The organism is Mesorhizobium kamtschaticum (assembly GCF_056174585.1).
Genome location: NZ_CM149691.1, coordinates 6,778,872 through 6,834,718, shown reverse-complemented (window position 1 = coordinate 6,834,718; position 55,847 = coordinate 6,778,872). Strand labels below are relative to the sequence as shown.

General features: G+C 63.0%; 54 protein-coding genes and 2 pseudogenes (2 of these 56 cut by a window edge). 31 read left to right on the top strand and 25 right to left on the bottom strand.

Annotated features, from left to right (window positions below; translation table 11 throughout):
- Both AC0V7N_RS33745 and AC0V7N_RS33740 read right to left on the bottom strand, forming a co-directional pair.
- Positions 1–750: the 5' portion of a serine/threonine-protein kinase gene (locus tag AC0V7N_RS33745; protein WP_475453013.1), read on the bottom strand. Its footprint begins 300 nt before the window's first position; 750 of the gene's 1,050 nt are visible here — the first part of the coding sequence; the start codon lies at positions 748–750; the stop codon falls past the left edge of the window.
- 201 nt (positions 751–951) lie between these two features.
- Positions 952–1,323: a hypothetical protein gene (locus tag AC0V7N_RS33740; protein WP_475453011.1), complete on the bottom strand. Its 372-nt coding sequence runs from the start codon at positions 1,321–1,323 to the stop codon at positions 952–954.
- A gap of 31 nt (positions 1,324–1,354) precedes the next feature.
- On the opposite strand from AC0V7N_RS33740, the gene AC0V7N_RS33735 reads away from it, so the two are divergent.
- From AC0V7N_RS33735 to AC0V7N_RS33725, 3 genes are all read left to right on the top strand, one after another.
- On the top strand, positions 1,355–2,374 hold the full coding sequence (locus AC0V7N_RS33735) for an isopenicillin N synthase family dioxygenase (RefSeq protein WP_475453009.1): 1,020 nt from the start codon (positions 1,355–1,357) through the stop codon (positions 2,372–2,374).
- Positions 2,375–2,666: 292 nt separating this feature from the next.
- Entirely contained in the window at positions 2,667–3,356 is a 690-nt protein-coding gene (locus tag AC0V7N_RS33730; RefSeq protein WP_475453007.1) for an SDR family NAD(P)-dependent oxidoreductase, read from the top strand.
- 242 nt (positions 3,357–3,598) lie between these two features.
- A complete protein-coding gene (locus AC0V7N_RS33725) occupies positions 3,599–4,006 on the top strand; it encodes a hypothetical protein (RefSeq protein WP_475453005.1) in 408 nt (135 codons plus the stop codon).
- 54 nt (positions 4,007–4,060) lie between these two features.
- On the opposite strand, the gene AC0V7N_RS33720 is transcribed toward AC0V7N_RS33725, so the two are convergent.
- Together AC0V7N_RS33720 and xseA are read right to left on the bottom strand one after the other, a co-directional pair.
- Positions 4,061–5,197, bottom strand: a complete 1,137-nt coding sequence (locus AC0V7N_RS33720) for a DmpA family aminopeptidase (protein ID WP_475453003.1) — start codon at positions 5,195–5,197, stop codon at positions 4,061–4,063.
- Positions 5,198–5,204: 7 nt separating this feature from the next.
- On the bottom strand, positions 5,205–6,770 hold the full coding sequence (gene xseA / locus AC0V7N_RS33715; protein WP_475453001.1) for an exodeoxyribonuclease VII large subunit: 1,566 nt from the start codon (positions 6,768–6,770) through the stop codon (positions 5,205–5,207).
- Between the two features lie 119 nt (positions 6,771–6,889).
- Here xseA and AC0V7N_RS33710 point away from each other — a divergent pair, with 119 nt between their 5' ends.
- Positions 6,890–9,100 (top strand): bifunctional diguanylate cyclase/phosphodiesterase, encoded by a 2,211-nt coding sequence (locus tag AC0V7N_RS33710; RefSeq protein ID WP_475452999.1) that lies wholly within the window; start codon positions 6,890–6,892, stop codon positions 9,098–9,100.
- A gap of 6 nt (positions 9,101–9,106) precedes the next feature.
- Here the strand turns inward: AC0V7N_RS33710 and AC0V7N_RS33705 are convergent, their stop codons facing one another.
- Entirely contained in the window at positions 9,107–10,063 is a 957-nt protein-coding gene (locus tag AC0V7N_RS33705; protein ID WP_027042588.1) for a LysR substrate-binding domain-containing protein, read from the bottom strand.
- A gap of 178 nt (positions 10,064–10,241) precedes the next feature.
- Here AC0V7N_RS33705 and AC0V7N_RS33700 point away from each other — a divergent pair, with 178 nt between their 5' ends.
- On the top strand, positions 10,242–10,532 hold the full coding sequence (locus AC0V7N_RS33700; RefSeq protein WP_475452997.1) for a DUF1127 domain-containing protein: 291 nt from the start codon (positions 10,242–10,244) through the stop codon (positions 10,530–10,532).
- Between the two features lie 175 nt (positions 10,533–10,707).
- Here AC0V7N_RS33700 and AC0V7N_RS33695 read toward each other — a convergent pair whose 3' ends face one another.
- The 3 genes from AC0V7N_RS33695 to AC0V7N_RS33685 form a co-directional block, all read right to left on the bottom strand.
- A complete protein-coding gene (locus AC0V7N_RS33695; RefSeq protein ID WP_475452995.1) occupies positions 10,708–11,727 on the bottom strand; it encodes a DUF937 domain-containing protein in 1,020 nt (339 codons plus the stop codon).
- A 77-nt stretch (positions 11,728–11,804) separates the two neighbouring features.
- On the bottom strand, positions 11,805–13,178 hold the full coding sequence (locus AC0V7N_RS33690; protein WP_496627584.1) for a glutamate--cysteine ligase: 1,374 nt from the start codon (positions 13,176–13,178) through the stop codon (positions 11,805–11,807).
- A 143-nt stretch (positions 13,179–13,321) separates the two neighbouring features.
- Complete coding sequence (locus AC0V7N_RS33685; RefSeq protein ID WP_475460650.1) at positions 13,322–14,056, bottom strand: 16S rRNA (uracil(1498)-N(3))-methyltransferase; 735 nt, start codon at positions 14,054–14,056, stop codon at positions 13,322–13,324.
- Between the two features lie 150 nt (positions 14,057–14,206).
- Here AC0V7N_RS33685 and AC0V7N_RS33680 point away from each other — a divergent pair, with 150 nt between their 5' ends.
- Positions 14,207–14,602: a GFA family protein gene (locus AC0V7N_RS33680; protein ID WP_475452993.1), complete on the top strand. Its 396-nt coding sequence runs from the start codon at positions 14,207–14,209 to the stop codon at positions 14,600–14,602.
- A gap of 8 nt (positions 14,603–14,610) precedes the next feature.
- Here the strand turns inward: AC0V7N_RS33680 and AC0V7N_RS33675 are convergent, their stop codons facing one another.
- Positions 14,611–15,246: a hypothetical protein gene (locus AC0V7N_RS33675; protein WP_475452991.1), complete on the bottom strand. Its 636-nt coding sequence runs from the start codon at positions 15,244–15,246 to the stop codon at positions 14,611–14,613.
- Between the two features lie 88 nt (positions 15,247–15,334).
- Between AC0V7N_RS33675 and AC0V7N_RS33670 the strand changes: the two genes are divergently transcribed.
- Positions 15,335–16,033: a type 1 glutamine amidotransferase gene (locus tag AC0V7N_RS33670; RefSeq protein WP_475460648.1), complete on the top strand. Its 699-nt coding sequence runs from the start codon at positions 15,335–15,337 to the stop codon at positions 16,031–16,033.
- Between the two features lie 290 nt (positions 16,034–16,323).
- Positions 16,324–16,455 (top strand): hypothetical protein, encoded by a 132-nt coding sequence (locus AC0V7N_RS33665; protein ID WP_257784452.1) that lies wholly within the window; start codon positions 16,324–16,326, stop codon positions 16,453–16,455.
- 42 nt (positions 16,456–16,497) lie between these two features.
- Here AC0V7N_RS33665 and AC0V7N_RS33660 read toward each other — a convergent pair whose 3' ends face one another.
- From AC0V7N_RS33660 to AC0V7N_RS33650, 3 genes are all read right to left on the bottom strand, one after another.
- Positions 16,498–17,265, bottom strand: a complete 768-nt coding sequence (locus tag AC0V7N_RS33660; protein WP_475452989.1) for a metallophosphoesterase family protein — start codon at positions 17,263–17,265, stop codon at positions 16,498–16,500.
- 37 nt (positions 17,266–17,302) lie between these two features.
- A complete protein-coding gene (locus AC0V7N_RS33655) occupies positions 17,303–18,439 on the bottom strand; it encodes an alpha-hydroxy acid oxidase (RefSeq protein WP_475452987.1) in 1,137 nt (378 codons plus the stop codon).
- A 77-nt stretch (positions 18,440–18,516) separates the two neighbouring features.
- Positions 18,517–19,320, bottom strand: coding sequence for a FadR/GntR family transcriptional regulator (locus tag AC0V7N_RS33650; RefSeq protein ID WP_475452985.1), 804 nt, complete (start codon positions 19,318–19,320; stop codon positions 18,517–18,519).
- Positions 19,321–19,545: 225 nt separating this feature from the next.
- Here AC0V7N_RS33650 and AC0V7N_RS33645 point away from each other — a divergent pair, with 225 nt between their 5' ends.
- From AC0V7N_RS33645 to AC0V7N_RS33620, 6 genes are all read left to right on the top strand, one after another.
- Positions 19,546–20,868, top strand: coding sequence for a DUF3422 family protein (locus AC0V7N_RS33645; protein ID WP_475452983.1), 1,323 nt, complete (start codon positions 19,546–19,548; stop codon positions 20,866–20,868).
- A 125-nt stretch (positions 20,869–20,993) separates the two neighbouring features.
- On the top strand, positions 20,994–22,490 hold the full coding sequence (locus AC0V7N_RS33640) for an FAD-linked oxidase C-terminal domain-containing protein (protein ID WP_475452981.1): 1,497 nt from the start codon (positions 20,994–20,996) through the stop codon (positions 22,488–22,490).
- A 247-nt stretch (positions 22,491–22,737) separates the two neighbouring features.
- Entirely contained in the window at positions 22,738–23,322 is a 585-nt protein-coding gene (locus AC0V7N_RS33635) for an ASCH domain-containing protein (protein ID WP_475452979.1), read from the top strand.
- Entirely contained in the window at positions 23,319–24,524 is a 1,206-nt protein-coding gene (glcE, locus tag AC0V7N_RS33630; RefSeq protein WP_475452978.1) for a glycolate oxidase subunit GlcE, read from the top strand. The genes AC0V7N_RS33635 and glcE overlap by 4 nt, the downstream gene beginning before the upstream one ends.
- 10 nt (positions 24,525–24,534) lie before the next feature.
- Positions 24,535–25,833, top strand: coding sequence for a glycolate oxidase subunit GlcF (gene glcF, locus AC0V7N_RS33625; protein WP_475452976.1), 1,299 nt, complete (start codon positions 24,535–24,537; stop codon positions 25,831–25,833).
- Positions 25,834–26,121: 288 nt separating this feature from the next.
- Positions 26,122–26,868 (top strand): hypothetical protein, encoded by a 747-nt coding sequence (locus AC0V7N_RS33620; protein WP_475452974.1) that lies wholly within the window; start codon positions 26,122–26,124, stop codon positions 26,866–26,868.
- Positions 26,869–26,877: 9 nt separating this feature from the next.
- On the opposite strand, the gene AC0V7N_RS33615 is transcribed toward AC0V7N_RS33620, so the two are convergent.
- Complete coding sequence (locus tag AC0V7N_RS33615) at positions 26,878–27,798, bottom strand: bifunctional 5,10-methylenetetrahydrofolate dehydrogenase/5,10-methenyltetrahydrofolate cyclohydrolase (protein WP_475452972.1); 921 nt, start codon at positions 27,796–27,798, stop codon at positions 26,878–26,880.
- A 267-nt stretch (positions 27,799–28,065) separates the two neighbouring features.
- The gene (locus AC0V7N_RS33610) at positions 28,066–28,809 is read right to left on the bottom strand and encodes a L,D-transpeptidase (RefSeq protein ID WP_475452970.1); all 744 of its coding nucleotides are present in this window, start codon (positions 28,807–28,809) and stop codon (positions 28,066–28,068) included.
- Positions 28,810–29,024: 215 nt separating this feature from the next.
- Here AC0V7N_RS33610 and AC0V7N_RS33605 point away from each other — a divergent pair, with 215 nt between their 5' ends.
- Positions 29,025–29,663, top strand: coding sequence for a DNA-3-methyladenine glycosylase I (locus tag AC0V7N_RS33605; RefSeq protein WP_475452968.1), 639 nt, complete (start codon positions 29,025–29,027; stop codon positions 29,661–29,663).
- A gap of 3 nt (positions 29,664–29,666) precedes the next feature.
- Here AC0V7N_RS33605 and AC0V7N_RS33600 read toward each other — a convergent pair whose 3' ends face one another.
- Both AC0V7N_RS33600 and AC0V7N_RS33595 read right to left on the bottom strand, forming a co-directional pair.
- Positions 29,667–30,056, bottom strand: a complete 390-nt coding sequence (locus AC0V7N_RS33600) for a hypothetical protein (protein WP_475452966.1) — start codon at positions 30,054–30,056, stop codon at positions 29,667–29,669.
- Between the two features lie 48 nt (positions 30,057–30,104).
- Positions 30,105–30,356, bottom strand: coding sequence for a hypothetical protein (locus AC0V7N_RS33595; protein WP_475452964.1), 252 nt, complete (start codon positions 30,354–30,356; stop codon positions 30,105–30,107).
- A 250-nt stretch (positions 30,357–30,606) separates the two neighbouring features.
- On the opposite strand from AC0V7N_RS33595, the gene hisS reads away from it, so the two are divergent.
- The 5 genes from hisS (at position 30,607) to AC0V7N_RS33570 (ending at position 37,434) form a co-directional block, all read left to right on the top strand.
- Positions 30,607–32,175 (top strand): histidine--tRNA ligase, encoded by a 1,569-nt coding sequence (gene hisS, locus AC0V7N_RS33590; RefSeq protein WP_475452962.1) that lies wholly within the window; start codon positions 30,607–30,609, stop codon positions 32,173–32,175.
- 174 nt (positions 32,176–32,349) lie between these two features.
- Positions 32,350–33,471 carry an ATP phosphoribosyltransferase regulatory subunit gene (locus AC0V7N_RS33585; protein ID WP_475452960.1) on the top strand — a complete coding sequence of 374 codons (1,122 nt, stop codon included), beginning with the start codon at positions 32,350–32,352 and terminating at the stop codon, positions 33,469–33,471.
- Positions 33,468–34,169 carry an ATP phosphoribosyltransferase gene (gene hisG, locus AC0V7N_RS33580; RefSeq protein WP_475452958.1) on the top strand — a complete coding sequence of 234 codons (702 nt, stop codon included), beginning with the start codon at positions 33,468–33,470 and terminating at the stop codon, positions 34,167–34,169. Before AC0V7N_RS33585 ends, hisG begins: the two co-directional genes overlap by 4 nt.
- A 188-nt stretch (positions 34,170–34,357) precedes the next feature.
- Entirely contained in the window at positions 34,358–36,130 is a 1,773-nt protein-coding gene (locus AC0V7N_RS33575) for an AMP-binding protein (RefSeq protein WP_475452956.1), read from the top strand.
- Between the two features lie 200 nt (positions 36,131–36,330).
- Positions 36,331–37,434: a calcium:cation antiporter family protein gene (locus tag AC0V7N_RS33570; RefSeq protein ID WP_496627583.1), complete on the top strand. Its 1,104-nt coding sequence runs from the start codon at positions 36,331–36,333 to the stop codon at positions 37,432–37,434.
- Positions 37,435–37,481: 47 nt separating this feature from the next.
- Here AC0V7N_RS33570 and AC0V7N_RS33565 read toward each other — a convergent pair whose 3' ends face one another.
- Positions 37,482–38,390 carry a LysR family transcriptional regulator gene (locus AC0V7N_RS33565; RefSeq protein WP_475452952.1) on the bottom strand — a complete coding sequence of 303 codons (909 nt, stop codon included), beginning with the start codon at positions 38,388–38,390 and terminating at the stop codon, positions 37,482–37,484.
- A 75-nt stretch (positions 38,391–38,465) separates the two neighbouring features.
- Between AC0V7N_RS33565 and AC0V7N_RS33560 the strand changes: the two genes are divergently transcribed.
- Both AC0V7N_RS33560 and AC0V7N_RS33555 read left to right on the top strand, forming a co-directional pair.
- Entirely contained in the window at positions 38,466–39,296 is an 831-nt protein-coding gene (locus tag AC0V7N_RS33560) for a class I SAM-dependent methyltransferase (protein ID WP_475452950.1), read from the top strand.
- Positions 39,297–39,308: 12 nt separating this feature from the next.
- Positions 39,309–39,832 (top strand): annotated as a pseudogene (locus AC0V7N_RS33555) (DUF8737 domain-containing protein).
- A gap of 95 nt (positions 39,833–39,927) precedes the next feature.
- Here the strand turns inward: AC0V7N_RS33555 and AC0V7N_RS33550 are convergent.
- Positions 39,928–40,836 (bottom strand): hydrogen peroxide-inducible genes activator, encoded by a 909-nt coding sequence (locus AC0V7N_RS33550; protein ID WP_475452946.1) that lies wholly within the window; start codon positions 40,834–40,836, stop codon positions 39,928–39,930.
- A 148-nt stretch (positions 40,837–40,984) separates the two neighbouring features.
- Between AC0V7N_RS33550 and katG the strand changes: the two genes are divergently transcribed.
- Positions 40,985–43,174 carry a catalase/peroxidase HPI gene (gene katG / locus AC0V7N_RS33545; protein WP_496627582.1) on the top strand — a complete coding sequence of 730 codons (2,190 nt, stop codon included), beginning with the start codon at positions 40,985–40,987 and terminating at the stop codon, positions 43,172–43,174.
- Between the two features lie 68 nt (positions 43,175–43,242).
- Here katG and AC0V7N_RS33540 read toward each other — a convergent pair whose 3' ends face one another.
- Positions 43,243–43,920 carry an MIP family channel protein gene (locus AC0V7N_RS33540; protein WP_475452944.1) on the bottom strand — a complete coding sequence of 226 codons (678 nt, stop codon included), beginning with the start codon at positions 43,918–43,920 and terminating at the stop codon, positions 43,243–43,245.
- A 301-nt stretch (positions 43,921–44,221) separates the two neighbouring features.
- Between AC0V7N_RS33540 and AC0V7N_RS33535 the strand changes: the two genes are divergently transcribed.
- The 3 genes and pseudogenes from AC0V7N_RS33535 to AC0V7N_RS33525 all read left to right on the top strand — a co-directional run bounded on the left by AC0V7N_RS33535 (position 44,222) and on the right by AC0V7N_RS33525 (position 46,733).
- A complete protein-coding gene (locus AC0V7N_RS33535; RefSeq protein ID WP_475452942.1) occupies positions 44,222–45,511 on the top strand; it encodes an RsmB/NOP family class I SAM-dependent RNA methyltransferase in 1,290 nt (429 codons plus the stop codon).
- Positions 45,512–45,640: 129 nt separating this feature from the next.
- Entirely contained in the window at positions 45,641–46,099 is a 459-nt protein-coding gene (locus tag AC0V7N_RS33530) for a PaaI family thioesterase (RefSeq protein WP_023686843.1), read from the top strand.
- Positions 46,099–46,733 (top strand): annotated as a pseudogene (locus tag AC0V7N_RS33525) (5'-methylthioadenosine/S-adenosylhomocysteine nucleosidase). The gene AC0V7N_RS33530 and the pseudogene AC0V7N_RS33525 overlap by 1 nt, the downstream one beginning before the upstream one ends.
- An 11-nt stretch (positions 46,734–46,744) precedes the next feature.
- Here AC0V7N_RS33525 and AC0V7N_RS33520 read toward each other — a convergent pair.
- Positions 46,745–47,062 (bottom strand): hypothetical protein, encoded by a 318-nt coding sequence (locus AC0V7N_RS33520; protein ID WP_475452941.1) that lies wholly within the window; start codon positions 47,060–47,062, stop codon positions 46,745–46,747.
- Between the two features lie 84 nt (positions 47,063–47,146).
- On the opposite strand from AC0V7N_RS33520, the gene AC0V7N_RS33515 reads away from it, so the two are divergent.
- Both AC0V7N_RS33515 and guaA read left to right on the top strand, forming a co-directional pair.
- Entirely contained in the window at positions 47,147–47,629 is a 483-nt protein-coding gene (locus tag AC0V7N_RS33515; RefSeq protein ID WP_475452939.1) for a MarR family winged helix-turn-helix transcriptional regulator, read from the top strand.
- 56 nt (positions 47,630–47,685) lie between these two features.
- Complete coding sequence (guaA, locus tag AC0V7N_RS33510) at positions 47,686–49,248, top strand: glutamine-hydrolyzing GMP synthase (protein ID WP_475452937.1); 1,563 nt, start codon at positions 47,686–47,688, stop codon at positions 49,246–49,248.
- A gap of 347 nt (positions 49,249–49,595) precedes the next feature.
- On the opposite strand, the gene AC0V7N_RS33505 is transcribed toward guaA, so the two are convergent.
- From AC0V7N_RS33505 to AC0V7N_RS33490, 4 genes are read right to left on the bottom strand one after another with little or no spacing between them, the layout of a single operon-like run.
- A complete protein-coding gene (locus AC0V7N_RS33505; protein WP_475452487.1) occupies positions 49,596–50,483 on the bottom strand; it encodes an SMP-30/gluconolactonase/LRE family protein in 888 nt (295 codons plus the stop codon).
- 1 nt (position 50,484) lies between these two features.
- The gene (locus AC0V7N_RS33500) at positions 50,485–51,285 is read right to left on the bottom strand and encodes a 3-oxoacyl-ACP reductase FabG (protein ID WP_496627581.1); all 801 of its coding nucleotides are present in this window, start codon (positions 51,283–51,285) and stop codon (positions 50,485–50,487) included.
- Positions 51,282–51,524 carry an SDR family oxidoreductase gene (locus AC0V7N_RS33495; protein WP_496627580.1) on the bottom strand — a complete coding sequence of 81 codons (243 nt, stop codon included), beginning with the start codon at positions 51,522–51,524 and terminating at the stop codon, positions 51,282–51,284. The genes AC0V7N_RS33500 and AC0V7N_RS33495 overlap by 4 nt, the downstream gene beginning before the upstream one ends.
- On the bottom strand, positions 51,415–52,059 hold the full coding sequence (locus AC0V7N_RS33490; protein ID WP_496627579.1) for an SDR family NAD(P)-dependent oxidoreductase: 645 nt from the start codon (positions 52,057–52,059) through the stop codon (positions 51,415–51,417). The genes AC0V7N_RS33495 and AC0V7N_RS33490 overlap by 110 nt, the downstream gene beginning before the upstream one ends.
- A gap of 89 nt (positions 52,060–52,148) precedes the next feature.
- Between AC0V7N_RS33490 and AC0V7N_RS33485 the strand changes: the two genes are divergently transcribed.
- A complete protein-coding gene (locus AC0V7N_RS33485; RefSeq protein ID WP_475452483.1) occupies positions 52,149–53,711 on the top strand; it encodes a flavin-containing monooxygenase in 1,563 nt (520 codons plus the stop codon).
- 6 nt (positions 53,712–53,717) lie between these two features.
- Here the strand turns inward: AC0V7N_RS33485 and AC0V7N_RS33480 are convergent, their stop codons facing one another.
- Complete coding sequence (locus AC0V7N_RS33480) at positions 53,718–54,356, bottom strand: helix-turn-helix transcriptional regulator (RefSeq protein ID WP_475452481.1); 639 nt, start codon at positions 54,354–54,356, stop codon at positions 53,718–53,720.
- 524 nt (positions 54,357–54,880) lie between these two features.
- Here AC0V7N_RS33480 and betI point away from each other — a divergent pair.
- A complete protein-coding gene (betI, locus tag AC0V7N_RS33475; RefSeq protein WP_496627578.1) occupies positions 54,881–55,513 on the top strand; it encodes a choline-binding transcriptional repressor BetI in 633 nt (210 codons plus the stop codon).
- A gap of 227 nt (positions 55,514–55,740) precedes the next feature.
- Positions 55,741–55,847, top strand: partial view of an SDR family oxidoreductase gene (locus tag AC0V7N_RS33470; RefSeq protein ID WP_496627577.1) — the beginning only. 700 nt of this gene lie beyond the right edge of the window; 107 of the gene's 807 nt are visible here — the first part of the coding sequence; its start codon is at positions 55,741–55,743; the stop codon falls past the right edge of the window.

Here is a 55,847-nt window from a genome sequence, read left to right as displayed (position 1 = left end):
CGCCGGGGTGCGGCGCGTCACGGCCGTGCGGCGGACGCTGCTGGCGATGCGAGGCAGCGCGCGGATCGCGGTCGGCCCGCCACGGTTGACAAGCTGGGTGGCGGCGCGCCGAACGGTGCGGACCGCTTGAATGCGCGCCGCCGCCGGCATGCGTACGGCCGCCGGGCCAAGCACGCGTCTCGTCGCGAGTGCGGCGACCACGGGAATGGCTCGGCGATTGCGCACCGCGAGCTCGGCAAAGGCGTCGAGGGCCTCGTCTTCAGAGGCCTCGTCCGCCATCAGCTGGCCGACGACATTGGCGACGCCGCCAATCGCGGTGCCGACGCCGGGAATAAGGCTGGCGACCGGTGCCACCGCACGGGCGATGCGGCCGATTGTGGGAGCCGCACGCCGGACGGTGCGCACGACGCCGCGAATGCCACGGGCAATGCGGCGGAAGAACTCGTCGCTGTCTTCAGCCGCAAGCGCGTAGCTCATGGCCTCGTCCCAGGCATCGTCGTCGGACTCATCGCCTTCATCGAAGCCGTCGCCTTCGTCGAACTCGTCACCGGCATCGAATTCGTCGCCGGCGTCCATCTCGTCGAAGCCGGAGGCCTCGAATTCGTCGCCTTCGTCGAACTCGTCGCCTTCGTCGGCCTCATCGAAGCCATCGCCCTCGTCCATTTCGTCGAATTCGTCGTAGCTGTCGGCAGGGCCTTCCGCTTCATCAAAGGCAAGGTCGTCGAACATCGATTCGTCATACCCGTCCATCTCGAGATCTCCTCTTGAGCGATCGGCCCCTCAGGGGCGCGGGACCAAAGCGATTAACGCCGGCCGGAATAGTCGCCCTCAAGGCAATGGCTCTCAAGTCGGCAGGAACGGGTAGCTGAAAGGTGGTCGCCAATATCGGCGACTGTTCAGTCAGCTGATTTTGTGCGCAATCATAATTATACTACGAATATTATTTTATATTTATTTTTGCAGTGTTTGATGAAAGCGACGGATAGTTGCCGCGATGTGGCCAATAAATCGCGGGCGACTCGCGAGATTTCGCTCCTCGGCATTGGATTTGCCGGTTGAAATGACGGCGATACCGAAGCGGCACGCCCGGTGCGAGACAAAGCGGCCGCGCTCCGCCTGAATTCCCCTGAATGGATCGCGATCATCATCCGCTTGCCCGCACGAATGGAAAAATTGTTCGTCACGGCCGCAACGAAGGGCTGATCGTTTCTTTCCCGGCAATCTGAAGTCGATGAGACTTGCGCGCGTTGATGGCGGCTTCGGTCGCGAAAAAGTACCTGCATGTTCAATCGGCTGGGTTTTCCGGGCGTAGATTTCAAGCAACGCCCTGAACGCGCCAGGAAAGGAGCCTGATATGCCCAGAATAGTGCCTGTGCTCGATCTGAGCCGTCTTGAGCAAGGCGCGTCGGAACGCCGGACATTTCTGGCGGACTTGCGTTCCGCTTCGCGCGACATCGGCTTTTTCTATCTGGCCGGACATGGCATCTCCTGGGCGGAGATCAGCGAGGTGCTCACCGCGTCGCGCCAGTTCTTTGCCTTGCCGGAGGCCGACAAGCTTGCAATCGAGATGGTCAAGTCCTCGCAGTTCCGCGGCTACACCCGCGCCGGCGGCGAATTGACCAAGGGCAAGGAGGACTGGCGCGAACAGCTCGACATCGGCGTCGAGCGTCAGCCCATCGCGCAAGGGCCGGGAATTCCCGCCTGGACGCGGCTACAGGGACCGAACCAGTGGCCCGCGGCGCTGCCGGATCTCAAGCCGGCGCTGCTTGCCTGGCAGAGCAAGGTGACGGCCGTGGCGATCCGGCTGCTGAAGGCCTTCGCGCTGTCGCTCGATCAGCCCGAGGATGCTTTCGACCCGATCTACAGCGCAGAGCCCAACCATCGCATGAAGATCGTGCGCTACCCCGGCCGCGATGCGACCGGCGGCGACCAGGGTGTCGGCGCGCACAAGGATGGCGGTTTCCTCACCCTGCTGCTCCAGGATGACAATAAGGGTCTGCAAGTCGACTATGATGGCACCTGGGTGGATGTGGACCCCATTCCCGGCACGCTCGTCGTCAACATCGGCGAATTGCTCGAACTCGCCTCGAATGGCTTTTTGCGCGCGACCGTGCATCGCGTCGTGACGCCGCCCGCCAGCGTCGAGCGCATTTCGGTGCCGTTCTTCTTCAGCGCCAGGCTCGATGCGACGATACCGCTGCTTGGCCTTTCCGAGGAATTGGCGGCGCAGGCGCGCGGACCAGCCAGCGATCCGGACAATCCGCTGTTTCGCGATGTCGGAACCAATGTGCTGAAAAGCCGGCTGCGCTCGCATCCCGACGTCGCGCGGCGCCATTATGCCGATCTGCTCGAAAGGGAAAGCCGGGTTGGCTGAGCCTTGGGTTGGAAAGGACAGGATTTTTGCCATCCTGGCCGATTTTTAGAAAATCATTCGTCGCGCCTGGCCGAGAATCGGTCCAAAAGAGAAAAATCCGTTCGGTGTTTTCCTCCCATTTCGCCGAGCGGTGTTCCCCTCTGAAGGTTATGACCTTCTTTTTGGCCGGGCCGTTTTCGCGCCCGGCCTTTTTCTTGGTTTGCGCGTTGCCGTCACCGTGCTGATCCGGCAAGTTTCAAGACGCTCATTCGCCAGCCATCGACCGCAGTCCCGTGGAAAAAGGAGAAGTCTCATGACATCCAATGTCGCCGTCATCGCCGGTGCGGGCTCCGGCCTGAGCGCCTCGCTGGCGCGCCTTCTCGCGAAGGAAGGGTTCAGCGTCGTTCTGGCCGCCCGCAACATCGAGAAACTCGGTGCCTTGCAGGCTGAGACCGGTGCACAGGCCGTGGCAACGGACGTCTCCGATGCCGCATCGGTCGAGCATTTGTTCGACGTCGCCGACAAGGCCGGTCCGCTCTCGCTGGTGGTTTTCAACGCCAGCGGACGCGCCCGCGGACCGATAGTGGAACTCGATCCCGAGGCGGTCCGCCAGGCTTTGCTGGTTGGGACCTATGGCGGGTTCCTGGTCGGCCAGCAGGCGGCCCGCCGGCTGGTGGCTCTGGGCTCCGGCTCAATCCTCTTCACCGGGGCGACGGCCAGCGTCAAGGGGTTCGCCGGCTCGGCCGGTTTTGCGATGCCCAAATTCGGCTTGCGCGGGCTGGCCCAGTCCATGGCTCGTGAACTGGCGCCGAAGAACGTCCACGTCGCGCATTTCATCATCGATGGCGGCATCGCCTCGGCCGTATCAGGACAGGAGTCCGGGCCGCCGGATCGCCGGCTGTCACCGGATGCGATCGCCGAAGCCTATCTCTCCATCCATCGCCAGCACCGCAGCGCCTGGACCTGGGAAATGGAACTCAGACCATGGGTTGAGAGCTTCTGATGGGGTGCGCGGGGGTGCGACTTTGGTGCAACCTGTGGGCACCGTTGGGAGGAGTCGACATTGGATGAGGATATCACTATATACCGGCGGCTTCGCTGGCTCGCGCCTAGAAGCGAAACGTCAAAGGCGGCTGTAGCGACAGCCATTGAGATTACTAAACGGACTGAAAGCCGTAAAAGGTAGAAGCAATTGCTCGGAGCGGGCCAGATCCCGCCAACGGTACAGTCCTTCAGAATCAGAAAATGTTTTTCACCCCTCGATTTCCTTCAGCTCTGTGGACCCTGGACGGCATTGACTTGCCGGGTGGCCGCGACTCGGCTCGAATGGGAACATGCATCCTTTGCGGGATGCCGACGTTTATGATTACCAACCGGCTTTGCCGCCAGGGGAACAGCAGTATGAGTGAACACGCGATCGAGTTCTTGCGGGGATGGATCGGCGAAAAGGTCCATTGCCAGTCCCAGGCCAGAATCGACAAGCAGGCCGAGACATTGGCCAAGGAATGTGCCGCCAAAGCTGCGGAAGTCGGTATTCCCCTGGAGGACATCCAGGAAGAAGTCGGTGATATCCAGGAACTCATCGCTTCCAGGCTCGAGGAAGCCGCCGAGGCCGACGAGCACCAGCAGGCCGCCAGCAAGGCCGCGGAATAGATTTTAACGTCCACTCGGTTTGAATGCGCGGGCCTTTCGGTCCGCGTTTTCGTCTCAGCCGAACTTTTCTTTCAGCCCAAACTTTTCTTTCAGCCAGGTCTTCGGCAGCGCCGGCACGAAATTACCGTCGCGACCGGTCATGTCGTCATTGGCGACCAAGGCGTTGAGGATCGATTCTTCGACGGTCTGGATCACGGCATCGAAGAATGGGTCGATGTCGGTGTCGGGGATGAAATCGGCATTGGCGATCAGGCCTGACGGCGCCAGTGCGGCGGCAGGATTGGCTCTCGAGAAGGCGATAAAGATGTCGCCTGAGCTGTGATAGCCGAAGCCGCCGGTCATGGCGACGCCGAGCGGTACGCGGCGTGCCAGCCGCTTCATCTGGTGCGGCAGGAATGGCGCATCGGTGGCGACAACAGCGATGATCGAACCCTTTTCGGCGCGCGGCGTGCCTTCGCGGATCGCCGGCTCCGCGAGTTCGAGCCCGGCGCGCAGGCCACGAAGGGCAAAATTGCGCCGCTTGCCGAAATTCGACTGCACGAACGCGCCGACCGTGTAGGCTTGGCCCTGCCATTCGACGACACGCGAAGCCGTCCCCGAGCCGGCCTTGAAGCCGAAGGTGATCATGCCGGTGCCGCCGCCGACGCTGCCTTCCTCGATTGGGCCGCTGACCGCACCGTCAAGCGCCTGGGCCACGTGCTCAAAGGTCAAATGGTGGCCGTTGATGTCGTTGAGAAACCCGTCATAGGTCTCAGCCGCCACCGGCAGGCCCCAGCCACTGTCGAGCGCGGCCGGCAACACGCGTTGCATCCAGCGCAGCGTGCCGTCGCGCGAAACACCGCATGAATGCGTGTTGGTGATGGTGATCGGAAAGTTGAAAGCGCCGGTTTCCTCGACGATGTGCGAGCCGGTCAGTTCGCCATTGCCGTTCTGGCTGAAAATGCCGGCGAAGACCGGCGTGGCCAGCTCAGCAAGTGGCCTGGGCAGGATCGCGGTGACGCCGGTACGCACCGGTCCCTTGCCGACGACCAGCGCGCCGTCGCCTGAAATCAGCGTCGTATAGCCGACCGTGACGCCGGGCACATCGGTGATAGCGTTAAACGAGCCCGGCGTGCCGTCAAAACCGATGCCGAAGCTTCGGGCGCGCGGTTTGCCTGACGGCGTTTTCAGGTGATGCGAACTATCGGTCATGGGCGTCTCAGAATAGGGAACCTTGGTTGCCAGGTTCCTTGGTCTTGGTCACAGGCCTCGCAACCGGCTTCGGCCGCGCCGCACCGCTGGTTGCCACAGCATCCGCCGTGCCGTCGGCGAATTCCAGCGAGAGCGCCATCCCCGATGCCACGTCAGCCGCCTGCTTGATGACGGCGCCGTCGGCATCCTTGACGAGCGCGAAGCCGCGCGCCAGGACGGCCTTGTGCGACAGCGTGGTCAGCAGGCGTTCGGCCTGGCTCAACTGGCCGCGCAGGCGTTCGAGCCGCAACGAAATGACCCGATCCTGCCGCCTGGCGAGTGCCGCCAATGTGTCGGCCTGCAGTTTCTGGCGGCGCGCGATCGGTGCCGGCGACAGCCGCGTCGCGGTGCGCGCAAAGCGGGTGCGGCGCTCACGCACGATGGCAAAGAACGCCGCCTGCGCGCGGGCGAGGTCACGCCCGGTCAGCGTGCGCGCCTCCTTCATGCGCCGAGACAAGGTGGCCGGCGTCAGCCTTTGGCCTTGAAGCCGTGCCCGTTTGCGATCGACGCTGACGGACAGGCCGCGGCCGAGCCTCGATGTCGCCTCGTCGAGGCGCCGGCGCGGCAGCGCCAGCAATTGATCGGGCGAGGGCAGAGCGCGCGCCGCCGCACGGGCGGCCTGCCGCTTGCGTTCGAAATTGCGCAGCACCGCAGCCTTGAGCCGCGCGCCAAGGCTGGCCAGCGTCGCTTCGAGATCGGCCTTCACCGGCACGGCGATTTCGGCCGCGCCCGTCGGTGTCGGCGCCCGCACATCCGCGACGAGGTCGATCAGCGTCCAGTCGGTTTCATGGCCGACGGCGGAAATCACCGGAATGCCCGAGGCCGCAACGGCGCGGGCCAGTGCCTCGTCGTTGAAGCCCCACAAATCCTCGAGGCTGCCGCCGCCGCGCGCCACGATCAAGAGATCGGGGCGCTGGATGGCGCCGTCCCAGGCCAACGCGTTGAAGCCGGTGACGGCATTGGTCACTTCGACGCCTGATGTCTCGCCCTGCACGCGCACCGGCCAGACCAGCACATGCAGCGGAAAGCGGTCCTTGATGCGATGGATGATGTCGCGGATAACGGAGCCGGTCGGCGAGGTGACGACGCCGATGACGCGCGGCATGAACGGCAGCCGGCGTTTGCGGCCGGCATCGAAAAGTCCTTCCGCCTGCAGCCGGCGCTTGCGCTCTTCCAGCAGCGCCATCAGCGCGCCGGCGCCGGCAGGCTCCAGATTGTCGATGACGATCTGGTAGTTGGATTTGCCGGGATAGGTGGTGAGCTTGCCGGTGGCGATCACCTCCATCCCTTCCTCGGGACGGAATTTCAACCGGCTCATCGTGCCTTTCCAAACCACGGCGTCGAGCCGGGCGCGGTCGTCCTTCAGCGCGAAATAGGCATGGCCGGAGGAATGCGGGCCGCGATAGCCGGAGATTTCGCCGCGCACCCGCACATTGCCGAAAACGTCCTCGACCGTGCGCTTCAGCGCGCCGGAAATCTCGCTCACCGTGTATTCGGTGGCGTTGGTGCGTGATTCGGATGCTGCGTCGCTCATCGGCCGATTGGGGGACGGTTGGGCTCCCACGTCAAGGCGCCAGGGCCTGCCCAAATGTTATAACCCGATCTTAAGGCTGGTTTGGTTGACTGGCGCCCAACGAAGCTGGCCGAGGACGCATGAGCGCACGCGCACATCGCAGCCCATTGACGTATCAGGTCACGCTGACCGTGCTGGCGCTTGCCGCTTTCGCGCTGGTCATGGTCGTGGGCTTCGGCTTCTACGCCGCCGTGCAGGCGGACCGCGTTTCGTTGGAGCGCCAAAAGATCTTCTTCGCCAACGGCTTGCAGGACCAGATCGCCGCCGTCGAGCGCGAGCAGGAAAGTGTCTCGGTCTGGGACGATTCCGTCACCAACGCCAAATCAGGCAACCAGGCGTGGATGGCCGAAAACCTCAGCGTCTGGATGTATTCCTATTACGGTCACAACCGGGTCTATGTGCTGGATGATGTCAACCGTCCGATCCACGCCATGCAGGAAGGCAAGGTGGTGCCGGCTTCCGTCTATGGTGCGGATGAGCCCGAACTGCAGCCGACCATCGAGAAGCTGCGCCAGCTGATCGCCCAGCCGCCGAAGGAGAGCACATCCGGCGGCCCGGCCAAAATGGTCGCCGAGGATCTGGTGTCGCTTGACGGGAAGCCCGCCATTCTCAGTGTCATGCCGCTTGTGCCGAGCTCGGACCGTGTCACCCAGGCGCCGCGAAGCGAATATCTGCATGTCTCGGTGGAGTTCATCAACGCCACCGTTATCGGCAAGATCGCTGAAAAATATCTGCTCGATGGCGCCCACCTGCTGCCTCTGTCGCAATCGGTCGGCTCGGCTGCCATTCCGCTGATGGATTCGCGCGGTGTCATTCTCGGCTATATCGGCTGGGATCAGGAGCGCCCCGGTCTGACACTGATACGCAAGGCCGGCCCGGCATTGATCGCCGGCATGCTGCTTGCCGCCGGTGCGCTGGCTTTTCTCTTGCGGCGCCTGCGACGGACATCGCTGGCGCTGCAGACAAGTCAGGCGGACGCACAGTATCTCGCTTTTCACGATACGCTGACGGGGCTCCCCAACCGGGCGCTTTTCGAGGATAGGCTGCGACGGGCTTTGCTGACGACCGGGCGCGATACCGCAAGGACGGCGCTGCTCTATCTCGACATCGATCGCTTCAAACATGTCAACGATACGCTCGGTCATCCCGCCGGCGACGAACTTGTACGCCAGACAGCGGCCAGGCTGCAGAGGACGATCCGCGAAGTCGATACGGTGGCGCGGCTCGGCGGCGACGAGTTCGCGATCATCCTGGTCGATATTCGCGACACCAGGGTAGCCGAGGATATTTCGGAACGGCTGCTGCGGAAATTGCAGGAGCCTTTCCGGCTGACGGATGATCAGGTCTTCGTCAGCGCCAGCATCGGCATAGCCTTGGCGTCGGGTCCAAAAGTCGATGCCGACGATCTGCTGCGCAAGGCCGATATTGCGCTCTACGAGGCCAAGAAGAATGGCCGCGGCCGCTATCAGGTCTTTGCCGGTGACATGGACGACCTGTTGCTGCGCAAGCGCAAGGTCGAGAACGCGCTCCGCCGCGCCCTCCGTGGCGGGACCGAGATCAAGCTGGCCTATCAGCCGATTTTCGCCGCCGACGGCAGGACGATCGTCGGGGGCGAGGCGCTGATCCGCTGGGCGCATGAGATTCATGGCGCCCTGCCGCCGCAACAGTTCATCGCCATTGCCGAGGAACGCGGCATGATCGGCGAGCTTGGCCAATGGGTGCTGCGCGAGGCCTGCCGCTTCGCAGCCGGCACGCAATTGCCGTGGGTGGCCGTCAACGTCTCACCGCTGCAGCTGCGCGACGCAGGTTTTGCCGAGCAGGTCGCCTCGATCCTCGCCGAGACCGGCCTGCCGCCGGCGCGATTGCAGCTCGAGATCACCGAAAGCGTGCTTCTGGAAAATAACGACACCACCAGGATGGCTCTGGAGGCCTTGCGCCGATCGGGCGTTGGCGTGGTGCTCGATGATTTCGGCACCGGCTATTCATCGTTGAATTACCTGCGCCGTCATCTCATCGACAAGCTCAAGATCGACCGTTCCTTCGTGCGCCTTCTCGACGAAGACTCCAGCTCCGCCGCGATCGTCAAGGCGTTGATCGACCTGGCGATAGCGCTCGATGTCGAAGTCACCGCGGAGGGCGTCGAGACCGAGGAGCAAAAGGCGCTGCTCGTCGGCATGGGCTGCCATCAGATGCAGGGTTACCTGCTCGCGCCGCCGCTCGAACCTGCCCAGTTGCTGCTCTTGCCGGGCCTGTCGCTCATTCAGAGCGGACCAGCGTCGATGCGCGCGTAATTCTTCCTACCAGCCCGGCAGGATCTGGTTCGGCCTGGTCCGCTTCATCTTGGCGAAGGCGAGGGCCGCGAAGTCGAATGTTCCCGTCTCTTCGCCAAGCGGCACCGAGATGTTGTCCAGGCTTTCCGAGATGTGGCGGGCAAGCGCATCGACGATCTCCGGCCGTGAGGTCTGCCCGCGCATGATGCCGATGCGGCAGTCGGGCAGGGCGCCGAAGCCGTCGGCCTCGCCCAGCACCCGCATGCCGGGCCTGAGCGCGCATTCCGGCAGCACCGAGATCGCCAGGCCTGAAAGCACGGCGGCGGTGATGACGGTCGCCGAGAAACTGGTGAACAGGATACGATAGTCGCGGTTCTGCTGATCCAGCACATCGACGGCAGCGCGCCGCCAGATGCAGTTCGGCCGGCCAAAGGCCATCGGCAGCGTCACCTGTTCATGCGTCGCATGGTTGGCCGAACTGACCCACAGCAGCGGTTCGCGCCGCACCACTTCCGACTGGCCGCGCACATCGTTGTGCGTCACCAGCGCCAGGTCGAGATTGCCGCGCTTGATATGCTCGACCAGTCCCGGCGTCGGCTCGCAGATGACGGTCAGTTCGACGCGCGGATTGGAGCGGGTGAAGCGTGCCATGATCTCCGGCAGGAAACGGTCGGCATAGTCGTCAGGCGTGCCGATGCGGATTGTGCCTTCGAGCCGCTGGTCGTCGAAGGCGGCGAGCGTCTCGCGGTTGAGGTAGAGCAGCCGCCTGGCATAGGAGAGCAGCTTGTCGCCTTCCTCGGTCAGCCTGTTGTTGCGCCCTTCCTTCTCGAACAGCGGCTTGCCGATACGCTCCTCCAGCCGGCGCATCTGCATCGACACCGCCGACTGGGTGCGGTGCACCTCTTCGGCTGCCCGCGTGAAGCTGCCGGTGTCGGCGATCGAGATGAAGGTTTGCAACTGATCGAGATCGAGCGGCGCTTTCATCGGTCCAATCCATCATTGATGTTGATGCTAAAGATTAGAAACATTCGTTGGATTAATCAATCGGGTGATGGCAAATTGGCATTGTCCACATGAAGGCATGTGAATTGGGACCGGAACGGCCGCTGTTGCCAGCGTCTGTTGCCTGGTTTCGTCCGTTCGAGTCTGAAGGAGACCGACAATGACCACGTATGATTTCGCCACTGAGACCTCGCGCATCACCTCGCGTCCGGCCGTTGCGACGCGCGTGGCCAACACCGTCTCCAACGTCTACCGCGCCTGGAAAAATCGCCGCGCCTTCTATCGCCTTGGCGAGATGTCGGATGCCGAGCTCGCCGATATCGGCCTGACGCGCGCCGACCTGCATGTCGCCATCGACGTGCCGTTCGGCCGCGACCCGACGGTGATCTTGCGTCAGATTGCCAGCGATCGCGTGGAAGCGATCGAGGATCTCGCCCGCCAGGTGGCCTGATTGATCAGTTGCGGTCCTGTTGAACCTTTCCACGGTTCAGCGCGACCAAGGATTATGCAGGCTCCCCACTCCCTGCCGGTTCCCCGCCGGCCTGCCTGCACGCTGCCCGGTCCTCCCAAGGACCGGGCTTTTCTTTTCTGGCTTGCTCAGAAATGGCCCTAGCTAGGTCTGGCGCCTACCGCCGATCCATGTCCCGCTTGAACTGGTCGAAGATCGTTTCCACGCCCTTCTGGTAGTCGTCCCGCTGCTGGGCGCCGGTCTCGAACATCTTGCCGAAAATATCGTCGAACGGGTTTCTCGGCCTGCCGCTCGGATTGGCCTGCGGCTGGGGAGCCTGGCGCTGCTGCGGTGCCTGAGTTTGTTGCGGAGCTGGCTGCCCACCCGGGATGCCGAAGCCTCCGCCCCCGCGCAGCATCTCTTCAAAAATCTTCCCCAGCGGATTGTCGCCATAGGGGCTCTGTGTCTGCTGCGGCTGCGGCTGCGTCCGGCCTTGCGGCTGCGGTGTACCGCCGCCGAACATGTCCTGCAGCACCTTCCCCAACGGATTGTCGCCATACGGATTGGGTGCCGGCTGCGGCTGGCTTTGCGGTTGCGGCGTGCTGCCGCCGAACATGTCCTGCAAGACCTTGCCAAGCGGGTTGTCCATCGGGGTCTGCGGCGGTGCCTGGCGCTGTTGCGGCGCCGGCGCCCGCATGCCGCCTTGCCGCATCATCTGCTCGATGATCTCGCCCAGCGGATTGTTACCACCGCCGAAGCCGCCAGCGGCCTGCATCTGACCTGTCGTCTGCTTGAACAGTCCGCCCATCACCATCGAGGCGATCGCCGGCAGCATCTGCTGCAGGACCTGCTGGCTGACGCCGCTCGCTTGCGCCGCCTGGCTGGCGACGGCGCGCGACAGGTCCTTAGAGCCGAACAGATGCCCGAGAATGCCATTGCCTTCATCAACGCCTTGCGGCGAGAAGGCGCGAGTCGCGTCCTCGAAATACTTGGCGTGCTGGCCGCTTGCCATCGCGGTCATGAAGGCGCCGAGCCCGTAAGGGTCGGCGGTGTTGCGTTGCAAGCCCTGCGAAAAGGCTGGCAGCAGAGCGGCGACCGCAGCCTGTGTCTGCTGCATCGAAAGCCCATATTGTTGGGCAAGCGCCTGCATGCCGTTGCCATTCTGGGCCTGCGTCAGCATGTCGAACAAGGTAGGCATCGGCTTCTCCTCCTGAATTCCTCGGAAGAGAGCCTAATTCGTTTCAACGCTCGATTGAAGCAGCTTTTGCCACTGGGTTAATAGGCGTATTCCATGAACACCGGCTCGATCGAGCCGCCCCAGCGCGTGTGGTAAGCCGAAAGCATCTCCTCGGCGCTGGTCGTGCCGCGCGCAACCACTTCGTCCAAAGTGTTGAGGAACGAGGTTTCGTCGTAGCCGTCACGGTTCTTCTTGCCGCGATTCTTCAGCCCCGTGCGCGAAATGGCCATGACATCGCGCGCGATCTCGCGCAGCGTGGTGTTGCGGAACGGCGCGGCAATGCCGAGCTCCGGCACGGCGTTGCGCATGGCCAGCACTTCCTTGTAGGTCCAGCTCGAGGTCAACGCCTCGGCGGCGTCGAGCGCTGCCTCGTCATAGAGCAGCCCGACCCAGAAAGCCGGCAACGCGCAGATGCGCCGCCACGGGCCGCCGTCGGCGCCGCGCATTTCGAGGAAACGCTTCAGCCGCACGTCGGGGAACAATGTCGACAGATGGTTCGCCCAGTCGCCCATGGTCGGCAGGCCGTCCGGCACTTCATTGCGCGCCGCTCCGGCCATGAATTGGCGGAAGGTGATGTGCGTCATATCGTGATAGTGGCCGTCGCGGATGACGAAATACATCGGCACGTCGAGCGCCCATTCGACATAGTCGGCGAAACCGAAATCGGGTGAGAAGCAGAATTCGAGCAGGCCGGAGCGCTGGTTGTCGGTGTCGCGCCAGATGTCGCCACGCCAGCTTTGCAGTCCGTTCGGATGGCTCTCGGTGAACGGCGAATTGGCGAACAATGCCGTCGACAGCGGCTGCAGCTTCAACGACACCTGCATCTTGCGGCGCATGTCGGCCTCGCTCTCGAAGTCGAGGTTCACCTGGATGGTGCAGGTACGATACATCATGTCGAGGCCCTTGGTGCCGACCTTGGGCATGTAGCGGGTCATGATCTCATAGCGCGACTTCGGCATTTTCGGCGTCTCGGCCAGCGACCATTTCGGGCTGCCGCCGAGGCCGAGGAAGCGGATGCCCATCGGCTCGGCGATCTCGCGCACCTGCGCCAGATGCGCATTGCCTTCGCGACAGGTCTGATGGATGGTCTCCAGCGGTGCGCCGGAAAGCTCGAACTGGCCGCCCGGTTCGAGCGAGATCGCGCCCTGGCCCGTCGGCTCGACCAGGCCGATGATGCGGCCGTCATCCATGATCGGATCCCAGCCGAGTTTGTGCTGCATGCCTTCGAGGATGGCGCGGATGCCGCGCTCGCCGCCATAGGGCACGGGCGCGTTGCCATCGACATAGAAGGGGAATTTCTCGTGCTCGGTGCCGATGCGCCATTTGTCGCGCGGTTTGTTGCCTTCGGCCAGGTGCTCGACGAGTTCGTCGATGTTTTCGATCGGCCGGAAATCGGTTGTGTCGCGCGCCATGGTTCAGCCCTCAGAGGCGGTCGGGCGACCGCCGGCGGTAAATGGACGAAATGTCAGCAGCCGATCAAGCAAAAAATCCTGAGCCACAGGTCAAGAGGAATTGAATGCTACGATCGGGACCGCCTCTTGCAAGAAATGACCTCCTACCAGTCTCCGACAGTTGCCTGGATCACCGCAAGTGCCGCCACGGCCGCCGTGTCGGCGCGCAGGATGCGCGGCCCGAGCGGAATGGCGGTCACGAAGGGCAGGGCGCGCAGCATCTTGCGCTCATCATCGGAAAAGCCGCCTTCCGGCCCAACCAGCAGCCCCAGCTTCCTTTCCTTTACCGCCTGCAAGGCAGGCAGCGGATTGTTGGTCGAGGCGTCCTCGTCGCAGAAGATCAGCCGACGGTCCTTGTCCCAGCCGGTCAGCAGGCGTTCGAACTTTTCCGCCTCGCGCACCTCCGGCACCGCAAGGATGCCGCATTGTTCGGCGGCCTCGACGACATTGGCACGCAGCCGGTCGATGGACGGCTTGGCCACCTGCGTGTGCTGGGTGATGATGGGCTGCAGGACGCCGGCGCCCATCTCCACCGCTTTCTGCACGAGATAGTCGAGCCGGCCCTGCTTCAGCGGCGCGAAACAGTAGACGAGGTCGGGCAATGGCGGCTGCGGCCGTTGCAGCACCAGCACTTTCAGCCGCACCGCTCTCTTCGTCTTTGCCGCGATGGCCGCCGACCATTCGCCGTCGCGGCCATTGAACACCAGGATTTCGGCGCCTCCGCCCAGCCGCAGCACATGCAGGAGATAGTGGCTCTGCTGCTGGCCGGCGTCGAACTCGATCTCCGGACCGAGATCGTCAGGCACGAACAGGCGTTGCATCTTGTAATTGGCGCGCATCGCCGAGGAATGAGCGAGCCGGCCGCCGGCGTCAAGCCACGCATGCCGGCTGTGCGGCAAAGACGACATGGCGCGGTCGGAATACCGATGTAGGTCCGTTGCTGCATCGCGCAGTCTGGAGTGCAGGACAACGCAGTCTGGAGGCGTGGGTTGGACAGGATTACACGAGGCGGCTGTTTGTGCGGTGCCGTCAGTTATGAGTTGACTGGCGAGCTGCGTCCGATCGTTGCTTGTCATTGCAATCAGTGCAGAAAGGCAAGCGGCCATTTCGCGGCGGCGACGCAGGTTGAGCAGAAGCAGGCGACCATCACCGGCGACACACTGCGCTGGTTCAGATCATCCGAACATGCCGAGCGCGGCTTCTGCTCCGTATGCGGCGGAAATCTGTTCTGGCGTCGGTTTGGCAGTCCGTTCATTTCCGTCTGGGCCGGGACCATAGACGGCAAGACCGGTCTGAAAATGGAAAGCCAGTTGTATCCGGAATCCGCGGGCGACTACTACGACTTGCCGGCGGTGCCCATCGTTCCACAATCGGAATTGAAGTAGCGCGCCGGTCAGTCCGCCCAAGCCGGACGATATCCGGCGCGAAGCACGGCCACGGTCGTCCTAGGCGTGATCATTAGCGGATCGGCAAGCTCGTGCGCATCGAGACCGATCGCTGGCCCATAACCGCCGAAACTCCAGGGCAGGGCCGCACCGTCACGCAGCGCGTAGGGTCTGCTGCTGGCCGCGATCATCGTTCCGTCCGGCAAGGCCGCCAGCGACGCGCTATCGAGCTTGACCGTCTGCCCACCGGAAGCCAGCCGCTCCTTGTGCAGCTTTTTGTCGACCATCGGCGCGCGCGGCTCGACGATGCCGAAAGCTTTGCCGAAGTGCCCGACGAAATCCCTGGCCCGTTCGCGCTGGCAAAAGAAGCAGGGGCGGTGGCCTGCTGCCAGCGCCGTCACCTCGTCAAGGAAGAACAGCTCGGTCCAGCCGGCCTTGCCGCCGGCACGGTTTCGGCCCATCGGCTCGCGCCGCACATTGCGGAATTGGCACACGCAGATGATCCAGGCCTGCAGCGCCCAGCGCTTTTTCAGCAGCGTCTTCGTTTCGGGATCATGGATGATGCCGCGATTGCCGGTGAACAGCCCGCGCTCGGGCACGGCATGGAAGGCGCCGAACGGATCAACCCGGTTCTGCAGTGGCATAGTTCTCTCTCCGAATGCGCATCTTGGCTGCGATACGAACGGCATGATATCGCTCGTCCCGTCATTTTCATGTCAGCAGGGTTTTGCGATGCGGGTGCTGGTGGTCCAGAACTACGACAATACCGGCCTCGGCCAGGTTGGTGCCGCACTTGCGGAAGCGGGGGCCGATCTCGATCTGCGCCTGCCCTACAAGGGCGATCCGCTGCCGGACGACGCGGCCGGGCACGATGCGATGGTGGTGCTCGGCGGCGGCCAGAATGCGCTGGCCGACGATGAATATCCCTATTTTCCGGCGCTGCTCGAACTGACCCGCGATTTCGCCGACAAGGATCGCGCCGTTCTCGGCATCTGCCTCGGCAGCCAGCTCGTCGCCCGCGCCTTCGGCGGTGAGAACCGCATCGGCGGCGCCAACGAATTCGGCTGGCGCGGCGTGTCATTGACGCCGGATGCCAAGGCCGATCCGGTGCTGGGCGCGCTGCCGGAAAAGTTCCCGATCTTCCAGTGGCACGACGACACGTTCGTGCTGCCGGAAAACGCCGTGCGGCTCGCCGGCAACGATGTCGCCGAAAACCAGGCGTTTCGTGTCGGCCGCGCCGTCTATGGCTTTCAGTTCCATTTCGAGGCCGACCGGCCGATGGTGAAGGACTGGAGCACCTCCTTCGCACCGACCATCGCCGCGCGCCATCCCGACTGGGTCGGCAAGCTCGATGGTGAAATGGCCCGCCACGGCCCCGACGCCGACGCTGCTGGTTTGGCTATCGCCCGCGCCTGGGTCGCGACAATCTAAGCGCCTGCCCTTAGGTCATCGCGTGGCATAATTGGCACGCAGCCGTGAAACCGGCTGGGGAAAACCCCTTTCATCCTTGGCTTGTGTCCGCCCGCCATCCTAGAAGGCGCGCGCTCTGCATTGGCTGTGCAACCGGGATGAACCTTTTGTGTGACCCGTGCGACACACCGCCGATACAGAACGCGCTTAGAAGCGCGAAATCGTCGAAACTTTGAAGCGAATTCTCCGTTTCAACGCATTGGTAACCGCCTGGTGCACAGATGCAGCAAGCTCAACAAGAGATGACGTCCGTGAAAGCAGCGCTTCTGTCCTTTGCCATGTTGTCCGCCATCGTGCTGTGCGGTCTCGGCATCTATTCCGCCGATGCCGCCAACAACCACAACGCCGTCGACGGCTACGGCGTCACCGCCTCGCTTCGCTAAAAGCCGGTCCGCTCGCGACGCATCTCTGCGCCGCGGCTGGGCTCAAGCTTCCTTTATCGCCATTTCCAGGATGCGTTTGTCCGCCCCGTCGACGACGAGCCCGGTCAGCATGCCTGACTGCCAGGCAAGCGTGTCGACATTGACGCGGTTGGCCATCACTTCGGCCTCGGGGACGGGTGTGTGGCCATGCACCACGATCTTCGGGAACAGGCCGGTGTAATCGTGGAAAACGTCGCGGATCCAGATCAGGTCCTGCGGGTTCTGCTTGTCCAGCGGAATGCCTGGCCTGATGCCGGCATGGCAGAAGAAGAAATCGCCGAACGCTAACGAGAACGGCAGCGACCGCAGGAAATCGACATGGCCCGGTGGCATGGCCTCGAGCAAGGCCTGATGTCCCCGCCTCATCGTCTCCATCTTGCCGAACCAGCTGGCGTCGGCGGTCAGCGACACGCCATAGGACAACGCTGTCTGCACGCCGCCAAAGCGCATGAAAAGCCCTTCCGGGTCGGGGGTTCCCAGAAAGTCGAGAAAGCCGATGTCATGGTTGCCGGCGAGCATCAGATGGCGCGGATCGCGTTCCCGCGCCTTGATCAGGAAATCGATGACACCCTTGGAGTCCGGTCCGCGGTCGACATAGTCGCCGAGGTGGATCACCCGCCAGTCGCGAGCCGGTTTCCACTCCAGCTCGCTCTCGATCCGCTGGTGCATGGCGGCCAGCAGGTCGAGCCGGCCATGCACATCGCCGATCGCGTAAAGACGTACCCCCTCCGGCCCTTGTGCGTCGAGAAAATGGATGCCGGGTTCCGCCAACGCCTCGTGGTCTCCGTGGTCAGGCCGTCACGGGACACTAGCGGCGGAGCTGATCCTTGCTCATGTCGGTGACCAGACGCTTTCCGCACAGCGCCAGCGTGATGTCCATCTCCTTGCGGATGATTTCCAACGCTTTGGTAACCCCTTCCTTGCCGAGTGCGCCGAGGCCGTAAAGAAATGGCCGGCCGATATAGGTGCCCTTGGCGCCGAGGCAGAGCGCCTTCAGCACGTCCTGGCCGGAGCGGATGCCACCGTCCATATGCACTTCGATCTTGTCGCCGACCGCGTCCGCAATCTCTTCCAGCGCCATGATCGAGGACGACGCGCCATCGAGCTGGCGCCCGCCATGGTTGGAAACCACGATCGCGTCGGCGCCGGTCTTGGCCGCCATCAGCGCATCTTCCTTGTCGAGGATGCCTTTCAGGATCAGCTTGCCGCCCCAGCGTTCCTTGATCCAGGCGACATCCTTCCACGACAGCTGCGGGTCGAACTGCTCCGTCGTCCAGGACGACAGCGAAGAGACGTCACCGACACCCTTGGCGTGGCCGACGATGTTGCGGAAGGTGCGGCGCTTGGTGCCGGCTATGCCCAGGCACCAGCGCGGCTTGCTGGCCAGGTCGATGATGTTGGCCAGCGTCATCTTGGGCGGCGCCGAAAGCCCGTTGCGCACATCCTTGTGGCGCTGGCCGAGGATCTGCAGGTCGAGCGTCAGCACCAGTGCCGAGCACTTCGCCGCCTTCGCCCGGTCGATCAGATCGAGCACGAAATCCTTGTCGCGCAGCACGTAGAGCTGGAACCAGAACGGCTTGCTTGTCACCGAGGCGACATCCTCGATCGAGCAGATGCTCATCGTCGACAGGGTGAAAGGCACGCCGAATTCTTCCGCCGCCTGCGCCGCCAGCATCTCGCCATCGGCATGCTGCATGCCGGTCAGGCCGGTCGGCGCTAAGGCCACCGGCATCGACACTTTCTGGCCGATCATGGTCGATTCCAGCGAGCGGTTGCTCATGTCGACCAGCACGCGCTGCCGGAACTTGATCTTCTGGAAGTCTTCCTCGTTGGCCCGATAGGTGCTCTCGGTCCAGGCGCCGGAATCGGCATAATCGAAGAACATCTTGGGCACGCGCCGACGGGCGAGATCCTTGAGATCTGCGATGGTGAGAATGTCGCTCATGATGGTCCCCGCTTGGATCGAATTGACTAAAGCATGATGCCGAAAAGTGTGAAGCGGTTTTCGGATGACATCATGCTCTATGAACGTCTGCGCGCCGGTTCGGTATCGCCGGCTTCCGAACGCTGCCGCAGCCTGAGCCGCGATACGCGTTGCCAGTCGCCGCTGCGCTCGGCTTCGGCCATCGACCGCTCGACATAGGTCATGTGGTCCATCGCCGCCTGGCGGGCGCCGGCCGGATCGCCGGCCTTGACAGCGGCGTGGATTGCCTTGTGCTGCGCCAGCAGCGCCTCGCGCGCGCCGGGCACGGTGAAGACCAGCAGCCGATTCTGGAACACGCCTTCCGACAAAAGCCGATAGCAGGAGCGCAGCGTGTGCAAGAGCAGGATGTTGTGCGCGCATTCGCAGATCGCGTGATGGAACTCGACGTCGATTTCAGCCTCGTCGTCGAAATCGCCGGTGCGGTGCGCCTCGTCCATGCGGGCCATAATGCGGTCGAGCAGCGCAAGGTCCTCCGGAGTGGCGCGCCGTGCTGCATATTCGGCGGCTATGCCTTCGATCTCGCGGCGGTACTCCAGATAGTCGGCCACCGCCTTGCGATGCATCGAGATCAGGTCCGCCACCGGCTTGGTGAACAGCTGGCCGATAATGTCGGCGACATGCGTGCCGCCACCGGCCTTGGTCGTCAGCAGCCCGCGCCCTTCGAGCGCCTTCAGCGCATCGCGCAGGATCGGCCGCGACACGTCGAACTGGCGTGCCAGCTCGCGCTCGCCCGGCAGCCGGTCACCAGTGCGCAGCACGCCTTCGAGGATGAGGCTCTCGATCTGCTGCACCACCTCGTCGGCGGTGCGCGAATGCTCGATCCTGGAAAAAATGTCGCTCAACAGCTGTGCCTGGGAATTGAACCGGTGTCGCGCAGGATAAAGCCTGCGTCGCCAACTGGTCAAATTATTTATCCAATTGGTCGAAGCGTGTCGGTTTCGCCGCCCGGCGCCATATCATCTTCGGCTAAACTTTGCTGTTTGCGTCACCTGGCTATTGGCTCTAGAGGGACGCGACTGCCAAAAGGTCAAGAGAAAGAGGGTTCAAAGAAACCCGGGGGACAAGCCGTGTCAGACGACCCGTCCAATCTCGAGTTCCAGCCGCGCGCCAAGGGCAGCGTCATGGGCTTCCCCGCGCATGAGGGCCGGCCCGGCGCGCTGGGCGAGGTCCATGCAAGGCCGCATCCGCTGATCGAAAAGCCGCGCGTGCTGGTGCAGCTTGCCTTCATGACCGAGGGCGGCTCCGGCGTCGACCATGCCGTGCTGTCCGAACTGTCGCGGCGTCTTGGCATTGCAGCCCCCGACCGTCAGGCGCGTCACCATGCCATGAAGTGGGGCAAGGGCTCGCTGCGCTGGGAGCGGCACACGGAATTCTCGACCTATCTGTGGGAAGGGCCGCTTTCCGAAAGCGGCAGGACGCAGGAGGATACGCCCTTCGGCAACGGCTTTTCGCCGCCGGGCACCGTCATTTCGGGCATCCGGCTCGAAATCCGCAAATGGACGCAAACGAGCGAGCGGCTGATCGCCGCTTTCGACCCGACCAGCCTGTGCTATTCGCTGGTCGAGCGCGGCAATGCGGCCATCGTCACCGATTTTCGCCAGGATGGCGACGGCATGACCCGCATCCTGGTGCTCGATCGCGGCCTGACGCCGGCGCGCACCGGGGCGCTGTCGCAGCGGCTGATCGACATCGAAACCTACCGCACGCTGGCCATGCTCGGCCTGCCGCTGGCCCTGACCTTGTCCGGCCGCGCCCGCCGCATCGAGGACAGGCTGGCGCAGACCACGCTGGAAATGAAGGTCGCCGAAACCCGTGACAGCCAGACGCTGCTCGCCGACCTGACCGAACTGGCGGCCGAGCTGGAAGCAGACGCCGCCTCCAGCCTTTACCGCTTCGGCGCCAGCCGCGCCTATGACGGCATCGTCGTCGAGCGGCTGGAAGCGCTGGAGGAAGAGGCCGTGCCCGGCTACGACACCTGGGGCGGGTTTTTGCAGCGCCGCGTTGCGCCTGCCATGCGCACCTGCCGCTCGGTCGAGGAGCGGCAGGCCAATCTGTCGCGCAAACTGACCCGCGCCACGACGCTGCTGCGCACCTGGGTCGATGTCGAGGTCGAGAAGCAAAACCGCGACCTGCTCGCCTCGATGAACAACCGCGCCCGCCTGCAACTGCGCCTGCAGCAGACCGTCGAAGGCCTCTCGGTCGCCGCCGTATCCTACTATGTCGTCGGCCTCATCGGCTATGTCGCCAAGGGCGCCTCTATCTTCGGTCATGCCTTCGCGCCGGAAGTCGTCACCGCCGCCTCGGTGCCGGTCGCCATCCTGCTGGTCTGGTGGGGCGTGCGCCGCGTACGCCAGATGCATTCCGAACCGGCGAAGCATCCCGGCGAATAGCGGCAGATTGCCGCTGCGGAAGCTTGTCCCGACCTTGATGCCGGAGGCCGCATCACCGTAGCGTTTGCAAAGAATGCGCCTCACTGGTAAAAGATTTTGACCAGTCAAGCGAAATGAGGCTGCTGATGTCCGGCTTGGCCATGCCGAAACCAGACGACGCCACGCTGCGCCGGCGCGACGAGATTGTCGCCGACATGCGCATCATCGTGCCGGGCGAGGGCGTCGTCGATGCGACCAACCAGATGCGCGCCTTCGAGAGCGATGGCCTGACCGCCTATCGCCAACTGCCGCTGGTCGTCGTGCTGCCCGAAACGGTGGCTCAGGTCTCCCGCGTGCTGAAATACTGCAACGACCGCAACATCCGCGTTGTGCCGCGCGGCTCCGGCACCTCGCTGTCGGGCGGCGCGCTGCCGCTGGAGGACGCGGTGCTGCTGGTGATGAGCCGCTTCAACCGCATCCTGGCGATCGACTTCCCCAATCGCATCGTCGTTGCCCAGCCGGGCGTCACCAATCTCGGCATCACCACCGCCGTCGAGCAGGAGGGCTTTTATTACGCCCCCGATCCATCCTCCCAGATCGCCTGCTCGATCGGCGGCAATGTCGCGGAAAATTCCGGCGGCGTGCACTGCCTGAAATACGGCCTCACCGCCAACAATGTGCTCGGCATCGAGATGGTGCTGATGAACGGTGAGGTGGTGCGGCTCGGCGGCAGCCATCTCGACGCCGAAGGTTACGACCTGCTCGGCGTGATGACCGGCTCGGAAGGCCTGCTCGGCGTCGTCACCGAGGTCACGGTCCGCATCCTGAAGAAGCCGGAGACGGCGCGCGCGCTGCTGATCGGCTTTCCGACCAGCGAACAGGGCGGCCAGTGCGTCGCCGACATCATCGGCGCCGGCATCATCCCTGGCGGCATGGAAATGATGGACCGGCCGGCGATCCATGCGGCCGAGGATTTCGTCCATGCCGGCTATCCCCTCGATGTCGAAGCCTTGCTGATCGTCGAACTCGACGGGCCGGGTGTCGAGGTCGATCATCTCATCACCGCGGTCGAGGCGATCGCCATCCGCAACGGCTCGACCACCTGCCGCATCTCGCAATCCGAGCAGGAGCGGCTGAGCTTCTGGGCCGGCCGCAAGGCGGCCTTCCCCGCGGTCGGCCGCATCTCGCCCGACTATTACTGCATGGACGGCACCATCCCGCGCAAGGAACTGCCGCGCGTGCTCGCAGGCATGCGCGAGCTCTCTGAGAAATATGGTCTGGGTGTCGCCAATGTCTTCCACGCCGGCGACGGCAATCTGCACCCGCTGATCCTCTACGATGCCAATGTGCCGGGCGAACTCGACAAGGCCGAAAGTTTTGGCGCCGACATATTGCGGCTCTGTGTCAAGGTCGGCGGCGTCTTGACCGGAGAACACGGGGTTGGGGTCGAGAAGCGCGACCTGATGAGGGAAATGTTCAACCAGGTCGATCTCGACCAGCAGATGCGCGTCAAATGCGCCTTCGACCCCAACCATCTGCTCAATCCGGGAAAGGTGTTCCCGCAGCTGCGCCGCTGCGCCGAGCTTGGTCGCATGCACGTGCACCGGGGGCAGGTGGCGTTTCCGGACATTCCGAGGTTTTGAGGGATATGTCGGCGCGTGAACACCCCCCTCTGTCCTGCCGGACATCTCCCCCTCAAGGGGGGAGATTGGCAGCTTCCGCGCCTCGCCCTTTCGTCACCAATGAAGATTGGCGAAGCCATATGCGACATCCGATCTCCCCCCTTGAGGGGGAGATGTCCGGCAGGACAGAGGGGGGCGCCAAGGAACTCGGGATATCCGAACTTGCGTCGGGCATAGGCATCACCGCATTCCCAAGTGGGGCCTGAGCGTGCTGTTCAAACAATCCTCGCTGGACAAGATTGCGCGCAAGGAAGTGACGCTCGCCTTTCGCCGTTGGAAGCGGCCGACGGTAAAGGCTGGCGGGCGCATCCGGACGGCTTCGGGCGTCGTGCTGATCGGCGATATCGCGATCGTGGACATGTCCGCACTGACGGAAAAAGACGCGATCGCGGCCGGCTTTCCGACGCTTGCAGCCCTTCAGGAGATGCTTGGGCCCGATGACGGCATCCGGGTCTATCGCATCGAACTCAAGGGCATCGAGCCCGACGAGCGCGCCACCTTGCGCGGCGAGGCTTTGCTGTCCGAGGCGGACTGGCATGCGCTGACTGCACGTTTTGCGCGCTGGGACAAAACGGCACCCGGCTACTTCCCGTCGATCCTGCGGACGATCGGCGCTCATCCGGAAGTGCGTGCGGCTGATTTGGCTGCGATGGCCGGCGTTGAAACACTGAAGTTCAAACAGGATGTCCGCAAGCTCAAGGAATTCGCCCTGACCGAGAGCCTCGATGTCGGTTACCGGCTGTCGCCGAGGGGCGAAGCCGTGCTCGAAAAGCTCAGGGAGCACAGGCTTTGACGACTTTCACCCCGACCACGTCAGACGAAGTCCTGTCCTCCGTTGCCTGGGCGGTGGCGGAAGGCTCGCCGCTCGAAATTATCGGTCACGGCTCCAAGCGCGGCATTGGCCGTCCGCTGCAGACGGAGCATACGCTCGACCTGTCGAAGCTCACCGGCGTCACGCTCTACGAGCCCGCCGAACTGGTGCTGTCGGCAAAGGCCGGCACGCCGCTGGCCGAGATCGAAAAACTGCTGGCGGAAAACGGCCAGCAGCTGGCGTTCGAGCCGATGGATTACGGCCCGCTGCTCGCCGGCGAGCCCGGCAAAGGCACGATCGGCGGCGTGCTTGGCGCCAACCTCTCCGGTCCGCGTCGGCTGAAGGCCGGTGCGGCGCGCGATCATATCCTCGGCATCAATGTCGTGTCCGGCCGTGGCGAAGCCTTCAAGTCGGGCGGCCGCGTGGTCAAGAACGTCACCGGCTATGACATGTCGAAGCTGATGGCCAACAGCTGGGGCACGCTGGCCGTTTTCACCGACGTCACCTTCAAGGTGCTGCCTGCTGCGGAGACGGAAGTCACGCTCGCGATCCGTGAGCTGCTCGACGACGCGGCCGCCACTGCCATGGCCTTGGCGCTCGGCTCGAGTGCCGAAGTGTCGAGCGCTGCCCATCTGCCGGAGCGCATTGCCGCGCGTGTCGCCGGCGGTGCGCTCGGCAGCGAAGCGGCCACGCTGCTGCGCGTCGAAGGTTTTGGCCCGTCGGTCGCCTATCGCATCGCCGCGCTGAAGACGCTGCTCGGCAAGGCCGGGCCGCTGGAGGAGATTTCGGGCGAGGCTTCACGGCTGATCTGGCGCGATGTGCGCGATATCAGGCCTTTTGCCGACGGCAGCGAAAAACCGGTCTGGCGCGTGTCGATGACACCTGCCCAAGGCCACCAGATGGTGCTGACCCTGCGTATGCAGGCCGCCGTCAGCGCTTTCTATGACTGGCAGGGTGGGCTGGTGTGGCTGCGCATGGAAGAGGGCGATCCGGAAGCCGCTTTGCTGCGCGGCCTGTTGCGCAAACATGGCGGCGGTCATGCGACGCTGGTGCGCGCCGCACCCGCCCATCGTGCCGCCCTGCCGGTGTTCGAGCCGCAGCCGCCGGCGCTGGCCGCGCTCAGCCAGCGGCTGAAGCAGGAATTCGACCCAAAGAACATCCTCAATCCCGGCCGCATGGCCTAGGACATCAGCGATGCAGACGAATTTCTCATCCGCCCAGCTTGCCGATCCCCACGTCGCGGAATCGGAAAAGATTCTGCGCAAATGCGTGCATTGCGGTTTCTGCACCGCCACTTGTCCGACCTATGTGACGCTCGGCAACGAGTTGGATTCGCCGCGCGGGCGCATCTATTTGATCAAGGACATGCTGGAAAACGGCCGTCCGGCCGACAAGGAGATCGTCACCCATATCGACCGCTGCCTGTCGTGCTTGGCCTGCATGACGACATGCCCGTCGGGCGTCAATTACATGCATCTGGTCGATCATGCTCGTGCCCATATCCAGGAAACCTACAAACGGCCGCTGCTCGACCGCCTGACCCGCACCATGCTGGCCTTCGTGCTGCCCTATCCCACGCGTTTTCGTGCCGCTCTCAAACTGGCGAGCCTGGGCAAGCCATTCATCGGCCTGTTCGACAAGGTCCCGGCGCTGAAGCCGCTCGGCGCGATGCTCAAGCTCGCGCCGGCCTCGATCCCAGCGGCATCGCCGATGGCTTCGCCCGGCGTCCATGCGGGGCAGGGGGCCAAGAAAGGCCGCATCGCCATCCTTACCGGCTGCGCACAGTCGGTGCTTGATCCCGCCATCAACGACACGACGATTTCACTGCTCACACGCCTCGGCGTCGAGGTCGTGGTGCCGCCGGGCGAGGGCTGCTGCGGCGCATTGGTCCATCATATGGGGCGGGAGCAGGCAGCCCTTGCCTCGGCGAGACAAAATGTCGACGCCTGGACGCGCGCCATCGACCAAGGCGGGCTCGACGCCATCATCATCACCGCATCCGGCTGCGGCACGACGATCAAGGACTACGGCTTCATGCTGCGGCTCGATCCGGCCTATGCCGACAAGGCTGCACGCGTGTCGGCTCTGGCCAAGGACATCACCGAATATCTGGCGGCTTTCGACATGCCCGAGCCAGTGCGCAAGCCAGGCACGGTCGTTGCCTATCACTCGGCCTGTTCCATGCAGCACGGCCAGAAGATCATCCGCCAGCCGAAGGAGTTGCTGACCAAAGCCGGCTTCATCGTGCGCGAGCCGCGCGAGGGCCATCTGTGCTGCGGCTCGGCCGGCACCTACAACATCCTGCAATCCGAGATTTCGGCCAAGCTGCGCGATCGCAAGGTGAAAAACATCGAGGCGACAGGTGCAGAAATCGTCGCCACCGGCAACATCGGCTGCATCACGCAGATCGCGTCGGCCGCGAAGCTGCCGGTCGTGCACACTATCAAGCTGCTCGACTGGGCTTATGGCGGCGAACCACCAAGAATGAGTTGATTGATATGCATTCGCCCATGAGAATGAGGCGATGTCTGATACAGAATTGCTAGAGATTGAAACCGTCGTTCGGCTGCTGTCGAAGACGCCGCGTGACACAGCCCGGGCACGTTATGAAGACTGTTCGGCAATCGTCACCCGGCACCTCAAAGACGGGTCCGAATTCCTGTTGCACTGATAAAGGCGACCATCGAAGCTGACGTTCACCAGACCAATCTGATCGAAGATGCAGTTTCGTTTCTCGACGACGCGCATCTGGCTCGTCTGGCATTTTTCCTGCAAGGAGAAGTGAAACGCGGAAAGGATGTCGAGGATCTGCTGGCTCACGTCGCCTTGCAGGTGCCGGAATTGTTTCCAGACAGCACCTTGGGCAGCATTCCCGATTTCGTGGATTGGCAGACGCATGATGATCCTCGTTCGCCGCCTGCATGCCATCACTTCATCTTTGAGGGGGGCACCCCGAGCGACATGTCTTTTCCGACACATCGCAACCATCCCACTTGGCACTTGCCGGCAGCCGAAGCGCCATTTGCGATTGGTGGCGAGGGGACGACCACCTGTCCCGCTTGCGGTAACACGCTGGTGCATCTCGTTACCCTGGACGATCTGAGAGGCAAGGGAGGGGCACTTCCTCGGCTCCGCCTTGAGACTTGCGCCGATTCTCTTGAACCGACCTACTATTCCCACGATGTCACTGGAGTACCGACACCGGTGGCTCCGTTCCATTCCCACAATGACTTCACATCCGAACCAGCGACCTGGAAGAGCATCGCCCGGCTAGCGCGGACGCCTCAGCGCTGGCTCAGGCAGTCGTATGGAACCAGCAATTCAAGGCAAAATCTCTTCCGGCTTGGCGGGCTGCCGTCATGGGTTCAAGGGCCGCAATTTCCGTTGGTTCCCGGAACGGATCGGGAAATGAAATTTCTTCTGCAGTTCGATTCACTGGCGGGCTTCTTCTGGGGCAGCGGCGGCATACTTTATGTGTTCTGGGACGAAGAATCCCGGATCACATGCCATGTGCCTCAATACACCTGACGAAAACGCTTACTCCGCCGCGAGCCTGTCCGCGGTGCCGTAGGTCGCCTCGTAGAGCGCGCGCTGGCGGCTGAGCGCCACCATCGTGTTGCGCAGCAGGATCGCCACCGTGATCGGGCCAACGCCGCCCGGCACCGGCGTGATCCAGGACGCAACCTCGCGCACGCTTTCAGTGTCGACGTCGCCGACGATGCGGCTCGTACCGTCCGGGCCGATCTCGGAATTGATGCCGATGTCGATGACGGCGGCACCTGGCTTCACCATGTCGGCCTTGATCAGCCGCGGCTTGCCGACGGCAACGAACAGCGCGTCGGCACGGCGCGCATGGGCAGCGACCGACCGCGTCATGTGGTGGCAGACGGTCACCGTCGCGCCTTCGCTCATCAGCAGGAAGGCGATCGGCTTGCCGACGATTTCCGAATGGCCGACGATCACGACCTCCAGTCCCTTGAGATCGAGGCAGGTTTCCTTGAGCAGTTCGACGGAGGCGGCCGCCGTGCAGGGCGCCAGATCGAGCTGGTTGTAGACGATGTTGCCGATCGAGGCCGGATGCATGCCCTCGACATCCTTGAGCGGATGCACGGCCGCCTGCAGCGTCCTGATCGGAATGTGCGCGGGCACCGGCCGCTGGATGATGATGCCGGTGACACGCGGATCGGCGTTCAGGCCGTGGATGGCGGCTTCCAGTTCACCCGACGTGATGGTGGCGGGGAAACGCCGTTCCTCGAAATCGATGCCGGCAAGCTGAGCCTTGGCGCGCTGGTTGCGCACATAGACATCCACGGCATCGGTATCGCCGACGGTGATCGAGATCAGCTTGGGCGGAAAACCTTCGGCTTTGGCAATTGCCGCATCCTCGCGCACGGCGGCGATGATGCGCTGGGCTACCGGGCCGCCCTTGAGATAGCGGCTGTCGTCGGTCAGGGACATGGGGTGGACTCTTTTCTTGCGTTGGCGCCGACATAGCAAAAGACCGTCGAAAATGGCAGCACGAAAGCGAACCGCCATGCCTTCTGCGCGACGCAACGACGCGGGGCCATGTCGCAGGCACTGGCCGCCGATCAAAAAGAAGGGCAGCGCGGTTTCCCGTGCCGCCCTTCTTGACCGACCGCATCCCCATACGGCCCGTCCCCCGTTATCTCCAGACTGGCCTTGAAAAGCTCAATGCTTTGCCGGCCAAGTGATTCGCAATTCGAACTATATCACCTCGACCGTGGTTCCGACATTGACCCGTTCATAGAGGTCGACCACGTCCTCATTGCGCATGCGGATGCAGCCCGACGACACCGCGCCGCCGATCGTCCATGGCTGGTTGGTGCCGTGGATGCGGTATTCGGTGGTGCCGAGATAGAGCGCACGCGCGCCGAGCGGATTTTCCATGCCGCCGGCCAGATAGGTCGGCAGATAGCGGCCCTTGGCGGCCTCGCGCTTGATCATCTGCGCCGGCGGGCGCCAGTCCGGCCACTCGCGCTTGTTGGTGATCTTGTGCGTGCCCGACCATTCGAAGCCGGGCTTGCCGGTGCCGACGCCGTAGCGCCGTGCCTTGCCGTTCTTCTCGATCAGGAAGAGGAAATTCTGCGTCGTGTCGATGACGATCGTGCCCGGCTTCTGCGGGCCGTCATAGGCGACTTCCTGAGGCAGGTAGACCGGGTTGATCTGTGGGCGCATGACCATGCGCTTGGCCGGTGCCTGCACGGCCGCCGTCTGCACGCGGTCTGGCTGCGCCGGTTGCGCATAGCGCAGGCGCGGCTGCTGCTGCACGATTTGGCGGTTTTGCCGCACGATGCCGGGCGCTTTGCCAAGCTGCAGCACCCATGGGGCGGAAAGGTCGGGGCTCACCATCACCGGCGGCCTGTCGGCATAACGGTCGCCAGCGGCTGCGGGCGTGACGCCGGCAAACACAGCCACGGCGCCGAGCACGGAAAACAAAACTCTCTTCATCGGGAACGCACCTTGATCGTCTTGATACAACCGGGTGGAAACGCTCCCCGGTTCAGCGATCATTGGCGTGCAAGCAGCAACCGAAACATGAATCGGAATGCGTAAAATGCGGAAGTGTCAGTAAACCTTTTGGTGTGGTTACCGCCGGGTTCAGGAATCTGGTAAAGCCACAGTAAATGCCGCGCAAAAGCGCGTTAACGGATGGATTTTTGCGAATGAGCAATGAAAACACCGGCCTGCTTGCCGGTCCCGACGGTGTCGCGCGCTGCTTCTGGCACGGCAATCTGCCCGACTATCTGCACTATCACGACCACGAATGGGGCCGGCCGATGGCCGACGACCGCAGGCTGTTCGAAAAGATCTGCCTCGAAGGGTTTCAGTCGGGCCTGTCGTGGCTGACCATCCTGCGCAAGCGCGAGAATTTTCGCGAGGCCTTCGCCGGCTTCGATTTCGACAAGGTCGCCGCTTTCACCGACAAGGATGTCGAGCGCCTGCTTGGCAATGCCGGCATCATCCGCCATCGCGGCAAGATAGTGTCGACCATCAACAACGCCAAGCGCGCCCGCGAGATGGTCGACGAGTTCGGCTCGCTCGCCGCCTGGTTCTGGAAGTTCGAACCCGGCAAGGCGGAGCGGCCTGCGATCGTCGACCTCGCGCATCTGCGAGCCAACCCGACGACGGCGGTTTCGACCCGGATTTCGAAGGAATTGAAGAAGCGCGGCTGGAGTTTCGTCGGCCCGACCACGGTCTACGCCTTCATGCAGGCCATGGGCCTGGTCAACGACCATCTCGAGGGCTGTGTCTGCCGCAAGGAGGTCGAGAAGGAACGGAAGGCTTTCAAACGGCCGAAGTAGGGTTCACTTCTCGAACCGTCCCTTGTGCCCGCTGCCATTGATGTCCCACACCAGGCTGCGGCCGGAAATGGTCAGCACCAGGCCGCCAAAACCGCTGTCGTCGGGCGTGTGATGCGTCGATGCCGAACTGCGCCCGGCCGGGATGACTTCGACGGTAGATCCCTTCTTCAGCCAGCAGCCCTTGCCGTACTGATCGTTGGCGCCGTAGGCCAGCATGAATTCGAAGCTGCCGTCTTTCCTGAGCAGCAGCTCGGAGCCGACCTCCATGACGCCGCGCAGATAGTAATGGCCGGCAAGGCCGGCCTCGCCCGGCTTGCAGCCAGCAGCGCTGGCCGCATTGGATGCTCCCAGTAGAAGCGAGCAGCCAAGCGCGTATGCGTAGCCCAGTCGCATGCTCAATCCCCCAATCAAGACAATATGGAACCCGACGAAGCGGCAGTTTCAGGTGCCGTTGGCGCTGGCCAGGAAAAGCCCGGCGACGATCGCCGCCACCGTGGCCACCGTTGGATAGATCACCAGCAGGCCGGTCACCAACGCGTCGCGCAGGGAAGACCCCTTGCCGGTGTCTGCCGGTACGTCGAACGGGCCGGCAGCCTGGCCGACCATTTTCGGCGCATGGGTGTCCGCCGGGCGCAGCCGTGCTGGCAATTCGCCGGCATCGCTGTTGGCATGGAATTTTGCTGCGCTGGTCATGTCCCGAACCCCTTCATATCCTGCGCTATATCGGCCGCGATTGTGTCGGCACGATGCCGCGCTGATGGCGGGATTGTTTCATTTTCGGTGCGTTTTTGTTTCAAGGAGGTTCGGCTCCCCCTGCTGCCGTCGTGCGAGGTGCGAGGGGCTAACCCTTGCCGCTCCGGGCTGCATCGGTTAGGAAACGCGCGCTGTGGAACGCGGTAAATTTACCGCGCCACGAAGCAACGAAACACCAGGTGCTCATCTCATGGCCGACAAATCCGAAAAGACGAAAGCGCGGCTGCCGCGCGGTTTTGCTGACCGCAGCGCCGAAGACATCCGCGCCGTCGAAAAGATGATGGCGACGATCCGCTCGGTCTATGAGCTCTATGGGTTCGAACCGGCCGACCAGCCGCTGATCGAATACACCGATGCGCTCGGCAAATTCTTGCCCGACCAGGACCGGCCGAACGAAGGCGTGTTCTCGTTCCAGGACGATGACGACCAGTGGCTGTCGCTGCGCTACGACCTGACCGCGCCGACCGCGCGCTTTGTCGCCGAGAATTATGAGCGCCTGCCAAAGCCCTATCGTAGCTATCGTTCCGGCTGGGTGTTCCGCAACGAGAAGCCCGGCCCCGGCCGCTTCCGCCAGTTCATGCAGTTCGACGCCGACACGATCGGCACGCCGGGTGGGATTGGCGGCGCCGCCGCTGATGCAGAAATGTGCATGATGATGGCGGACGTCATGGAGGCGCTGGGCATCAAGAGGGGTGACTACGTTATCCGGGTCAATAACCGCAAGGTGCTGGACGGTGTTCTTGAAGCTATCAGTCTTGGCGGGGATCAAAATGTCGGACGCCGGCTCACAGTGCTTCGGGCCATCGATAAACTTGATAAGCTGGGCATTGAGGGCGTTCGTCTATTGCTTGGTGGAGGGCGACGGGACGACAGTGGCGACTTTACCAAGGGTGCGGATTTAAACGATGATCAGATCGCCGAAGTAGCGCGATGCATTGCGCCTCCCGCACTTCCATTAGACCTCGATAAGGCAGCTTTGGACCGTCTCATTAACAAGTTTGGCAATAACAGTTTCATGGCGTTGCCGTTCATCGATGCTGAAATGGGAGTTGGGCCTTGCGTAGCCGGGTATAGTGAGCTGTCGATGATCGCCTCACTCGTCCATGCAGCGGGTTATTCAGATCGTGTAAAAATTGACCCCTCGGTCGTGCGCGGCCTCGAATACTATACCGGTCCTGTCTTCGAAGCCGAACTGCTGGCCGAGATTCCCAATGAGGACGGCCAGATCGTGCGCTTCGGTTCGGTCGGCGGTGGCGGGCGCTATGACGGCCTGGTCTCGCGCTTCCGGGGCGAGCCCGTACCGGCGACGGGTTTCTCCATCGGCGTCTCCAGGCTGATGACGGCGCTGAAGAACCTCGGCAAACTGGACAGCGCCGATGTGATCGCACCGGTCGTCGTGCTGGTGATGGACAAGGACACGGAAAGCCTCGGCCGCTACCAGAAGATGGTGTCCGAACTCCGCGCCGCTGGCATCCGCTCCGAAATGTATCTGGGCGGATCGGGTGTTAATGCTCAATTTAAGTACGCTGATCGACGCAAGTCACGCTTCGTTGTCGTAGAAGGCTCGGACGAACGAAGAAGAAAAGTTGTTCAGATAAAAGATATGGCTGAAGGCAAGAGCTTGTCGTCATCTATCTCGGACAATGCAATGTGGAAGGAAATTCGACCGGGCCAATTTGAAGTTCCAAGATCGAAAATGGTTTCGACAATTAAACGGCGGTTGGCAGCCCTCGCTAAGGAGCGGGCGCGTGGCAAGTAAGGCGCCACCCTTCCCTTCTCCCCTTGTGGAAGAAGGTGGCCTCGCGAAGCGAGGTCGGATGAGGGGTGTTCCAGGGAACGCCAACGTTCCATTCCGGCACCCACCCCTCATCCGTCTCGGCGCTGCGCGCCGATCCACCTTCTCCCACAAGGGGAGAAGGGAAGGGCGTAGCATATGACCTCCCGCTATCCCACAATATCAGCCGACATCACCAGTCTCTTCGCCACGCGCAACACCCACGCTGTCGAAGTTGCCATCCTGCAGCCGGCGGACCCGTTCCTCGACATGGCCGGCGAAGATCTGCGCCGCCGCATTTTCCTCACCGAAAGCGAGACCGGGCAGACATTGTGCCTGCGGCCGGAATTCACCATTCCGGTCTGCCTTGACCACATAAGCTCGCAGGCCGGCACGCCGCGCCGTTATTCCTATCTGGGCGAGGTGTTTCGCCAGCGTCGCGAAGGCGGCAATGAATTCTTCCAGGCCGGCATCGAGGATCTCGGCGACCGCGATACGGCGCAAGCCGACGCCCGTTCCGTGGCCGACGCGCATGCGCTGCTGGCGCTGGTGCTCCCAGGTCAGGCCCTGGCGATCACCCTTGGCGACCAGACCATTTTCGAGGCGGTGCTCGCAGCCCTTGGCCTGCCGCGCGGCTGGCGCATGCGGCTGGCGCGCGCCTTCGGCTCGGCACCGATGCTGCAGGCGGCACTTGCCGATCTCGCCAACCCGCCGCGCAACAGCCAGCTCTCCGGCGAAGTCGCGACCCTTGTGCTTGACGGTGATCTGGAAGGTCTCTCGGCCCACATCACCAGTGGCATGGAGGAAGCGGGCCTGTCTGCCTCCGGCGGACGCGCGCCAGCCGACATTGCGCGGCGATTGATCGAGAAAGCCGAATTGCGAAGCGTGCGGCTGTCGAACGAGGCCTTCGCGGCGCTGAAGACTTTTCTGGCCATCGACGTGCCGCTCGATGGCGCGGCGCAGGCGCTGGAGACGTTCGCCGCCGGCGCCGGGCTTTCGCTGGGTGCGGCGCTGGAAAAGTTCGCCGCCCGCGCGCAGGCCATCGAGGCGCATGGCTTGCCGGCTGCAAAAATCCGCTACGATGCAGCCTTCGGCCGTCCGCTCGATTACTACACCGGCGTGGTCTTCGAAATCGCGGCGCAAGGCGGCGAGCGGCCTTTGGCTGGTGGCGGCCGCTACGACCGGCTGCTGACGTTGCTTGGTGCGAAGACCGCAATTCCCGGCGTCGGTTTTTCCGTCTGGCTCGACCGCATCGAGGCGTTGCGGGAGACGGCACCATGATCACGCTGGCGATCCCGTCGAAAGGCCGGCTCAAGGAGCAGGCTCTGGAGGTGCTGGCCAAAGCCGGCCTCGCCATCAGCCTGCCCGGCGACGAGCGCAAATATCACGCCCGCGTCGAGGGCCTGGACAATGTCGATGTCGCCTTCCTGTCGGCTTCGGAAATATCGGGCGAAATCGGCCAGGGCGCGGTCGATCTCGGCATCACCGGCGAGGACCTGGTCCGCGAAAACCTCGCCGACTGGGAAGCCCGCGCGGAAATCGTCGCCCGTCTCGGCTTCGGCCATGCCGATGTCGTGGTCGCGGTGCCCGAAATCTGGCTCGATGTCGACACCATGGCCGATCTCGACGATGTCGCCGCCGATTTCCGCCAGCGCCATGGAAGACGGTTGCGCATCGCCACCAAATACTGGCGGCTGACGCAGCAATTCTTCTCGCAGAAACATGGCATCCAGGTCTATCGCATTGTCGAAAGCCTAGGCGCCACCGAAGGCGCGCCGGCGGCCGGCCTTGCCGACGTCATCGTCGACATCACCAGCACCGGCTCGACGCTGCGCGCCAATCATCTCAAGGTGCTGGGCGACGGCGTGGTGCTGAGGTCGCAGGCCTGTCTGGTGGCGTCGAAGAAAGCTCGGGCCGCAGGCGATGAAGCCATCTTGCGCGACATCATCACGAAGATGAGTGCCCTCCCTCCTCCTTGAGGGGAGGGTGCCTCGCGAAGCGAGGCGGTGGGGTCGTCCCACGTCGAGCACTGCCGCAAGGACCCCACCCGTCCATCCGCCTTCGGCGGCTGTCCACCCTCCCCTCGAGGGGGAGGGATCGACCATCGACAGGATTTCCACTGCCCCGCCGGGCTGATAGACTTGGGCGCGCCTGGGAGGAAACAGCGATGCCGGTCAATCTCGACGAGCTGAAGAACGCCACCAATCTGCGCGGCCGCGGCGCGCGCGCCGGCAACGTCTTTATCGCACCCGTCGATGGCAGGGCGCATGTCTCCGGCGAGCGCAAGGTGCCGCTGTTCGACAAGACAATCCCTGCGCTTTTCTCAGACACCGCCAGCAGATACGCCACGCAAGATGCCGCCGTCTTTGTCGGCCAGGACAAGCGCTTCACCTGGAGCGAACTGTCGGACACGGTGGACGCGCTCGCCGCCGGCTTCCTGGCGCTGGGCCTCGAAAAAGGCGACCGCGTCGGTATCTGGTCGCCCAACCGCTGGGAATGGCTGGTGACGCAGTTCGCCACCGCCCGCATCGGCCTGATCCTGGTCAACATCAACCCGGCCTATCGGCTGACCGAGTTGGACTATGCGCTGAACAAGGTCGGCTGCAAGGCGCTCGTCACCGCGGCCAGCTTCAAGACCTCGGACTATCTCGGCATGATCGAGACGCTGGCGCCGGAGATCACGAAGGCCACGCCGGGCAAGCTCAAGGCGCAAAAATTGCCTGATCTGAAGATCGTCATCCGCATGGGCGAGGACAACTCGCCAGGCATGTTCAATTTCGCCGACGTGCTGGCCATGGCCGGCCGCGACGAGCATGACAGCCTCGACCGCATTTCCGAGGGGCTGAAGCCGAACGACGCGATCAACATCCAGTTCACCTCGGGCACGACGGGCGCGCCGAAAGGCGCGACGCTGACGCACCACAACATCGTCAACAACGGCAATTTCGTCACCTCGGCGATCAAGCTCACCGTCGACGACCGGCTCTGCATCCCGGTGCCGCTTTATCATTGCTTCGGCATGTCGATGGGCACGATGGGCTGCGTGTCGAAGGGCGCGACGATGGTTTTCCCGGGCGAGGGCTTCGACCCCGGCGCCACACTGAAAGCCGTGGCGCAGGAACGCTGCACCGGCCTCTACGGCGTGCCGACCATGTTCGTCGGCATGCTCGATCATGCGGATTTCGCGACCTTCGACCTCTCCAGCCTGCGCACCGGCATCATGGCTGGCTCGCCATGCCCGATCGAGGTCATGAAGAAGGTGGTGTCGCTGATGCATATGTCGGAGGTGACCATCGCCTACGGCATGACCGAGACCAGCCCGGTGTCGTTCCAGAGCGGCGTCGACGATCCCCTGGAAAAACGCGTCTCGACCGTCGGCCGCATCCACCCGCATGTCGAAGTCAAGGCCATCGATGCCGATGGCGTCACGGTTGCCGTCGGCGCGCCGGGCGAACTGTGCACGCGCGGCTATTCCGTGATGAAGGGCTATTGGGGCGACGAGGACAAGACTCGCGAAGCGATCGACAGCGACGGTTGGATGCACACCGGAGACCTCGCAACAATAGACGCAGAGGGCTATTGCAACATCGTCGGCCGCGTCAAGGACATGGTCATCCGCGGCGGCGAGAACGTCTACCCCAGAGAGGTCGAGGAATTCCTCTACCGCCATCCCAAGGTCCGGGAAGTGCAGGTGTTCGGCATTCCCGACGCCAAATATGGCGAGGAGCTGTGCGCCTGGATCGTGCTCAAACCCAACCAGATAGCCACTGAGCAGGAGATCAAGAACTTCTGCGCTGGCCAGATCGCCCACTACAAGATCCCCCGCCACATCCGCTTCCGCAGCGAATTGCCGATGACGGTGACCGGCAAGCCGCAGAAATTTTTGATGCGCGAGGCGATGGTGGAGGAGCTCGGGCTGGTGACGCAGAAGACGGCGTGAGGGGTGGGCGCCTCGATTTTGTCGTTGCGCTCAATAATGCCAAGGTCGCGCGACCTTGCGGCATCTTCAGGAGTCGCGGGTCGGTGTCGTTTGCCGGGGTCGAACGCTGGGGCGATGGGCTTGCCGGCTTTGCGATGACATTGGCTGAGGCGCTCCCCACAGGCTTTCCGCAAGGTTCGCAGAAACACATGGGGGCTTGAATGACTGGTTTCGGACGATCGGCGATTTCCTACGCGATGCCCCTCGCTGCGCTGGCAATGGCCGTCGCAGTGAGAGCCAGCGGACTGTCGGTAGACGTAGGTTCGCCGAGCACCCGGATCCTTGTCGGTGCGCTGTCGTGTGCAATCATGTTCGTCACCATTTTCGTGGTGCTTGACCACGCCGAGGCGGTAGCTCGGCGGGTAGGGGAGCCGTACGGCACGCTGGTGCTGACGTTTGCGGTCACGGCAATCGAAGTGTCGATCATTGTTTCCATGATGCTGCATGGAGAGAACAACCCGACGCTGGCACGGGAGTCCGTCTTCTCGACGGTGATGATCACATCCACCGGTGTTGTCGGCATGTGTCTCGCGTTTGGCGGCTGGCGTCATCGCAAGCAGGCCATCGTGCGGCAAGGGACCAGTGCCTATCTGGCGGTTCTGGCCGCGCTGACCGTCATGACGCTTATTCTGCCGACCTACACCCAGACCACGGATCCAGGCACCTTTTCGGCAGCCCAACTTGGTCTCGTCAGCGTCCTTTCAGTGCTGCTCTATGCAAGCTTCGTGTTCGCGCAGACCGTCCGGCACCGGGAAGACTTTACCCAGGGACAACCACACGACGTTTCGGTGTGCGCTGCCCCTCACGAGAACATCTCTGCCAGCGCTCTGCTGCTGATGGCCGGGCTGATCGGAATTGTCATGCTCGCCGAGCAGGTCGCGGCAAGCGTCGAAGATACGCTCGTTGCCTACCAGGTGACCCAGGCTGACAGCATCGTCGGGGCAATGATCGCGGGGCTGGTGTTGATGCCGGAAGCCATTTCGGCGGTGCGCGCTTCACTCAACAACGAGCTGCAGCGCGGCTTGAATGTCGCGATGGGTTCGGCTTGCGCCACGATCGGCCTGACCATACCGGGAGTCGCAGCCGCCAGCCTGCTGACGGGGAGAGGACTGACCCTGGGGCTGCCGGCTGCTGATGCGGCCCTTTTGGTCTTGGCGCTTTTCATATGCAATGTAAGCTTCAGCACTGAAAGAACGACGTTCTTGACCGGAATAGTCCATCTTGTAGTATTTTTTACTTATGTATTTCTGATATTTATACCATGAGAGCTTTGGTGCAATCGAAGCGCCAGGGGGCGGCATCCTTCGTTGCCTCAGACAGCGGATTTGAGGTGGTCGATGAAGGCGCGCAGCTTGGGCAGGATCTGGCGCTTGCCGGGATGGTAGAGGAAGACGCCCGGCGTCGTCGCCGCGATGTCGTCTAGGACAGGCTCGAGTTTTCCCTGGCCTATCGGACCTTCGGCGACGGGCCGAGGGATCTGCGCCAACCCGATCCCCCGCATCGCGGCCCCGAGCAGCGTTGGATAGTCATGCGCGATCAGCGGGCCTGAAACCATGGCCTCGATCGCCTCGTTACCGTCGACGAAGGTCCAGGGCGCAATGGCGCCATTCGAACGGCGCAAGCGTAAGCAGGCGTGGTGGCGCAGATCGTCGACACGCTCGGGGCGGCCGTGGCGCTCGAGATAGTCAGGGCTGCCGACGACCACGAACGAGAATGACGGGGTCAGCCGCACCGCGACCATGTCGGTGGCAATGAACTGGCCGAGGCGAATGCCGGCATCGAACCCGCCGGTCGCCAGATCGACCATCTCGTCACTCGCGGCGATCTCCAGTTCGACTTCGGGATAGGCCTGGCAGAAAGACGCGATCACCGGCTCCAGGATCAATGGCACGACGGCGCGCGGCACTGACAGGCGCAGCAGGCCGGTTGGCCGCTGGCCGACATCGCGCGCGGCCTCGCCTGCGGCGACGATCTCCTCGAAGGCAGGGCCGGCGCGGTCGAGGAACCGCTGCCCGGCTTCGGTCAGACCGACGCTGCGCGTCGTGCGGACAAACAGCGCCGCACCCATGCGGGCTTCCAGCGCGCGCACCGCCTGGCTCACGGCAGACGGTGTCACGCCGAGATCGGCGGCGGCGCGGCGGAAGTTGCGGCGCCTGGCGACAGCCAGGAACACCTCGACGCCCTCAAGCGCCCCATGCCGAACTGTGTAGCTGTGCTTCATAGCCTGTTGTTATTATAGCGGATAGTTGAACTAAGGAAGCGGGTTTAAGTAAGGGCTGAACCTTGGAGACCTGCTATGACCGATGGACTTGATGGCGTGCGCAACCATTATCACGCGACCGGCCTGACTGAGCGGCTGAAGACGGTACTGGCTGCTCTCGGCCCGGAGGATCAGCTTCTCACGCCGCAGCAATTGGGTACCCTCGACCAGTTTCACACCCGTGGGCTTGCCGCGACCGCCGAGCTTGCCCAATTGGCTGATATCACCACGGGAATGTCGGTCCTGGACGTAGGCTCGGGTATCGGCGGCCCGGCGCGCTTCCTGGCCGCGACCTATGGCTGTCAGGTTACCGGCGTGGATCTCAGCGAGCCCTTCGTCGATGCCGCGCGCTATCTGACCGAGCGCACGGGACAGAACGGGCAATTGTCGTTCCAGGCCGCCAACGCCCTGGAGCTTCCCTTCGATGACGGCCGTTTCGACATCGTGCTGCTGCAGCATGTGGCGATGAACATCTCCGGCCGGGCACGGCTCTACCGCGAGATTCGGCGCGTGCTGAAATCAGGCGGCAGGTTTGCCACCTTTGACGTCGTGCTGGGCGGCGGCGAGCCGCACTATCCGCTTCCCTGGGCGCGGACGCCGGCGACGAGCTTCCTGCTGACGATCGACGCGACGCGTGAGGCGATCGAACCGGCCGGCTTCCGCATGCTGGCATGGCAAGACGACACCGAGGTCGCCAAGGCCTGGTTCGCGCAGTTGCGTGCGTCGGGTCCGCCGCCTTCGCCAAATCTCGGCGTGGTGATGGGACCGGACTTCGCCGAGCTTGCAGCCAATCTGGGACGAAATCTCATGGAAGGCCGGCTCGGCATCCTGACCGCGGTGTTCGAGGCCGCGTCGATCAACAGCTGACAGGAGACTACAATGTCGACGGAACCCCTTTTCCAGACGCATCTCGTTCTGGGCTATGTTGCGTGGCTGCTTTGCTTCGGTGCGTACATCTGGCCCTGGCTCAGCTCGATGGACCGGGTCGCGGCGCAGCGCGCTATCGCCACGCTGCACAGCTTCCGCTTCTTTGGGCTCGTCTTCATCCTTCCGGGCGTCGTCAGCCCTGATCTGCCGCAAGCTTCGCCACCTTTGCCGCCTATGGCGACTTCGCAACCGGGGTGCTGGCCCTCCTTGCGCTGCTCACGGTGCGGATACGCCAGCTCTTCTGGCTGTTCGTCGTCGCCTTTAATGTCGTCGGAACGGTCGACCTCGTCGTCGACTATTACCTCGCCATCCAGGCCGACCTCCCTGCCCACGCAGGATTGTTCGGCGCCACCTACGCGATTCCCGTCATCTACGTGCCGCTGCTGATGATCACGCACGTCGCCGCCTTCTATTTTCTGGTACGACCGCATCGAAATGAGACTGGCATCATCACAGGTAATGCTGCGGCTTCCTAAGTTATCTGGGAGCGCGCGATGATCGCCAACCCGACATCGCCGCCGACCCCACGCGTTCCTGTCCCGGCTTCTGTGATACCCAGTTGCCTCGCTTCTCACGCCGCCAGCACTGCCGCGCCGAGGCTGCGAATAATCTTCGCCAGTTCCACGCACTCGCCGTGCCTGGCATTATTCCGCCGCCAGGCCAGGCAGATCATGCGTTGCGGCATCGGCTCCTGGAACGGCACGATCTTGAGGTCGGGGATGGTGCCGGCGGGCCCCGTCGCCATTTCGGGGATTAGCGTGACGCCGAGCCCATGCGCCACCATCTGCAACAGCGTGGTCAGGCTGGTGGCGCCGTAGCTTGCCATCGCCACCGGCCGCACATTGCCGCAGACGGCGAGCGCCTGTTCGCGCAGGCAGTGGCCTTCCTCGAGCAGCATCAGCCTTTCCAGCGCCGGGCTTTCGGGCGGCACCGGCGGCGAGGCGAAGGCCGGATCGCCAGCCGGTACGGCGAGGAAGAACCGGTCGGGGAAGAGCGCCTCGGTAACCAGGCCGGGATGGTCGAGCGGAAGGGCTGCGATGAAGGCGTCGAGCTTTCGCGACGCGATGTCCTCGACCAGGGCAGCGGTGACCGCCTCGCGCAGTTCGAGTTGCAAGGCCGGGAAATGTTTTTTCAATTCGGGCAAAGCGCGCGGCAGAAGATAGGGCGCGACGGTCGGGATGATGCCCAGCCGGAAGCGCCCCTCCATCGCCGTGCGGCCGCGCCGGGCCGTCGTTTCGACGTCGCGTATATCGGCCAGGATGCGTTCGATGCGTGGTAACAGCGCGACCGCCTCGTCGGTCATGCGGACCGACTTGCCGCCGCGCTCGAACAGCCGGCAGTTCAGCCTCTGTTCCATTTCCGCGATCTGAGAGGACAGCGCCGGCTGGCTGACACCGGCGAGTTTTGCGGCACGCCCGAAATGCAGCGTCTGCGCCAGCGCGTCGAAATAGTGCATCTGGCGAACGGTCAAACCTATCATAAGAAAATCCTATCGAAATGAACAGGAAAGGCAATTTGTTTTTATCACGAATGCGGCCTAGTCTGGAATCATTCCAAGATGGTGCGGCCGACGAGCCGACCCCAAAATCTTGGCAAAGATCAAAACTCGGCAAAATCGGAGACTGAAGATGGACGCGAACACCGATGACAAAAGCGCGGGCAAATGCCCGGTCGCGCACGGAGCCGTTGGCAGGACCAATCGTGACTGGTGGCCGAACCAGCTGAATGTCCAGATTCTGCACCAGCAGTCATCCCTGTCCGACCCGATGGGCGAGGCGTTCGATTATGCCGAGGAATTCAAGAGCCTCGACCTCGACGCCGTCATCAAGGATCTGCATGCGCTGATGACGGATTCGCAGGAATGGTGGCCGGCCGATTTCGGTCATTACGGGCCGCTGTTCATCCGCATGGCGTGGCACAGCGCCGGCACCTACCGCATCGCCGATGGCCGTGGCGGCGCCGGGGCCGGCCAGCAGCGTTTCGCGCCGCTCAACAGCTGGCCGGACAACGTCAACCTCGACAAGGCCCGCCGGCTGCTGTGGCCGATCAAGCAGAAATATGGCCGCAAGATCTCCTGGGCCGACCTTCTGATCCTCACCGGCAACGTCGCGCTGGAATCGATGGGCTTCAAGACCTTCGGCTTCGCCGGCGGCCGCGCCGACGTCTGGGAGCCCGAGCAGGACGTCTACTGGGGTCCCGAAGGCAAGTGGCTGGCCGACGAGCGCTACAGCGGCGACCGCGACCTGCAGAACCCCCTCGGCGCCGTGCAGATGGGCCTGATTTACGTCAACCCGGAAGGGCCGAACGGCAAGCCTGATCCGCTCGCCTCGGCGCGCGATATCAGGGACACTTTCGCCCGCATGGCGATGAACGACGAAGAGACCGTAGCGCTCATCGCCGGTGGCCACACATTCGGCAAGACCCATGGCGCTGGCGACGCAACGCTGGTCGGTGTGGAGCCGGAAGGCGCGGACATCGAGCAGCAGGGCCTCGGCTGGGCCAACAAATTCGGCACCGGCAAGGGCGGCGACGCCATCGGCAGTGGTCTGGAGGTGATCTGGACGACGACGCCGACCAAGTGGAGCAACGACTTCTTCGACAATCTGTTCGGCTTCGACTGGGAATTGACCAAGAGCCCGGCCGGCGCACACCAGTGGACACCCAAGGGTGGTGCCGGCGCCGGCACCGTGCCGGACGCGCACAATGCGGCCAAGCGCCATGCGCCCGCCATGCTGACCAGCGATCTGGCCCTGCGCTTCGATCCTTCTTACGAGACGATCTCGCGCCGCTTCCATGAGAACCCGGATCAGTTCGCCGACGCCTTCGCCCGCGCATGGTACAAGTTGACCCACCGCGACATGGGCCCGGTCGTGCGCTATCTCGGCCCGTTGGTTCCGAAGGAAGAGCTGCCCTGGCAGGACATCATCCCGGCGGTCGATCATGTGCTGATCGACGAACAGGATGCGGCAGCGCTCAAGGCCAATATCCTGGCCTCGGGCCTGTCGGTGTCGCAACTGGTCTCGACGGCGTGGGCGTCGGCCTCGACCTTCCGTGGTTCCGACAAGCGCGGCGGCGCCAATGGCGCGCGCATCCGCCTCAGCCCGCAGAAGGACTGGGCCGTCAACCAGCCGGCCGAACTCGCCAAGGTGCTCGACAAGCTCGAAGCCATCGCCAAGGACTTCAACGCTGCGCAGACCGGCAGCAAGAAGGTCTCGCTTGCCGACCTGATCGTTCTTGGCGGCAATGCGGCCATCGAGAAGGCCGCTGGCCACAACGTCGACGTTCCCTTCTGGCCGGGCCGCATGGACGCCTCGCAGGAGCAGACCGACATCCACTCCTTCGCGCCGCTGGAGCCGACGATTGACGGTTTCCGCAACTATGTCAGCGGCAAGCAGCGCCAGACGGTAGAGGAAGCGCTGGTCGACCGGGCGCAGTTGCTGACGCTGACCGCGCCGGAATTGACCGCCCTCGTCGGCGGCCTGCGTGTTCTCGGCGCCAATGCCGGGCAGTCCAAGCACGGCGTCTTCACCACGCAGCCGGGAACGCTGAGCAACGACTTCTTCGTCAACCTGCTCGACATGGGTACGGAATGGAAGGCGACGTCCGACGCCAAGGACGTGTTCGAAGGCCGCGACCGCAAGACCGGCGAAGTCAAGTGGACCGGCACCCGTGCCGACCTGATCTTCGGCTCGCACTCGCAGCTGCGCGCGCTGGCCGAAGTCTATGCGACGGCGGACGCCAAGGCGAAGTTCGCGAAAGACTTCGTCGTGGCCTGGACCAAGGTGATGAACGCCGACCGCTTCGACATCGCCGGCTGATCCGAGCTTAAAGACCAACAAAAAAGGCGCGGGCCGTGGCCCGCGCCTTTTTCATTCAGGCTTCGAGATCAATCCTTCTCGAAGACGCGTGCCTTGGCGACGACGCCGGCAATGGCGCCGCCGATCAGCGGTGCGACGATGAACAGCCAGAGCTGGCTGAGTGCGGCACCGCCGGTGAACAGCGCCGGGCCGATGGAGCGGGCAGGATTGACCGAGGTACCGGTGACCGGGATCATGGCGAAGTGAATGCCGGCCAGCGTCAGGCCGATGACCAGACCGGCAAACGCCGTCGAGTGCTTTTCAGCGGTAACGCCGAGGATCACCGTGACGAAGGTGAAGGTGCCGATCAGCTCCCACAGGAACGCCGAGCTCATGCCCCATTTCGTCTCATCCCAGCCATTGGCGCCGAAGCCGGTGGTGTGTCCGCCCGTCTGGCCGGAAACGATGATCCACAGCGCCAGCGAAGCCAGGATGGCGCCGATAATCTGCGCGATCCAATAGGGGATGACGTCCTTGGCCGGCAGCCGGCCGGCGAGGAAGACGCCGAGCGTCACCGCCGGATTGAGATGCGCGCCCGAAATCGGGCCGATCGCATAGGCCGCGGCGATGAGGCCGATGCCGAATGCCAGACCGATGCCTTCCTGGCCGAGCGGCAGCGCGCCGCCGAAGCCACCCGTCACCACCGACGCCGTGCCGATGAACACCAACAGAAATGTGCCTAGAACTTCCGCCAGATAAGTTTTCATTGCCCTCTCCTCGTAGCGACCCGCCGGTTCGCGTTTTCCGCGCCGCGAATCATGGTGTGAAGAGTATTCCCAACGCAAAAACTTGGAAAGCAGAGCGGTTGCGCCACAGGCCGTGCTTGCAGTCGCCAGTTGTGAACATTAGAGACCTTGCATCTATTGATCGATCTGCTGTTGCCGGCCAGGGATATTTATGGATCGGACAGATTTCAGGCTGGCTCTTCGTCGCAGAGGGAGCGGGGTTCAATCCGGACGCGAAAGGCTCTAAGAGCAGGCGATAGATCTCGATTTGATGGAATGATGAATGCGACTGGGCGGACGGCTGGCTGCGGCCATCGAAGTGCTGGAGGACATTGGCCGGCGTCACCGGCCGGTGGCCGATGCGCTGAAGGATTGGGGCCTGTCGCACCGCTTCGCCGGTGGCGGTGACCGCGCGGCGATCGGCAACATCGTCTACGATGCGCTGCGCCGCAAGCGCTCCGCCGGCTGGCTGCTCGGCGAAGACACGCCGCGCGCCATCGGCTTCGGCGCTTTGCTGCTCGAATGGGGCCAGACGGCGCAGTCGCTCAACGACGCGCTCGACGGCGACAAGTTCGCGCCGCCGCTGCTCAGCGCCACCGAGCTGCAGACGATCGCCGGCCGCCGGCTTGCCGACGCGCCGTCCGCGGTGCGGGCCGACATACCCGATTGGTGCGAACCGCTTTTCGAACGGGCCTTTGGCGAGACATGGATCGGGGAGGGGGCGGCGCTGGCGACCCGCCCGCCGCTCGACATCCGGGTCAACACGCTGCAGGCCGATCGCGCCAAGGTCCTCAAGGAACTGGCCGAGACCGGGGCGCGGGCCGCGCGGATCGCGCCGCTCGGCATCCGCATTCCGCCCATCGACGGCGACGGCAGGCACCCGAACGTGCAGTCCGAGCCGGCCTTTCAGAAAGGCTGGTTCGAGGTCCAGGATGAGGGCTCGCAAATAGCGGCGACGCTTGCCGGCGCCGAGGCCGGTATGCAGGTGCTCGACTTCTGCGCCGGCGCCGGCGGCAAGACATTGGCGCTGTCGGCTGCAATGGACAATCGCGGCCAGATCTTTGCCCATGATGCCGAGAAGGCGCGCCTGGCCCCGATCTTCGACCGCATCCGCCGCTCGGAAAACCGCAATGTGCAGGTCGTCACCAAGCCGGCCGAACTCGCGCCGCTCGCCAATCATATGGACATCGTGCTGGTCGACGCGCCTTGCACCGGCAGCGGCACTTGGCGGCGCCGTCCCGACGCCAAATGGCGGCTGACGCAAAGGCAGCTCGACGCCCGCAAGGGCGAACAGTCGGCGATCCTTGATGCAGCCAAGCTGTACGTCAAACCCGGCGGCCTGCTGGTCTACATCACCTGTTCGGTGTTCGACGAGGAGAATGGCGAGCAGATCGCGGCGTTTCGCGAGCGCAGCAGCGGCTTTGCGCCCATCGGTCATCGTGCGTTGTGGGATAGCCATTTTCCGGGCCACGAGGCGGCGGCGCGGATCGGCTCCGCCGGCGATATTTCACTGTCGCCATTGCTGAGCGGAACAGATGGGTTTTATTTCTGCGCGCTGCGCCGGGCCAACTGAGCCCTGTCGAATCCCCACCGTTCAACCATAACGGCCGACGTAGGCGGATTGTTGCAGTGCAGCAATTGAGATTGCCTGCCGCCCGTGCCTCTGCGATAAGCTTTCCCGGCAAACGTGAAGGCATCAGCGATGGCAGCAAAGATCGTACCGGCTCCGGACTATGAGGATCGCGTCAGGGCTTCTTTCGCCCGCCAGCAGGCGATGGCGACGATCGGCGCCGAACTGACGTTGGTGACTCCAGGCATCATCGAGATCGAGATGCCCTATTCGGCGGCCCTGACCCAGCAGCACGGCTTTCTGCACGCTGGCGTCATTTCGACGGCACTGGATTCGGCCTGCGGCTATGCGGCGTTCTCCCTGATGCCGGAAAATTCTGGCGTGCTGACCATCGAATTCAAGGTCAACCTCCTGGCGCCGGGCAGGGGCGAACGCTTCCTGTTCCGTGGCTCCGTGACCAAGCCGGGGCGCACCATCATTGTCGCCGACGGCCAGGCCTATGCCTTTGCCGCCGACGGCGAGGCCAAGCTGATCGCCACCATGACCGGGACGATGATGACAGTGGTGGGCCGAGACGGGATTGCTGGCTGATGACCAACGCTACGCGAATTGGTGGCAAGGACGTCCTCTTCGTCATGGCGGCGCAGGCCGAATACGGCCCGCATCTGCAAAAACTGTTCACGCCGCTGATGACAGGCGTCGGCCCGGTCGAAGCCGGTGTCCGGCTTGGCGCCGAACTGTCCTGGCTGAAATCCGAGAAGGCCTTGCCGGACCTCATCGTATCGCTCGGCTCAGCCGGCAGCCGGACCTTGGAACAGACCGAAATCTATCAGGCCGTCTCCGTCAGCTATCGCGACATCGATGCATCGCCCTTGGGTTTCGAGAAAGGCGCGACACCGTTTCTCAACCTTCCGGTCACGGTGCCGCTGCCGTTTCGTATCCCGAAATCAAGCAAGCCACGCTGTCGACCGGCGGCGCCGTCATCACCGGCGCGGCCTATGATGCAATCGCGGCCGACATGGTCGACATGGAGACTTTCGGCTGCCTGCGCGCCTGCCAGCTGTTCGATGTGCCGCTGATCGGCCTGCGCGGCATTTCCGACGGCGCGGCTGATCTGCGGCATGTCGGCGACTGGACCGAATATCTGCACGTCATAGATGAGAAATTGGCGGGCGCGGTCGGGCGGCTCGAACAGGCGGTCAGTGACGGCCTGCGCGGCGCCTGAGCGCAACCAGGTCAAGCCGCGAGGCTCTGAGGATCGCCGAAATCGATGCGCGAGATGCGCCCGCGCGCAATGCCGGTCGCATCGACATAGTCGATAGCTCCCGGTGTGTGATTGAGTTTCCAGCAGCCGGTGGGGCCGTCCTGCCATTCGACCTTGTAGCCATCGTCTTGCAGCGTCCAAAGTCCATGGAAACGGGTGCCGTCCGGCAGCAGCATATGCGCCCGGTCTGCGGTTTCGTAGTGGATGAAGGCGCTTTTGCCGCCCATGTCGACGACATGCGTGGTGCCGATCATGATAATGGCCAGCATATCCTTGTTCAGAATTGTCATTATCCCTGTCCAAAGGTTTGAGTTCGAAAGCGCTCGACGCGGGGAAGGTCGTCAAGTATCTTGACTATATGGAGTTGCAATAAAGTGGTCAAGGAGCTTGACGAAAAAACCGAAGCGTTGCCCGACCATGTCGGCTGGCGCCTGTGGCAGGCAAGCCGTGCCTGGCAGGCCGAATTCGCTGCCGCCATGCGCGCCGCCGGCCACGGCTGGTTCACCGAAGCGCGCGCCGGGCTGCTAGGACATATCCCCCGCGGCGGTATTCGTCAGGCGGCGCTGATCGAGCGCTCGGCAATCTCCAAGCAGGCGGTCCAACAATTGCTCGACGGTCTGGAAGCGGAGGGCGTGGTGCAACGTCTACCCGATCCGCGGGACGGGCGCGGCAAGCTTGTCGGCTACACGCGCATGGGTCTGGATGCCTTGCGCGATGGCGACCGCATCAAGCTCCAGATCGAGCGTGGCTACATCGAGCGCATCGGCCAGGAGCGGTTCGCGGCGCTGATGGACGCTTTGCGGACACTCGATGCTGGGCAGGCGGACGCCAGCGATAAAAAGGCTGGCGTTCAGTGAACGGCGCGGCTTTGTAACCCATTGCGCCGACTCATTTCTTTCTCTAAACGCTCGCCATGAAAACAGCCAATCATCCCGACACCGTCCTGATTGTCGATTTCGGCAGCCAGTTCACCCAGCTTATCGCCCGCCGCATCCGCGAGGCCGGCGTGTTTTCCGAGATCGTGCCGTTCCAATCGGCCGAAGCCGCGTTCAAGCGCATCAATCCGAAAGCCGTCATCCTGTCGGGCGGCCCGGCTTCCACGTCTGATATAGGCAGCCCGCGCGCGCCGCAGATCGTTTTCGACGCCGGCGTGCCGGTGCTTGGCATTTGCTATGGCCAGATGGCCATGTGCGTGCAGATGGGCGGTGTCGCCGAAAGCTCCAACCATCGCGAATTCGGCCGCGCCTTCGTCGAGATCGAGAAGGATAGCCCGCTGTTCGAGGGCCTGTGGGCGACCGGCCAGCGGCATCAGGTGTGGATGAGCCATGGCGACCGCGTCATCGCCTTGCCGCCGGGTTTTCAGGTTTTCGGCAAGTCGGAAAGCTCGCCCTTCGCCATCTTCGGCAATGTCGAGCGCAAGATGTACGGCATAATGTTCCATCCGGAAGTGGTGCACACGCCGGACGGCGCCAGGCTGCTCAGGAATTTCGTCCACAACATCGCCGGCATCGAGGGTGACTGGACGATGCGCGCCTACCGCGAACACGCGGTCGAGGCCATCCGCAAACAGGTCGGCAAGGGCAAGGTCATCTGCGCGCTGTCGGGCGGCGTGGATTCCTCGGTCGCGGCACTGTTGATCCACGAGGCGGTTGGCGACCAGCTCACCTGCATCCTTGTCGACCATGGCCTGATGCGTAAGGACGAGGCATCAGGTGTGGTGGCGATGTTCCGCCAGCACTACAATCTGCCGCTGATCCTGGTCGATGCCTCGGAAAAATTCATCTCGGCGCTGGAAGGCGAGGTTGATCCGGAGAAGAAGCGCAAGACCATCGGCCGGCTGTTCATCGAAGTGTTCGAGGACGAGGCCAAAAAACTCGGTGGCGCCGATTTCCTGGCGCAAGGCACGCTCTATCCCGATGTCATCGAAAGCGTCTCCTTCACCGGCGGCCCGTCGGTGACCATCAAGTCGCACCATAATGTCGGCGGCCTGCCTGCGCGCATGAACATGCAGCTGGTCGAGCCTTTGCGCGAACTGTTCAAGGACGAGGTGCGGGCGCTCGGCAAGGAGCTTGGCCTGCCCGAAAGCTTCATCGGCCGCCACCCGTTCCCGGGACCGGGTCTCGCCATCCGCTGCCCGGGCGGCATCACGCGCGAAAAGCTGGAGATCCTGCGCGAGGCCGACGCCATCTATCTCGACGAGATCCGCAAGGCCGGCCTCTATGACGCCATCTGGCAGGCCTTCGCCGTGCTGCTGCCGGTGCAGACCGTCGGCGTGATGGGCGATGGCCGCACCTACGAATTCGTCTGCGCGCTGCGCGCCGTCACCTCGGTCGACGGCATGACGGCCGATTTCTACCACTACGACATGGCCTTCCTGGGCGCTGCCGCCACGCGCATCATCAACGAGGTCCGCGGCATCAACCGCGTCGTCTACGACGTGACGTCGAAGCCGCCTGGTACGATCGAGTGGGAGTAGGGGTACCCGGCAAAAGCGTAGCTTGCTGAGCCGCCCAGCCCCGTTTCTCATCTTCCGCTTTTTGGTTGCGATAACCTCTCTCGATCTCCTAGCAAACCAACAGGATTGATCTGAACGAAGTTGGGAGGGGATGTAAAGCGAAGTCGGCATGTTGGAGAGCTGCGGCGTACAATGGCGTGCAAACAGGCGGGTTTGCTTCGTGCCCCAAGGCCGTCATTCAACGGCTTAGCATCAATCCCTGAGCCCTTAGTTCGGTCGGCCATAATCAGGCTGATAAGTATCGCTGAAAAAAACGCCGGCAAGTCTAACACCAACTACGGGACGCTGCAGTTGTCCTCGACACCTAGCTAAAGCACGACGACGGGCTCCGGCAGGCCTGGACTGTCGACCGGCCGCATGAAAACCGCGCCGCCAACATCGTCTGCCTTGGTCGCTTCCGTCGTGCTGCCGTTCCAACCGGTAGTGACATACAGCGTCTTGAGCTCTGGCCCGCCGAAACAGAGGCTTGTGACAAAAGTGGCCGGTAAATAGAGCGACCTTCGCAGCGTCCCCCTGGCATCAATGCATACGACCTTGCTGCCGCCATAGAGGGCGCACCAGACGTTGCCTACGCTGTCAACAGCGAGGCCGTCCGGCATTCCGTCATTGTTTGCAAAGGTGAAGAAGACCCGCCGGCCGGATATCGCCCCGTTGAAGTCCAGGTCATAGGAAAGGATGCGGTGACCGACCGTGTCGCTGAAATAGAGCTTGCGGTTGTCGGGCGAGAAAGTCGGGCCGTTGCAGATGACAAAACCCTTGTCGGCGACTTCTGCCGTGCCCCCTTGTCCCATCCGATAGAGAATCCCGCCAGGCTCCCTCTCGGTGAGATCATAGGTTCCGATCCAGTAGCGCCCGGCGCGATCGACCTTGCCGTCATTGTAGACCAGATTCATTTTCCCGCTTTTCGGATCGGCGAAAAAGCGTGTTTCCCCGGTGCCGGTATCGAAGAGGTAGAGGCCATGATCAACGGCGAGAAGCAGGCGACCCTTGTCGGCAAAAACCAGCGATCCGATGGTCTGCCCTTGGTCGATCTTCCAGCTTTCGACCGTGTCGCTGCCCCCCTTTTGACGATGTACGAGCGGACCATAGAAGTCGATCCAGTAAAGAGCTTCCTCCACGGGGTGCCACAGGATGCTCTCGCCTAGCCGGTCGCGCGTGGGAGCGCAGATCTGCCATTCCAAATTGCCTGTCGGCATGTTAGCTGCCTATGTGGAAGGTCTCGGTGTGGCCGTCGACGGCGATTGCCTGGCCGCTCACCATCTTCGCGGCGGGCGATGCCAGGAAGACGCACATATCGGCGATCTCTTCGGGCTTCACGAAGCGCTTGATCGACTGGCCCTGAACATACTCCTTGTGGACGAGATCGAGCGACACGCCTCGGCTGTCGGCCTCGGCCTTCATCACATGCTGCATGCGTGCGCCGTCGACGGAACCCGGGCAAATGGCGTTGGCACGTACACCATAGGGGCCGAGTTCGACGGCAAGCGATTTGGTCAATCCGATCACCGCCCATTTGGCTGCGGCGTAAGGCGTGCGAAGGCCGTAGCCGTAGAGGCCGGCGGTCGAGGAGATGTTGATGATGCTTCCCGAACGCAGCTCCTTCATGACAGGCGCGGCGCGTCTGGCGCAGAGGAACTGCGAATCGAGACAGACACTCAGACATGCGCGCCAGTCGTCCAGCCTGACTTCTTCGACGTAGCCGGTCGGCCCCTTGGTGCCAGCGTTGTTGACCAGGACGTCAAGGCCGTGGAGATCGCCCAAGGCTTCATCAAACCAACGGTCGATCGCTTCCTCATCCGTCAGATCGAGCTGCCTGACGGCGATCTGCGGATATGTCTTGGTGACTTCGCCAAGCGCACTCTGGTCGACATCGCAAATATGGACCTTGGCGCCGTTGTCAACGAACGCCTTGGCGATCGCCCAACCTATGCCTGAGCCACCCGCTGTGATCATGACCCGCTGCGGCGGTTTGGCGGCTGCCGATGGTGCTTCAATCATCGCGAAAGCTCCCCGCCGTCGACGACGATATTGGAGCCGTTGACGTAGGAGCAGAGGCCTGAGCAGAGCGCCACGGCGACCGAGGCAATCTCCCGGGGTTGCGCGAAACGACCCATCGGAATAGCCGCCTCATAGCTGGCGCGAATAGCTCCGGCATCGGTTCCCGATTGCCGCGCGATGTTGGCGGTCGTTGATGCGACCATCTCCGTGTCGACGCTGCCGGGCGAAATCGTATTCACGCGTATGCCCTGCGGCGCGAGTTCCCCCCACGAGTGTGTCCGCCAGCCTCAGAACGCCGGCCTTGGAGGCGCAATAGGCTCCCCACAGCGGCCAACCCTTGAGGCCATACTGGGATGCGACAAGGACGAGATTGCCACCGCGGCGCAAATGGCGCGTCGCCTCTCGCGCGACCAGGAAAGTACCAGTCAAATTCACGTCGAGCACACGGCGGAACTCCGCTACGGACATGTCAGCCAGGGCGGCGACGGCGCCAATGGCGGCTGCGTGAACGACGTCATCGATAGGGCCTTCTGTGGCGACATCCATAAAAGCACGCGCCACGGAGTCTTCATCAGCGATATCGCAGCCGCGAACGTTGTCGGATGTATTGATATCAAAGCGGACAACTGTCGCTCCGGCCTGCTCGAAAGCATCGGCAATTGCCTTGCCAATTCCGCGTCCTGCCCCTGTGACGACAGCACGGCGTCCAACGAGAAGCGGTGGCACCTGGAATGGAGTGGACGACCTTTCCTGTGGCAGGTGATTGAGTGTCATTGAAAGGCTCCCGGCAAAGCGATTTTGGCTGTGCGAGGAGGCTATTTCACAGGTCGCGGCTGCAACAATGGTGCCGACGGTCACTATCCATGGAGTGGCGCACTGCTGCGCTTGGGCCCGGATTTGGCAAAGTCTTCGCGACAGGGCGCTCGCTTGCCGGCTCGTATTTGATGGTGACCGTCGGCACCATTGTTGGCGCCTCAATGCGTGAACTAGGCTCCCCGCACATCCAGATTGTTTTGCCGGGAGCCTTTGCCATGAAGCCAGATACTCTTCCCAAATGCTGCATCATCGGGGCCGGCTGCAGTGGAATCGTCACCGCCAAGGCGCTTGCCGAGCGCGGCATCCCATTTGACTGGTTTGACATGAGCGACCGGATTGGCGGCCAATGGGCATTCGAGAATCCAAATGGGAAGTCGGCGGCGTATCGTTCACTGCACATCGATACGTCGAAGTTGCAGCTTCAGCTGTCGGACTTTCCGATGCCTGCCGACACGCCGCATTATCTGCACCACGCGCAAGTGCTGGCCTATTTGACGGCCTATGTGGAGCACTTCGGCCTGTCAGGCAAAGCCCAGCTCAATACAGAAGTCACCGAGGCCACTCGTGACGGTCAGGGAGTATGGCAAATTCGCTTGGGCGACGGCCAGACGCGCTCTTACGATGCCCTGTTCGTCTGCAATGGGCATCACTGGGATTCCCGTCTGCCGGAGCCAGCTTATCCCGGCCACTTCGACGGTAAGCAAATGCACTCGCATGGCTATCGCGATCCCTTCACCCCTGTCGACTTCAGGGGCAAAAGCGTTCTCGTTGTCGGGATGGGCAATTCGGCGATGGACATCGCCAACGAACTTTGCCCACGCCACATATCGAAGAGGCTCTTTGTGAGCACGCGCCGCGGCGCGCATATCTTTCCACGATTTCTCCTCGGCAAGCCGGCCGACAAGGGCAAACTCTATCCCTGGCTGCCGCTGTCGTTGCAGCGCTGGGTCGGTCGCCGGATATTCCACTTCGCGGTCGGTTACATGGAGGATTTCGGATTGCCGAAACCCGACCACCGCGTCTTCGAGGCGCATGTCTCGGTGTCCGACACGTTTCCCACTCTGGTCGCGTCAGGCGATATTGAGATTCGGCCGGGTATCAGAAAGCTGGATGGGGACAGCGTCGTTTTTGAAGACGGACGTCGCGAAAAGATCGACATCATCGTCTGGGCGACCGGCTATAAGGTCAGTTTTCCGTTCTTCGATCCGTCTTTCATAGCGGCGCCCGGCAATCGGTTGCCGCTCTTCAAGCGCGTCCTCAAGCCCGGGATCCCGAACCTGTTCTTCATCGCTTTGGCGCAACCCAGCATCACGCTGTTCGCGCTTGCCGATCGCCAGGCAAAATGGATCTCGGCCTATCTATCGGGTGAATATGCATTGCCTGACGCGGAGGAACAGGCGCGCACGATCGTCGCCGACGAGAAGAGACATATGGCGCGCTACTACGCATCGGCGCGCCACACCATGCAGCTCGATCAGGACATTTATTTTGCCGAGTTGGACAGTGAATTGCGCCGTGGCCGCAAGCGCGCGCGTTCCCTTGGCTTCGGACGCACGCGGTTGCCGGTGCCTCGCCTTGCTAAGGCCGAGGCTGCCTCTGCCGCCGAGTGACCGGTCTCATCTTGGCTGAGCTCGCAAATGCTGCATGTAGGTGAGAAAGAGTTCTCTCTCGGTGGTGATGTCGAGCTTGTGGTAGAGGCGCAGGCGATGGTTCTTGATGGTGCCGCGCTTGAGGCCGAGGCGGCTGGCGATGCTGGCGATCGGATGCCCCTCCAGAGTGAGCATCACGATTTGCTTCTCTCTGTGGGTGAGGCACGCAAGCCAGCCGTCGTCTTGCCTGCTCGGAGCGTGCACGGCGGATATTTCCACCTGGTCACACAGGCCGCCCGGAGCGACACCGAAGTCGGCTGCCAGAGGGGATCTGATAACGAGCCGGCCGTCGGCAAGCGATGTCTGCGTCCTGCCGGCTCTGGCCAAGTCTGCCAGCGCTTCGGCGAGGCCGCCTTTTGGATCAGCCGCCAGCGCCCTCCAGGCACGATTGGCGGCGAGCTCCTTGCCGCTGCGGTCGATCAGTCGGAACGGTTTCTCGGTCGAATGGTCGACCAGACCACGGCCTATAATCGCCTTGAGATGGGCTTTGTGCAGCCCCGCCAAAAGCGGAAAAACGCTCTCGATGAGCGCGATCTCAACGACGCTGAATTCGCCCACGGCCCGATCCAGGATAAGCGTCGGACTGGCGCCGCCGATCGGCGGCAAAAAACCGCGATTTCATCGCTGATGTGCGCGGCGCGCAGGAACTCCAGGGCGTAGCGGCTCTTCCACAGTTCCGCCGGCGCAAGTCCCCGCAAGGATTTGACGGCGGGCTCCGCGACAGTGCGCCAGTAATGATGGAAAGGGTCGAACGCGTAGAGACCAGAGTCATAAGGCGCTGCAACCTCGGTCCTGATCTGGCGCGGAATGACAAGGTCCGGCGCGCCAAAACTGGAATAGCGGACCAATGACAGGAGATCGGCTTCGACCAATGAAGTCAGCACCTCAAGCAGCCGGTCATAGAAAGTCTCCCGCCTATGGCAGCGCTTGCACGCTCCATGGCGTCCCAAAATCCCGTTCCGGCCATGCCGCGTGGATTGTCGAAGGCGCTCAACGACACGGCATTGTCTCGAACATCGGCACGGACCGGAGAAAGAACGTTCATGTCTCACCTCCTTGGCTGACTGGCTTAAAAGTTGGTCGTCTGGCCAATTCTTGATCCTATTAGCCAATTATGTCAATGTCAGCGTATGAGCCTGACCAGAATAAGCGACATTCGACGCCGAGAACTGCGCCATGCGGCCTATGAGGTCCTCCAGGCGGAGGGGATGAGCGGAGCAACCATCGAAAAGGTTGCGCAGAGGGCGGGTGCGTCCAAGGGCATCGTCCACCACTATTTCAAAACCAAGCAGGAACTGTTCGAGCAAGCGATGCGGCATTCCAATGCCTTGCTGCGCGATGAGGTGATCCGCTTGATGCGCCTTGCTCGTAGCCCGGATCAGCGACTATGGGCGATCATCGAAGGCAATTTCAGCACGGCGTTTTTCACGCCGGGGATTTGTCGCGCCTGGCTTGCGCTTTGCGCCGAAATCCCGCGCGAACCCCAGCTCGCACGTATCCAACGGGTCGTTCACGCCCGAATGCATTCGAACCTGATGACCGCGCTGTCGGCGCTTGTTACGCCAGACGAATGCGAAACCGTCGCGCTTGGCATAACGACACTTATCGACGGGCTGTGGCTCAGGCTGGGACTGCATCCAGGCCAGCTGACCGCGTCTGAAGCGTTGATGCAAATGGTCGACTATCTGGACCATCGTATCCCGCACATAGAATGGAGCGACCATCTGTCCCGGGTTGGTGCTGCCAGCGCGCAACCACGCTAGTTGGACGTCTTCACTGCCGCGCTTGCTCAAGCCAGTTGGAGTTGAGCAGCGCGAAATTTCGTGGGCGACGAACTCCCCTGACATCGCTTGCTCCCACCCAGGTTTGATCAGACGGCGACCGGCGGGGCCGACATGTTTCCTGAGCGAGGATGGTGACCGTTGGCACCATTGTTGGCGCCTGGAGGCCTGAATACGCTTGGACCTCGACCAGTTTCAAGGAGCACTTCGTGACCGGACGGCTATCGGGCAAGGTAACTCTTATCTCGGGGGCAGCTTCGGGGATCGGCCGTGAAACCGCGCGCCTTTTTGCACGCGAAGGCGCCGAGGTCTTTCT

Coding starts and splice junctions, on each gene's coding strand:
- AC0V7N_RS33610 (WP_475452970.1), bottom strand. CDS start 28,809: ATGAAGAGAGTTTTGTTTTCCGTGCTCGGCGCCGTGGCTGTGTTTGCC.
- AC0V7N_RS33520 (WP_475452941.1), bottom strand. CDS start 47,062: ATGACAATTCTGAACAAGGATATGCTGGCCATTATCATGATCGGCACC.
- AC0V7N_RS33575 (WP_475452956.1), top strand. CDS start 34,358: ATGCCGGTCAATCTCGACGAGCTGAAGAACGCCACCAATCTGCGCGGC.
- AC0V7N_RS33505 (WP_475452487.1), bottom strand. CDS start 50,483: ATGCCGACAGGCAATTTGGAATGGCAGATCTGCGCTCCCACGCGCGAC.
- AC0V7N_RS33540 (WP_475452944.1), bottom strand. CDS start 43,920: ATGAAAACTTATCTGGCGGAAGTTCTAGGCACATTTCTGTTGGTGTTC.
- AC0V7N_RS33605 (WP_475452968.1), top strand. CDS start 29,025: ATGAGCAATGAAAACACCGGCCTGCTTGCCGGTCCCGACGGTGTCGCG.
- AC0V7N_RS33530 (WP_023686843.1), top strand. CDS start 45,641: ATGGCAGCAAAGATCGTACCGGCTCCGGACTATGAGGATCGCGTCAGG.
- glcF (WP_475452976.1), top strand. CDS start 24,535: ATGCAGACGAATTTCTCATCCGCCCAGCTTGCCGATCCCCACGTCGCG.
- katG (WP_496627582.1), top strand. CDS start 40,985: ATGGACGCGAACACCGATGACAAAAGCGCGGGCAAATGCCCGGTCGCG.
- AC0V7N_RS33615 (WP_475452972.1), bottom strand. CDS start 27,798: ATGTCCCTGACCGACGACAGCCGCTATCTCAAGGGCGGCCCGGTAGCC.
- AC0V7N_RS33670 (WP_475460648.1), top strand. CDS start 15,335: ATGCGGGTGCTGGTGGTCCAGAACTACGACAATACCGGCCTCGGCCAG.
- xseA (WP_475453001.1), bottom strand. CDS start 6,770: ATGAGCGACGCAGCATCCGAATCACGCACCAACGCCACCGAATACACG.
- guaA (WP_475452937.1), top strand. CDS start 47,686: ATGAAAACAGCCAATCATCCCGACACCGTCCTGATTGTCGATTTCGGC.
- AC0V7N_RS33690 (WP_496627584.1), bottom strand. CDS start 13,178: ATGGCGCGCGACACAACCGATTTCCGGCCGATCGAAAACATCGACGAA.
- AC0V7N_RS33720 (WP_475453003.1), bottom strand. CDS start 5,197: ATGACCGATAGTTCGCATCACCTGAAAACGCCGTCAGGCAAACCGCGC.
- AC0V7N_RS33710 (WP_475452999.1), top strand. CDS start 6,890: ATGAGCGCACGCGCACATCGCAGCCCATTGACGTATCAGGTCACGCTG.
- AC0V7N_RS33675 (WP_475452991.1), bottom strand. CDS start 15,246: ATGCCACTGCAGAACCGGGTTGATCCGTTCGGCGCCTTCCATGCCGTG.
- betI (WP_496627578.1), top strand. CDS start 54,881: ATGAGCCTGACCAGAATAAGCGACATTCGACGCCGAGAACTGCGCCAT.
- AC0V7N_RS33535 (WP_475452942.1), top strand. CDS start 44,222: ATGCGACTGGGCGGACGGCTGGCTGCGGCCATCGAAGTGCTGGAGGAC.
- AC0V7N_RS33550 (WP_475452946.1), bottom strand. CDS start 40,836: ATGATAGGTTTGACCGTTCGCCAGATGCACTATTTCGACGCGCTGGCG.
- AC0V7N_RS33600 (WP_475452966.1), bottom strand. CDS start 30,056: ATGCGACTGGGCTACGCATACGCGCTTGGCTGCTCGCTTCTACTGGGA.
- AC0V7N_RS33485 (WP_475452483.1), top strand. CDS start 52,149: ATGGAGTGGCGCACTGCTGCGCTTGGGCCCGGATTTGGCAAAGTCTTC.
- hisS (WP_475452962.1), top strand. CDS start 30,607: ATGGCCGACAAATCCGAAAAGACGAAAGCGCGGCTGCCGCGCGGTTTT.
- AC0V7N_RS33705 (WP_027042588.1), bottom strand. CDS start 10,063: ATGAAAGCGCCGCTCGATCTCGATCAGTTGCAAACCTTCATCTCGATC.
- AC0V7N_RS33655 (WP_475452987.1), bottom strand. CDS start 18,439: ATGAGCGACATTCTCACCATCGCAGATCTCAAGGATCTCGCCCGTCGG.
- AC0V7N_RS33725 (WP_475453005.1), top strand. CDS start 3,599: ATGTTTTTCACCCCTCGATTTCCTTCAGCTCTGTGGACCCTGGACGGC.
- AC0V7N_RS33735 (WP_475453009.1), top strand. CDS start 1,355: ATGCCCAGAATAGTGCCTGTGCTCGATCTGAGCCGTCTTGAGCAAGGC.
- AC0V7N_RS33685 (WP_475460650.1), bottom strand. CDS start 14,056: ATGCGCGCCAATTACAAGATGCAACGCCTGTTCGTGCCTGACGATCTC.
- AC0V7N_RS33700 (WP_475452997.1), top strand. CDS start 10,242: ATGACCACGTATGATTTCGCCACTGAGACCTCGCGCATCACCTCGCGT.
- AC0V7N_RS33595 (WP_475452964.1), bottom strand. CDS start 30,356: ATGACCAGCGCAGCAAAATTCCATGCCAACAGCGATGCCGGCGAATTG.
- AC0V7N_RS33560 (WP_475452950.1), top strand. CDS start 38,466: ATGACCGATGGACTTGATGGCGTGCGCAACCATTATCACGCGACCGGC.
- AC0V7N_RS33570 (WP_496627583.1), top strand. CDS start 36,331: ATGACTGGTTTCGGACGATCGGCGATTTCCTACGCGATGCCCCTCGCT.
- AC0V7N_RS33730 (WP_475453007.1), top strand. CDS start 2,667: ATGACATCCAATGTCGCCGTCATCGCCGGTGCGGGCTCCGGCCTGAGC.
- AC0V7N_RS33695 (WP_475452995.1), bottom strand. CDS start 11,727: ATGCCTACCTTGTTCGACATGCTGACGCAGGCCCAGAATGGCAACGGC.
- AC0V7N_RS33490 (WP_496627579.1), bottom strand. CDS start 52,059: ATGACACTCAATCACCTGCCACAGGAAAGGTCGTCCACTCCATTCCAG.
- hisG (WP_475452958.1), top strand. CDS start 33,468: ATGATCACGCTGGCGATCCCGTCGAAAGGCCGGCTCAAGGAGCAGGCT.
- AC0V7N_RS33585 (WP_475452960.1), top strand. CDS start 32,350: ATGACCTCCCGCTATCCCACAATATCAGCCGACATCACCAGTCTCTTC.
- AC0V7N_RS33640 (WP_475452981.1), top strand. CDS start 20,994: ATGTCCGGCTTGGCCATGCCGAAACCAGACGACGCCACGCTGCGCCGG.
- AC0V7N_RS33500 (WP_496627581.1), bottom strand. CDS start 51,285: ATGATTGAAGCACCATCGGCAGCCGCCAAACCGCCGCAGCGGGTCATG.
- AC0V7N_RS33565 (WP_475452952.1), bottom strand. CDS start 38,390: ATGAAGCACAGCTACACAGTTCGGCATGGGGCGCTTGAGGGCGTCGAG.